This window comes from Maricaulis sp. ABE4_448 (genome assembly GCF_056160825.1).
The window spans coordinates 612,462-668,683 of the sequence record NZ_JBSWXX010000001.1; the positions used below are offsets into that span (position 1 = coordinate 612,462).

General features: G+C 64.3%; 53 protein-coding genes and 1 other RNA gene (2 of these 54 cut by a window edge). 31 read left to right on the forward strand and 23 right to left on the reverse strand.

Going from position 1 to position 56,222, the window contains the following annotated elements:
* The 7 genes from ACXAJV_RS02915 to cysG form a co-directional block, all read right to left on the reverse strand.
* Positions 1-448 carry the 5' portion of a DUF72 domain-containing protein gene (locus ACXAJV_RS02915; protein WP_475081741.1) on the reverse strand. Its footprint begins 305 nt before the window's first position, so the window shows 448 of its 753 coding nt (coding positions 1-448); its start codon is at positions 446-448; its stop codon lies off the left edge, out of view.
* Between the two features lie 75 nt (positions 449-523).
* Positions 524-1,342 (reverse strand): ferredoxin--NADP reductase, encoded by an 819-nt coding sequence (locus ACXAJV_RS02920; protein WP_475083275.1) that lies wholly within the window; start codon positions 1,340-1,342, stop codon positions 524-526.
* A gap of 45 nt (positions 1,343-1,387) precedes the next feature.
* Entirely contained in the window at positions 1,388-2,404 is a 1,017-nt protein-coding gene (locus tag ACXAJV_RS02925) for a cysteine synthase A (RefSeq protein ID WP_475081743.1), read from the reverse strand.
* 33 nt (positions 2,405-2,437) lie between these two features.
* On the reverse strand, positions 2,438-3,550 hold the full coding sequence (locus ACXAJV_RS02930; protein WP_475081746.1) for a phosphoadenylyl-sulfate reductase: 1,113 nt from the start codon (positions 3,548-3,550) through the stop codon (positions 2,438-2,440).
* Positions 3,537-5,174, reverse strand: a complete 1,638-nt coding sequence (locus ACXAJV_RS02935; RefSeq protein WP_475081748.1) for a nitrite/sulfite reductase — start codon at positions 5,172-5,174, stop codon at positions 3,537-3,539. Before ACXAJV_RS02935 ends, ACXAJV_RS02930 begins: the two co-directional genes overlap by 14 nt.
* A gap of 4 nt (positions 5,175-5,178) precedes the next feature.
* Positions 5,179-5,448 (reverse strand): DUF2849 domain-containing protein, encoded by a 270-nt coding sequence (locus ACXAJV_RS02940; protein WP_475081751.1) that lies wholly within the window; start codon positions 5,446-5,448, stop codon positions 5,179-5,181.
* Entirely contained in the window at positions 5,445-6,773 is a 1,329-nt protein-coding gene (cysG, locus tag ACXAJV_RS02945; RefSeq protein WP_475081752.1) for a siroheme synthase CysG, read from the reverse strand. Before cysG ends, ACXAJV_RS02940 begins: the two co-directional genes overlap by 4 nt.
* Before the next feature lie 182 nt (positions 6,774-6,955).
* On the opposite strand from cysG, the gene gcvA reads away from it, so the two are divergent.
* Positions 6,956-7,891, forward strand: coding sequence for a transcriptional regulator GcvA (gene gcvA / locus ACXAJV_RS02950; RefSeq protein WP_475081754.1), 936 nt, complete (start codon positions 6,956-6,958; stop codon positions 7,889-7,891).
* A gap of 37 nt (positions 7,892-7,928) precedes the next feature.
* On the opposite strand, the gene ACXAJV_RS02955 is transcribed toward gcvA, so the two are convergent.
* From ACXAJV_RS02955 to ACXAJV_RS02965, 3 genes are all read right to left on the reverse strand, one after another.
* Positions 7,929-8,183 carry a hypothetical protein gene (locus ACXAJV_RS02955; RefSeq protein ID WP_475081755.1) on the reverse strand — a complete coding sequence of 85 codons (255 nt, stop codon included), beginning with the start codon at positions 8,181-8,183 and terminating at the stop codon, positions 7,929-7,931.
* Positions 8,184-8,552: 369 nt separating this feature from the next.
* Entirely contained in the window at positions 8,553-9,254 is a 702-nt protein-coding gene (locus ACXAJV_RS02960; RefSeq protein ID WP_475081757.1) for a gamma-glutamyl-gamma-aminobutyrate hydrolase family protein, read from the reverse strand.
* Positions 9,247-10,539, reverse strand: a complete 1,293-nt coding sequence (locus ACXAJV_RS02965; protein WP_475081760.1) for an ATP-grasp domain-containing protein — start codon at positions 10,537-10,539, stop codon at positions 9,247-9,249. Before ACXAJV_RS02965 ends, ACXAJV_RS02960 begins: the two co-directional genes overlap by 8 nt.
* Before the next feature lie 220 nt (positions 10,540-10,759).
* On the opposite strand from ACXAJV_RS02965, the gene ACXAJV_RS02970 reads away from it, so the two are divergent.
* The 3 genes from ACXAJV_RS02970 (at position 10,760) to ACXAJV_RS02980 (ending at position 15,540) form a co-directional block, all read left to right on the forward strand.
* Positions 10,760-12,556 (forward strand): FAD-dependent oxidoreductase, encoded by a 1,797-nt coding sequence (locus ACXAJV_RS02970; protein WP_475081762.1) that lies wholly within the window; start codon positions 10,760-10,762, stop codon positions 12,554-12,556.
* Complete coding sequence (locus ACXAJV_RS02975) at positions 12,553-14,388, forward strand: 2-oxoacid:acceptor oxidoreductase subunit alpha (RefSeq protein WP_475081765.1); 1,836 nt, start codon at positions 12,553-12,555, stop codon at positions 14,386-14,388. Before ACXAJV_RS02970 ends, ACXAJV_RS02975 begins: the two co-directional genes overlap by 4 nt.
* Before the next feature lie 99 nt (positions 14,389-14,487).
* Positions 14,488-15,540, forward strand: coding sequence for a 2-oxoacid:ferredoxin oxidoreductase subunit beta (locus tag ACXAJV_RS02980; RefSeq protein ID WP_475081767.1), 1,053 nt, complete (start codon positions 14,488-14,490; stop codon positions 15,538-15,540).
* A 6-nt stretch (positions 15,541-15,546) separates the two neighbouring features.
* Here the strand turns inward: ACXAJV_RS02980 and ACXAJV_RS02985 are convergent, their stop codons facing one another.
* Together ACXAJV_RS02985 and ACXAJV_RS02990 are read right to left on the reverse strand one after the other, a co-directional pair.
* Positions 15,547-16,125, reverse strand: a complete 579-nt coding sequence (locus tag ACXAJV_RS02985; protein ID WP_475081769.1) for a helix-turn-helix domain-containing protein — start codon at positions 16,123-16,125, stop codon at positions 15,547-15,549.
* 98 nt (positions 16,126-16,223) lie between these two features.
* The gene (locus ACXAJV_RS02990; protein WP_475081772.1) at positions 16,224-17,348 is read right to left on the reverse strand and encodes a hypothetical protein; all 1,125 of its coding nucleotides are present in this window, start codon (positions 17,346-17,348) and stop codon (positions 16,224-16,226) included.
* A gap of 233 nt (positions 17,349-17,581) precedes the next feature.
* Between ACXAJV_RS02990 and ACXAJV_RS02995 the strand changes: the two genes are divergently transcribed.
* The 3 genes from ACXAJV_RS02995 to ACXAJV_RS03005 are packed head-to-tail and all read left to right on the forward strand — an operon-like array spanning position 17,582 to position 19,546.
* A complete protein-coding gene (locus tag ACXAJV_RS02995; RefSeq protein ID WP_475081774.1) occupies positions 17,582-18,229 on the forward strand; it encodes a helix-turn-helix domain-containing protein in 648 nt (215 codons plus the stop codon).
* Between the two features lie 25 nt (positions 18,230-18,254).
* Positions 18,255-18,881 (forward strand): helix-turn-helix domain-containing protein, encoded by a 627-nt coding sequence (locus tag ACXAJV_RS03000; RefSeq protein ID WP_475081776.1) that lies wholly within the window; start codon positions 18,255-18,257, stop codon positions 18,879-18,881.
* A gap of 44 nt (positions 18,882-18,925) precedes the next feature.
* Complete coding sequence (locus ACXAJV_RS03005) at positions 18,926-19,546, forward strand: helix-turn-helix domain-containing protein (protein WP_348506865.1); 621 nt, start codon at positions 18,926-18,928, stop codon at positions 19,544-19,546.
* 79 nt (positions 19,547-19,625) lie between these two features.
* On the opposite strand, the gene ACXAJV_RS03010 is transcribed toward ACXAJV_RS03005, so the two are convergent.
* A complete protein-coding gene (locus tag ACXAJV_RS03010; protein WP_475081777.1) occupies positions 19,626-21,353 on the reverse strand; it encodes a M28 family metallopeptidase in 1,728 nt (575 codons plus the stop codon).
* 211 nt (positions 21,354-21,564) lie between these two features.
* On the opposite strand from ACXAJV_RS03010, the gene ACXAJV_RS03015 reads away from it, so the two are divergent.
* Positions 21,565-23,307, forward strand: coding sequence for a spinster family MFS transporter (locus ACXAJV_RS03015; RefSeq protein ID WP_475081779.1), 1,743 nt, complete (start codon positions 21,565-21,567; stop codon positions 23,305-23,307).
* A gap of 11 nt (positions 23,308-23,318) precedes the next feature.
* Positions 23,319-24,182, forward strand: a complete 864-nt coding sequence (locus ACXAJV_RS03020; RefSeq protein ID WP_475081780.1) for an alpha/beta fold hydrolase — start codon at positions 23,319-23,321, stop codon at positions 24,180-24,182.
* Here ACXAJV_RS03020 and ACXAJV_RS03025 read toward each other — a convergent pair.
* Together ACXAJV_RS03025 and kdsB are read right to left on the reverse strand one after the other, a co-directional pair.
* Entirely contained in the window at positions 24,179-24,808 is a 630-nt protein-coding gene (locus ACXAJV_RS03025; protein ID WP_475081782.1) for a histidine phosphatase family protein, read from the reverse strand. The two genes, ACXAJV_RS03020 and ACXAJV_RS03025, sit on opposite strands and share 4 nt — an antisense overlap.
* Entirely contained in the window at positions 24,805-25,587 is a 783-nt protein-coding gene (gene kdsB / locus ACXAJV_RS03030) for a 3-deoxy-manno-octulosonate cytidylyltransferase (RefSeq protein ID WP_475081785.1), read from the reverse strand. The genes ACXAJV_RS03025 and kdsB overlap by 4 nt, the downstream gene beginning before the upstream one ends.
* A gap of 187 nt (positions 25,588-25,774) precedes the next feature.
* Between kdsB and ACXAJV_RS03035 the strand changes: the two genes are divergently transcribed.
* The 3 genes from ACXAJV_RS03035 to argC are packed head-to-tail and all read left to right on the forward strand — an operon-like array spanning position 25,775 to position 29,045.
* The gene (locus ACXAJV_RS03035; protein WP_475081788.1) at positions 25,775-26,785 is read left to right on the forward strand and encodes an N-acetylornithine carbamoyltransferase; all 1,011 of its coding nucleotides are present in this window, start codon (positions 25,775-25,777) and stop codon (positions 26,783-26,785) included.
* Positions 26,782-28,119, forward strand: coding sequence for an acetylglutamate kinase (locus ACXAJV_RS03040; protein ID WP_475081790.1), 1,338 nt, complete (start codon positions 26,782-26,784; stop codon positions 28,117-28,119). The genes ACXAJV_RS03035 and ACXAJV_RS03040 overlap by 4 nt, the downstream gene beginning before the upstream one ends.
* The gene (gene argC / locus ACXAJV_RS03045; protein WP_475081793.1) at positions 28,116-29,045 is read left to right on the forward strand and encodes an N-acetyl-gamma-glutamyl-phosphate reductase; all 930 of its coding nucleotides are present in this window, start codon (positions 28,116-28,118) and stop codon (positions 29,043-29,045) included. Before ACXAJV_RS03040 ends, argC begins: the two co-directional genes overlap by 4 nt.
* Here argC and ACXAJV_RS03050 read toward each other — a convergent pair.
* Positions 29,042-30,616, reverse strand: a complete 1,575-nt coding sequence (locus tag ACXAJV_RS03050; protein ID WP_475081795.1) for an ArnT family glycosyltransferase — start codon at positions 30,614-30,616, stop codon at positions 29,042-29,044. The two genes, argC and ACXAJV_RS03050, sit on opposite strands and share 4 nt — an antisense overlap.
* Before the next feature lie 329 nt (positions 30,617-30,945).
* On the opposite strand from ACXAJV_RS03050, the gene ACXAJV_RS03055 reads away from it, so the two are divergent.
* The 4 genes from ACXAJV_RS03055 to aguB all read left to right on the forward strand — a co-directional run bounded on the left by ACXAJV_RS03055 (position 30,946) and on the right by aguB (position 37,373).
* Positions 30,946-34,197: a TonB-dependent receptor gene (locus tag ACXAJV_RS03055; RefSeq protein ID WP_475081797.1), complete on the forward strand. Its 3,252-nt coding sequence runs from the start codon at positions 30,946-30,948 to the stop codon at positions 34,195-34,197.
* Between the two features lie 106 nt (positions 34,198-34,303).
* Positions 34,304-35,338, forward strand: a complete 1,035-nt coding sequence (locus tag ACXAJV_RS03060) for an agmatine deiminase family protein (RefSeq protein WP_475081799.1) — start codon at positions 34,304-34,306, stop codon at positions 35,336-35,338.
* Positions 35,339-35,344: 6 nt separating this feature from the next.
* Entirely contained in the window at positions 35,345-36,514 is a 1,170-nt protein-coding gene (locus ACXAJV_RS03065; RefSeq protein ID WP_475083277.1) for a serine hydrolase domain-containing protein, read from the forward strand.
* A 4-nt stretch (positions 36,515-36,518) separates the two neighbouring features.
* On the forward strand, positions 36,519-37,373 hold the full coding sequence (gene aguB, locus ACXAJV_RS03070; RefSeq protein WP_475081801.1) for an N-carbamoylputrescine amidase: 855 nt from the start codon (positions 36,519-36,521) through the stop codon (positions 37,371-37,373).
* Positions 37,374-37,431: 58 nt separating this feature from the next.
* On the opposite strand, the gene ACXAJV_RS03075 is transcribed toward aguB, so the two are convergent.
* The 3 genes from ACXAJV_RS03075 to ACXAJV_RS03085 all read right to left on the reverse strand — a co-directional run bounded on the left by ACXAJV_RS03075 (position 37,432) and on the right by ACXAJV_RS03085 (position 38,837).
* Positions 37,432-37,620 (reverse strand): hypothetical protein, encoded by a 189-nt coding sequence (locus ACXAJV_RS03075; RefSeq protein ID WP_475081803.1) that lies wholly within the window; start codon positions 37,618-37,620, stop codon positions 37,432-37,434.
* Positions 37,621-37,738: 118 nt separating this feature from the next.
* The gene (locus tag ACXAJV_RS03080) at positions 37,739-37,996 is read right to left on the reverse strand and encodes a YjhX family toxin (RefSeq protein WP_475081804.1); all 258 of its coding nucleotides are present in this window, start codon (positions 37,994-37,996) and stop codon (positions 37,739-37,741) included.
* Positions 37,997-38,195: 199 nt separating this feature from the next.
* Positions 38,196-38,837 carry a MarC family protein gene (locus ACXAJV_RS03085; protein ID WP_475081807.1) on the reverse strand — a complete coding sequence of 214 codons (642 nt, stop codon included), beginning with the start codon at positions 38,835-38,837 and terminating at the stop codon, positions 38,196-38,198.
* A 174-nt stretch (positions 38,838-39,011) separates the two neighbouring features.
* On the opposite strand from ACXAJV_RS03085, the gene ACXAJV_RS03090 reads away from it, so the two are divergent.
* Both ACXAJV_RS03090 and ACXAJV_RS03095 read left to right on the forward strand, forming a co-directional pair.
* Positions 39,012-39,563 (forward strand): hypothetical protein, encoded by a 552-nt coding sequence (locus ACXAJV_RS03090; protein ID WP_475081809.1) that lies wholly within the window; start codon positions 39,012-39,014, stop codon positions 39,561-39,563.
* A complete protein-coding gene (locus ACXAJV_RS03095; RefSeq protein WP_475081812.1) occupies positions 39,556-40,047 on the forward strand; it encodes a GNAT family N-acetyltransferase in 492 nt (163 codons plus the stop codon). Before ACXAJV_RS03090 ends, ACXAJV_RS03095 begins: the two co-directional genes overlap by 8 nt.
* Positions 40,048-40,147: 100 nt before the next feature.
* On the opposite strand, the gene cysQ is transcribed toward ACXAJV_RS03095, so the two are convergent.
* Positions 40,148-40,942, reverse strand: coding sequence for a 3'(2'),5'-bisphosphate nucleotidase CysQ (cysQ, locus tag ACXAJV_RS03100; RefSeq protein WP_475081814.1), 795 nt, complete (start codon positions 40,940-40,942; stop codon positions 40,148-40,150).
* Between the two features lie 113 nt (positions 40,943-41,055).
* Between cysQ and ACXAJV_RS03105 the strand changes: the two genes are divergently transcribed.
* The gene (locus ACXAJV_RS03105; RefSeq protein WP_475081817.1) at positions 41,056-42,054 is read left to right on the forward strand and encodes a glycosyltransferase family 2 protein; all 999 of its coding nucleotides are present in this window, start codon (positions 41,056-41,058) and stop codon (positions 42,052-42,054) included.
* Position 42,055: 1 nt separating this feature from the next.
* Here ACXAJV_RS03105 and ACXAJV_RS03110 read toward each other — a convergent pair whose 3' ends face one another.
* On the reverse strand, positions 42,056-42,637 hold the full coding sequence (locus tag ACXAJV_RS03110) for a hypothetical protein (protein WP_475081818.1): 582 nt from the start codon (positions 42,635-42,637) through the stop codon (positions 42,056-42,058).
* Between the two features lie 206 nt (positions 42,638-42,843).
* Here ACXAJV_RS03110 and ACXAJV_RS03115 point away from each other — a divergent pair, with 206 nt between their 5' ends.
* The 4 genes from ACXAJV_RS03115 (at position 42,844) to ACXAJV_RS03130 (ending at position 44,356) form a co-directional block, all read left to right on the forward strand.
* Positions 42,844-43,134, forward strand: coding sequence for a DUF4164 family protein (locus ACXAJV_RS03115; RefSeq protein WP_475081820.1), 291 nt, complete (start codon positions 42,844-42,846; stop codon positions 43,132-43,134).
* A 5-nt stretch (positions 43,135-43,139) separates the two neighbouring features.
* Positions 43,140-43,562 (forward strand): cell division protein ZapA, encoded by a 423-nt coding sequence (locus tag ACXAJV_RS03120; RefSeq protein ID WP_475081823.1) that lies wholly within the window; start codon positions 43,140-43,142, stop codon positions 43,560-43,562.
* Positions 43,563-43,598: 36 nt separating this feature from the next.
* Positions 43,599-43,758, forward strand: a non-coding RNA gene (ssrS, locus tag ACXAJV_RS03125) — 6S RNA.
* A 22-nt stretch (positions 43,759-43,780) separates the two neighbouring features.
* Complete coding sequence (locus tag ACXAJV_RS03130) at positions 43,781-44,356, forward strand: 5-formyltetrahydrofolate cyclo-ligase (RefSeq protein ID WP_475081825.1); 576 nt, start codon at positions 43,781-43,783, stop codon at positions 44,354-44,356.
* A 65-nt stretch (positions 44,357-44,421) separates the two neighbouring features.
* Here the strand turns inward: ACXAJV_RS03130 and ahcY are convergent, their stop codons facing one another.
* Together ahcY and metK are read right to left on the reverse strand one after the other, a co-directional pair.
* Positions 44,422-45,849 (reverse strand): adenosylhomocysteinase, encoded by a 1,428-nt coding sequence (gene ahcY, locus ACXAJV_RS03135; RefSeq protein WP_475081827.1) that lies wholly within the window; start codon positions 45,847-45,849, stop codon positions 44,422-44,424.
* 113 nt (positions 45,850-45,962) lie between these two features.
* A complete protein-coding gene (metK, locus tag ACXAJV_RS03140) occupies positions 45,963-47,129 on the reverse strand; it encodes a methionine adenosyltransferase (RefSeq protein ID WP_475081830.1) in 1,167 nt (388 codons plus the stop codon).
* 241 nt (positions 47,130-47,370) lie between these two features.
* Between metK and metF the strand changes: the two genes are divergently transcribed.
* The 8 genes from metF to ACXAJV_RS03180 form a co-directional block, all read left to right on the forward strand.
* The gene (metF, locus tag ACXAJV_RS03145) at positions 47,371-48,276 is read left to right on the forward strand and encodes a methylenetetrahydrofolate reductase [NAD(P)H] (RefSeq protein ID WP_475081832.1); all 906 of its coding nucleotides are present in this window, start codon (positions 47,371-47,373) and stop codon (positions 48,274-48,276) included.
* Positions 48,276-49,334, forward strand: a complete 1,059-nt coding sequence (locus ACXAJV_RS03150) for a homocysteine S-methyltransferase family protein (RefSeq protein ID WP_475081834.1) — start codon at positions 48,276-48,278, stop codon at positions 49,332-49,334. The genes metF and ACXAJV_RS03150 overlap by 1 nt, the downstream gene beginning before the upstream one ends.
* A gap of 13 nt (positions 49,335-49,347) precedes the next feature.
* Positions 49,348-52,005, forward strand: a complete 2,658-nt coding sequence (gene metH / locus ACXAJV_RS03155; RefSeq protein ID WP_475081837.1) for a methionine synthase — start codon at positions 49,348-49,350, stop codon at positions 52,003-52,005.
* Between the two features lie 79 nt (positions 52,006-52,084).
* The gene (locus tag ACXAJV_RS03160) at positions 52,085-52,900 is read left to right on the forward strand and encodes a TIGR00282 family metallophosphoesterase (protein WP_475081839.1); all 816 of its coding nucleotides are present in this window, start codon (positions 52,085-52,087) and stop codon (positions 52,898-52,900) included.
* Between the two features lie 261 nt (positions 52,901-53,161).
* Complete coding sequence (locus tag ACXAJV_RS03165) at positions 53,162-53,437, forward strand: hypothetical protein (RefSeq protein WP_475081841.1); 276 nt, start codon at positions 53,162-53,164, stop codon at positions 53,435-53,437.
* Between the two features lie 97 nt (positions 53,438-53,534).
* Complete coding sequence (locus ACXAJV_RS03170) at positions 53,535-54,647, forward strand: mannose-1-phosphate guanylyltransferase/mannose-6-phosphate isomerase (RefSeq protein ID WP_475083280.1); 1,113 nt, start codon at positions 53,535-53,537, stop codon at positions 54,645-54,647.
* A 112-nt stretch (positions 54,648-54,759) separates the two neighbouring features.
* On the forward strand, positions 54,760-55,521 hold the full coding sequence (locus ACXAJV_RS03175) for a YebC/PmpR family DNA-binding transcriptional regulator (RefSeq protein WP_475081842.1): 762 nt from the start codon (positions 54,760-54,762) through the stop codon (positions 55,519-55,521).
* 38 nt (positions 55,522-55,559) lie between these two features.
* Positions 55,560-56,222, forward strand: partial view of an AGE family epimerase/isomerase gene (locus ACXAJV_RS03180; RefSeq protein ID WP_475081845.1) — the 5' portion only. The gene runs 441 nt beyond the window's last position; 663 of the gene's 1,104 nt are visible here — the first part of the coding sequence; the start codon lies at positions 55,560-55,562; its stop codon lies beyond the right edge, outside the window.

A 56,222-nucleotide genomic window follows, 5' to 3' on the forward strand; every position in this document is an offset into this window, starting at 1 on the left:
TGGGGCTGCGCACTTCCAGCGCGTGGCGCAGGCGGATGCCGTCCTTCTCCTGCGGCAGGCGTTTCAGGAAGCCCTCGAAATCTTCCGGATCGAATTTCTTGGTGGCCATGAACTGCCAGTTGATCGGGCCCAGCTTGTCGCCCAGCGCGGTCAGCCCCTGGTCGAGAAAGCGCGCAATGCTCTCGCCGCCCTCGGAGAGACGTTTGCGGTTGGTGCAGAAGCGGCTGGCCTTGACCGCGAAGACGAAATCCTCCGGCGTTTCGTCGCGCCATTTCATCCAGGTGTCCGGCTTGAAGCCGGAATAATAGGTGCCGTTGATTTCCAGCGAGGTCACATGCCGCGAGGCGTATTCCAGTTCGCGTTTCTGGACCCATTTTTCCGGATAGAAGACACCGCGCCAGGGCGCATAGGTCCAGCCGCCGATTCCGGCCCTGATGATTCCCGTCATGGCGTGCTCGCTCCCCGTCGCTGCCAGTCCTAACCTGTATGGTCCGACCTATATAGGGGCGCGAGCGCGCGTCTGCTAAGTCGCCACGAAGGCCTTTTCGACCACAAAGTCGGCCGGCGCCGCATTGGAGCCTTCGATGAAGCCGCGGTCGAGGCAGATCTGCTTGGTGTCTTTCAACAGGCCTTCGGAACCGCAGATCATCACGCGGTCGACTGCCGGGTCGAGCGGCGGGACGTTGAGGTGGCCGAAGAGTTCGCCGCTCTCGATGAGATCGGTGACGCGGCCCTTCACCGGGCTGTCCTCGCGCGTGGTCGATGCGAAATGCACCAGTTTCTCCTGCGCCATCTCGCCGATCAGCTCGTCGGACTTCACCGCCTCTACCAGCTCATTGCCATAGGCGAGCTCGGCGCCTTCGCGGCAGGTATGGGTGAGGATGACCTGGTCGAATTTCTCATAGGTCTCCGGATCACGGATCAGGCTGGCAAAGGGCGCGATGCCGGTGCCGGTGGAAACCATGTAGAGCCGCTTGCCCGGCTTGAGCGCGTCGAGCACCAGCGTGCCTGTCGGCTTCTTGCCCAGCAGGACCTGGTCGCCCGGCTGAATGTGCTGGAGACGCGAGGTGAGCGGGCCGTCGGCGACCTTGATCGAATAGAAGTCCAGCGCCTCGTCCCAGAAGGGGCTGGCGATGGAATAGGCGCGCAAAAGCGGTTTGCCGTCTTCCTTGGGCAGGCCGATCATGACGAATTCGCCGGAGCGGAAGCGGAAGGCGTCCGGCCGCGTGATGCGGAAGTAGAACAGCCGGTCGGTATAGTGTTTGACCTCGAGCACGGTCTCGATCGTGTAGGGACCCGGCTTGGCCGAGATGGCGTTTTTCACACGGGCGGTCGAGGTCATCGTCATGTCGTTCATTATCGTCTCTTCTACCTTGGCGGCCTGGTGTCAGGCCGTGGCACGCGGCGCTTCGCTAGCGGCCCAGGGCGGGACGGGCAAGCCCCGGCTGGCCAGGAATTCCGGATTGAACAGCTTGCCGGCATAGCGGGATCCGGCATCGCACAGCATCGTTACGATCGTCTTGCCGGGGCCCAGCTCGCGGGCGAGGCGGATGGCACCGGCGATATTGATCCCGGCCGAACCGCCCAGCGACAGGCCCTCGGTCTTCACCAGCTCGAACAGGATGGGCAGCATTTCCGCATCCTCGATGCGAAAGATGTGATCGACATCCAGGCCTTCAAGATTGCCGGTGATGCGGTTGACGCCGATCCCCTCGGTGATCGAGGAGCCTTCGCCCTTCAGCTCGCCCTTTGTGTAGTAATTATAGAGCGCTGCGCCGGCCGGGTCGGCAGCGCCGATGGCGATGTCCGGCCTGTTCGCGCGCAGGCTGGCGGCGACGCCGGCGAGCGTGCCGCCGGAACCGACCGCGCAGATGAAACCGTCGATCTTGCCGCCGGTCTGCTGCCAGATTTCCGGACCCGTGGTCTTCTCGTGGGCGCGCCTGTTGGCGAGATTGTCGAACTGGTTGGCCCAGATCGCGCCATGGGGCTGGCTCTCGTTGAGCTCTTCGGCGAGGCGGCGCGAATAATGGACGAAGTGATTGGGGCTGGAGAAGGGGGCGGCATCCACCTCGATCAGCCGCGCGCCGTGCGAGCGGATGACCTGTTTCTTCTCTTCCGACTGGGTGCGCGGCATGACGATGATGACGTCATAGCCCAGCGCGCCGCCGACCAGGGCGAGCCCGATCCCGGTATTGCCGGCCGTGCCTTCCACGATCGTGCCGCCGGGCTTCAAAGAGCCGTCGGCCTCGGCCTCGCGCACGATATTCAGCGCGGCGCGGTCCTTCACGGATCCGCCCGGATTGAGGAATTCGGCCTTGCCGAGGATCTCGCAGCCGGTGGCCTCCGATGGGCCATCCAGCCGGATCAGCGGCGTATTGCCGATCAGGTCGAGCACATGTGACACGCGGGTGTGTCCTTCCTGGTTTGTCTGTCCAGCCTATTCCGCCGCGATCCGCTCGGCGGGGACATGGATGCCGCATTCGGTCTTGTCGCGTCCGCGCCAGCGGCCGGAGCGTACATCGCCGTCATCCTCGACCGGGGCGGTGCACGGCCAGCAGCCGATGGATGCATACCCCATATCGCTCAAGGGGTGTCGCGGCAAATCGAAGCGCTTGAAATAGGCGTTCACACGTTCCGCATCCCAGGCCGCTAGCGGATTGACCCGGATGCGGCCGTCGATGCGCTCGACGACAGGCAGGGCCAGGCGCTCGCCGCCATGGAAGCGTTTGCGGCCGGTGATCAGCGCGTCGTAATCGCCGATGGCGCGCGCCAGCGGACGCACCTTGCGCAGGGCGCAGCAGGCATCGGGATTGCGTTGCCACAGACGGTCATCGCCATCCTCGGCAGCCGCCTCGGCACTGTCGGGTGCCAGCACGCGGATATTGGTCAGGCCGAGCTGTTCGGTCAGCGCGCGCTGATACTGTTCGGTCTGGGCGAAGAGGCGGCCGGTATCGAGGAAGACGACCGGCGTGTCCGGGGCGATCCGGGCGATCATGTGCAGGCCGACCGCAGCCTCGGCGCCGAAGGAGGAGAGCATGGCGATCCTGCCGGTCCACTCGTTCTTGATGGCGTCCTCGAGAATGTCCATCGCATCGAGACCGCGATAGCGGGCATTCAGCGCGGCGAGGTCGTCCTTCGGAGCGGCCTGGCGGTGGCGGAAGACCGGCGTGCGCTTGTCCTGGGCGGGCTGGTAGGCGTGGGTGAAACGTGCGCGGGCGCGGGCCCAGTCATCGTCCAGATTGTCATTGTCCGGGGCGACATCGTCAAAGCCGACGCGCTTGAGATGCATGGCCTGGTCGGGAATGAGATCGCCCACGGCGCGCAGCTTGCCGGCATAGCCGGCGCGTTCGCGCAGAAGCGCTGCGAGCGAGAAGCCGCGCCCGTCCTTGAAGCTGGCAAAGCGGATATCGACCTGCAACGCGCCGCGCGCCTGCTCGGCGGCCTCGCGCCAGTCGGCCTCGCCGGGGATTTCCACCACGGCGCCGCCACCGGCTTCCATCTGGGCCTCGACGCGCTTGCGGGATTGCGGATTGCGCTCAAGCTGCAACATAGATCGACTCCTTGAACGCATCGGCACCGACGCGCCGCAGCGTGTCGATAAAGCGTTCGTTTTCGTCCCTGATTTCCAGATAGGTTTTCAGCACCCGCACGATCGCGCCGGGCACGTCCTCGCCTGCCAGACCCTTGCCGACAATGCCACCGATCGACGCATCATTGCCGAAGGCGCCGCCCAGGGTGATCTGGTAGAATTCCTCGCCCCGCTTGTCGACGCCAAGCACGCCGATATGGGCGACATGGTGGTGTCCGCAGGCATTGATGCAGCCATCGATCTTGATCGTCACATCGCCGACGGGTTCGGCCAGGCCTTCCGCCTCCACCAGATTGGAGATCGCCTGGGCGATCGGGATGGAGCGGGCATTGGCCAGGCTGCAATAATCCAGCCCCGGGCAGGAGACGATATCCGTCGCCAGACCGGCATTGGCGGTGGCGAGGCCGGCGGACACGAGCGCGTCCCAGACGGTTTCCAGATCCTCATTGCGCACATGCGGCAGAACCAGATTTTGGTCCGGCGTGGCGCGGGCCTCGTCGAAACCGTAGCGCTCGGCCAGGTCGGCGACGATGTCCAGCTGGTCGTCGGTGATGTCGCCCGGCGTGCCGCCGACCGGTTTCAGCGAAATGACGACCGAAGACAGGCCCTCGACCTGGTGGGCGCGGCGATTGCGGCGCAGCCAGCCGGCAAAACCGGGCTTGCCGGAAACCGGAACCGGCTGCGCCTTCGACACGGAGGGACGGTCGAAGAAAGCGCGGATACGGGCGATCTCGGCGGCGGGCAATTCCAGCTCGCCCTCGCGGATCTGCGACCATTCTTCTTCGGTCTGACGGCCGAATTCCTCGGCGCCCAGCGCCTCGACCAGGATCTTGATCCGGGCCTTGTAGAGATTGTCGCGGCGGCCGTGCTGATTGTACACGCGCAGGATGGCGGTGAGGTAGGACAGGAGGTCGCGCGGCGCCAGGAAGTCGCGGATCTTCTGCGCCAGGCGCGGTGTACGGCCCTGGCCGCCACCGACCCAGACCTCGAACCCGGTCTCGCCGGCCTCGTTCTTCACGATCTGCAGGCCGATATCGTGCACCCGGATGCCGGCACGGTCGTCGCGGGCGCCATTGACGGCGATCTTGAACTTGCGCGGCAGGAAGGTGAATTCCGGGTGGAAGGTCGACCATTGCCGGATGATCTCGGCCCAGGGACGGCTGTCCTCGATCTCGTCGGCCGCGGCCCCGGCGAAGGGATCGGCGGTGACATTGCGGATGCAGTTTCCCGAGGTCTGGATGGCGTGCATCTCGACCTTGGCGAGATGGTCCAGAATGTCCGGCACATCCACCAGGGCCGGCCAGTTGAACTGGATATTGGTGCGCGTGGTGAAATGGCCATAGCCGCGGTCATAGCGCCGGGCGATATGGGCCAGGGTGCGCAATTGCGGACCGTTCAGCGTGCCATAGGGGATGGCCACCCGCAGCATGTAGGCGTGCAGCTGCAGATAGACGCCATTCATCAGGCGCAGCGGCTTGAACTGGTCTTCCGTCAGCCGGCCGTCGAGGCGGCGTGCGACCTGGTCGCGGAACTCATCGATCCGTTCGCGCACCAGGGCATGGTCGTAGGCGTCATACTTGTACATGGGATCAGGCGGGCTCGTGGGTGGAACCGGTCGTCGGGCCGGTCAGGCGGATCGCCTCGCGGCGCCATTTCTGGCCGCCGGGGCGCTCGTCCTCGATGTCGATGAGATAGGGGCCGACCGCGATGCCGAATTCGGCCTCGGCCTCGGCCAAGCGGGCCTCGGCGGCGTCGCCGTCCAGATGTTCGGCCTCGTCCAGGCGGCTGGACCATTGCCCCTCGGCCGTGCGGTAGATCACGCGGCCGTCGGTCAGGCGGTTTGCGGTGATCGCTTTCATGCGTAGTTCTCCAGGGAGGCTTGGGCGGCGGCCTGGGCCGCGGCCGTGCCGGCGCTTTCGCCGACAATGATGACGGTGGGGCCGGCAATGCCTTCGCGCACGACCAGCGCGGCGAGGCCGCCCAGCGTGCCGAAGACGCGGCGTTCGGTATCGTGCGTGCCGTTCTCGATCAGGGCGACGGGCGTGGACGGGGCGCGGCCGGCGGCGATCATCTTGCGCTCGATCTCCGGCGCCGCGCCGACGCCCATATAGAAGACGGCAGTGGAATTGGGGGCCGAAAGGGCGCGGTAGTCGGCATCCGGCCCGTCCTTTTTCACCACGCCGGACGCGAAGGTGACGGACTGGGCATGATCGCGATGGGTCAGCGGCACGCCGGCCGAAGCGGCGCACGCCATGGCAGCCGTGATGCCGGGCGTGACCTCAGCCGCAATACCGGCGGCGCGCACCACGTCGAGCTCCTCGCCGCCGCGGCCGAAAATGAAGGGATCGCCGCCCTTGAGGCGCACCACGCGCTGACCCTTGCGGGCTTCGCGCACCAGGATTTCGCCGATCTCCTCCTGGGAGACCGGGTGATGGCCCTTGGTCTTGCCGACATCAATGCGCGCGGCGTCGCGGCGCGCCAGCGCCATCACGCCTTCGGAGACCAGGCGGTCGTGCACGATGACATCGGCTTCGCGCAGCAGGCGGGCGGCCTTGAGGGTCAGCAGGTCGGGATCGCCGGGACCGGCGCCGACCAGGTGGACGATGCCGCTGCGTTCGGCGCGTTCACCGTTCAGTTCGCGCAGCATTTCGCGGCGGGCGCCGGCCCTGTCGCCCGAGAGCGCCAGGTCGCGGGCCTTGCCGCGCAGGGCGCGTTCCCAGAAAGCGCGGCGGTCGTCGAATTTCGTCAGCACCGACTTTACCGTGTCGCGCAGCTCGCGGGCGAGGTCCGCCAGCGTGCCGATGCGCGCGGGCAGGACCTGCTCCACCGCAGCGCGGATATCCACTGACAGGACCGGCGCCGCGCCGCCCGAGGCGATGGCGACGACAATGCCGTCCCGGTCGACAATGGCGGGAGTCTGGAAGTCGGAGGCCGACGGGCTGTCGACGATATTGACCGGAATGCCCAGACGGCGGCCGGTGCGGGCCAGTGCATCGACGGGAATGCCGTCGCTGCCGGCGATGAAAAGCAAAGTCGCGCCACGAAGGTCCCGCCGCGTCGGCATGCGGCGTTCGATCCGCGCATATTGGGCGATATCCGCGGGAACAGGATCGTCCGTGTTTCCGGTGAACCACAGTAACCGGGCCGGTGAGGCAGCGAACAGGCGGACCTTCGGTTCGGCCATCGGTCCACGTCCGACGACAATCACCGTGCGCCCATCTAGGGGAATGGAAGCTGGAAAGACCCGCATGTTCACTCATCCGATCCTGCGCCTTCGTGGCGCGACGAGTGCAATATTTCTATTCGATGCCCCGGTTTCAAACGACGTTTCTTGGCATTTCAGATTAGAAAAACTAAACTGAAGCCATGGCCCGATCCTCCCGCCTTCCCCCGCTCAATGCGCTGCGTGCCTTCGAGGCTGCGGCGCGCCTGGAAAGTTTCGCCCGTGCTGCCGATGAGCTGGCCGTGACGCCGGGGGCGATTTCCCAGCAGATCCGCTCGCTGGAAGAGCATGTCGGCGCCCCGCTTTTTGTGCGCGAGGGGCGGGGCCTCTCCCTCACCGAGGCCGGCCGTGCGGCGGCGAATGTCGCTTCCGATGCCTTCGAGACGCTGGAGCGCGCCGTATCGCTGATGCGCCAGCCCGTGCAGCGCCGCGCGCTGACCGTGTCGGTCGCGCCCTCCTTCGCCGGCAAATGGCTGGCGCCGCGCCTGCACCGGTTCCAGGAGACCCAGCCGGGCGTGGAAGTGTGGATCGCGGCAACCTCGGAACGGGTCGACCTGTCGGCCGGGGCCGCCGATCTGGGCATACGCTACGGGCCGGGCGGCGACATGACGCTGAACGAGGAAACCCTCCTGCCCGAGGAAGTGCTGCCGGTGTGCTCGCCCGACCTCTTGCGCGACGGGCCGCGCCTGGCAACGCCGCGCGATCTGGACGGTCACACCCTGCTGCACGACGCCTCGCCGGAAAGCGAGGTCGATGGCGCCGACTGGCCGTCCTGGCTGAAGGCCCGCAATATCCGCGGGGTCGATACGGCCGGCGGTGTGCGCTTCAACCAGTCCGCCCTGGTGATCGATGCCGCTGTGGCCGGCCGCGGCGTAGCCTTGGCCAAACGCGCCCTGGCCCAGAACGACCTGGCCTCCGGCCGCCTGGTCGCCCTCTTCGCCGACGGCACCTCCCCCGTGCGCTCCGCCTACCACATCGTCACGGCGAGGAACCGCCCCTTGAGCCCGGACGCCGAGGCTTTCATTGCGTGGCTGCGGGGCGAGGCCCGGGTGCACGAGCACTCGGTGGATGAGTTGTAGGGCTTTGATGCCGGGCGACGGAATTGCCCGTGCAGCTTTAGCTGACAGTTTTTCGAAGTCTACGTACTTCCTGGATCAGGCGGGGAATGTCGGTTCGCGCCCCGGCGATGAAATCCTGATCGAGTACGGTTGCTCCAGTCAACTCGATGTCGTCAGAACGGCTGGAGCCGTCTCCAACTTGGATGAAACTGGAGCCGCTCAGATGATCCCGTCCTTCCACGAAAGAAATCCAGGGACCCGGGCGTGCAGCTCTGCATCGTTGTTCGATAGCATCGATTTCTTCATCGGTCATGGTCACCTTCGTTCGCTTGTCGGATGGCCTGGTTTGTTCCGCGCGAGAAGCATTGAGGATGATTCGCGGCCCTCATCACTGGAAATGCCTGACAGGAGTGATGGTAAATCTGCGCGATAGGTTTCGTCGATGGGGAGCGGGTCGTTCTCTTCCCGCTTGTCCCGGACGGAAGCCCTCGGAGGCGGGCTGCAGATCCGGGATCCAGTGAGCGCGAGGCGAGCTCGATGTCCGTTCTTTCGGTCCCGGCTCTTCGTCCCGCCTTCGCGGGACATGCAGCCGGGAAAAATGTGCGTGATAAATGGGGTTGATGGTTGTCCTCCTCCGCCTTCGACCCGATGCGCTTCCCCATCATGTGGGAACGAAGAGAACCTACCCACCCCGGCACGCGTCCACGAAATAGCGGAACAAGGCGCGGGCATCCGATGAATGGAGGAGGAGTTCGGGGTGGTATTGTACGCCCAGGCGCAGGGCGGGCGTGTCGGCTTCGATGGCCTGGATGCCGTCGCTGGCGCGTTCGCGGGCGGTGACATGAAAGCCGGGCGCCGGATTGCGCACGGCCTGGCGGTGCAGGCTGTTGACCTCGAGCGCGGTTGCGCCGGTCGCCCGGGCGAGGTGGGAGCCGTCCTCGATACGGATCGGCTTGCGGAACATCAGATAGCCCAGCGGGCCGTTGGGCAGGGTGGCGACCAGGTCGGGGTCGAGCCTTTGATGCAGGTCGCCGCCGGCGTGCACATTCATCATCTGCAGGCCGCGGCAAATGCCCATGACGGGCAGGGGGGCTTCATCAGCCCGGTCCAGCCAGGCCCATTCCAGGCGGTCGCGCTGGGGGTCGTGATCGGTCAGCAGCTCCGGATCGCCGTCATAATGCTCCGGGTGGATGTCCAGCCCGCCGCCCAGCAGCAGGCCGTCGGGTTCCGGTCCGGCATGATCCTGAGGCAGGGCGGTCAGACGGGTGGCGCGCCCGCCGCCCAGGCGGACCGCCAGGCGCAGCAGAAAGGCGATGCCGTGATCGCCCCGCGTGCCGACCGTGTATCCGATCAGGGGTTTTCCGCTTCTGGCGGTGTCAGTCATGCTTCACTTCGGCGGGCAGGCTGCCATAGCGCAAGAGGTGGGACAGGATGAAGAGGCTGCCCAGGGCGGTGCTGCCGGCTTCGGACGGGCCGACATCGGCATCGGCGTCGCCGCCGCGCCGGGAACGTTCGATGGCCGTCTCGACATCGTCCTTCAGGGTCTCGAAATCCGTCATGTCCAGCCAAAGCTGGCCGATCCGTTCGGGCAGGGTGGCATCGGCTTCCTTCAGCTCGCGCCAATTGTCCTCGATCTGGGCGAAGTAGTCTGCTTCCTCCAGGCTTTTGCCGGTCAGGCCGGCCAGCCAGAGCAGGGGAAGTTTGGAGCGATAGCCGATTTCCGGCTCGCCGGCCTCGGGCAGTTTTTCGCCCAGTGCCTGTTTTGCCAGCAGGAGCGGATAGTCCACGCCGGAGTTGACCGAATGCGTGATGCCGGCCCAGAGCCTGGCATTGATCTCGATCAGTTGTGGCGTGTCGCCGGGCTTGCCGGTCCAGCGGAAGTCGGCCTGCAGCGTTCCGGTCCAGCCGGCGCCGCGGGCGAGGGTCTCCATGGCCTCCCGGAACGGGGCGGCATTGATGGTTTCGCGCAGGGCCCCGGCGCCGCTCTGCGGCGGGAATTGCTCCAGATTGCGGTAGGCGGACAGGGCGAACACGGTCTCGCCATCGGCCATAGCCGTGACGCAATAGTCCTCGCCGGGCGCGGGGGTCTGGACCAGGGTCGTGCCGTCCCGGTCGTCCAGCTCCTGTTCCAGCGTCCCGGCATCATCGACCAGGGATATGCCGCGACCGCCACAGCCTTCGGCCGGTTTGAGGATGGCCGGCAGGGCGTGCTCGATCTGCGGAGCTTGCGTGGCGTCGGGATCGGTCAGCACCTGCGTCTTTGGTGCGGGTACGCCCCATTTTTCCGCAGAGCGGGCCAGGCGATCCTTTGGATGAACCTGTGCGATCGCCTCGGCGGACGGGGCAGCGATCGTCACGCCGTCCGCAAAGGCCTCGCGGTGCGCCGCCAGAAGGGGCGTGTCCTCGAAGACCGGCATGACCAGTACCGGCCCGCCCGTATCTTCCCGGCATTCCCGGCTCAGTTCGACCAGCGCCGCGACATAGTCTTCCGGGGTCTCGTTCGGGTCCGGAATGCAGCGTGTTTCGTCGCACAGACCGGAGAAGCCCAGCACCGTCCAGTCCACGCTGTCCACGCCGATCAGCCGGCCGGCAATCGGCCGCACCGACTGTGCCACGGTCAGCGCCATCAGGCTGCGGGCATAGGTAATGATGATGACAGGTTTGCTCATGTCGTCTCCCTACGTCGCCAACACAACGCCCGGGTGGTGCAAGCGTTCCCGCCATGCAACTCACTCTCATAAACAAACAAACCCGTTCAAATTCGCTGTGATGCAAGGGGAATTCGCTTGACCGGCGCGGCCGTGACCATGTGAGAATGCAGAAAACAGGTGGCCGCCAAGGACCACATGCGCCAACAGGTTACGGGCGGCATCGCCCGGGGTGAGGAGCATGCAACCGACCGATACGCGCGATCCCGACTATTTTCACAAGGTCGTGGATTGCCAGTGGGCCTGTCCGGCACATACGCCGGTGCCCGAATACATCCGTCTGATCGCCCAGGGTGACTTCACCGGGGCCTATCTCGTCAACCGGCGCTCGAACGTCTTTCCCGGCATTCTGGGCCGGGTGTGCGACCGGCCCTGCGAGCCGGCCTGCCGGCGCGGCCGGGTGGAGGAGGAGCCGGTGGCGATCTGCCGGCTCAAGCGCGTCGCCGCGGATCATCGCGATGAGGTGAGCCATCTCCTGCCGCAAAAGCCGGATAAGACAAACGGCAAGAAGATCGCCCTCATCGGAGCCGGTCCGGCCTCGCTGACCGTGGCGAACGATCTTGCCCCGCTGGGCTATGAATGCACGATCTTCGAGGCGCATCACCGGCCCGGCGGGCTGATGATCGCCAATATCCCCGCCTTCCGCCTGCCGGAAGAAGTGCTGGACGAGGAGATCGGCTACATCCTGAACATGGGTGTCGAGCTGAAGCTGAACAGCCGGGTGGAAAGCCTGCGCGCCCTGATGGAGGGCGGCTATGACGCGGTCTTCGTCGGCTCCGGCGCGCCCAAGGGCAAGGATTTGCAGATCGAGGGCCGCGAAGAGGCCGATGCCAATATCCATATCGGTATCGACTGGCTGGAAAGCGTCGCCTTCGAGCACATCGAGAAGATCGGCAAGCGCGTCCTGATCATCGGTGTCGGCAATACCGCGATGGATTGCTGCCGCACCTCGCTGCGCCTGGGCGCGGACGATGTGAAGGTTATGGCCCGCAAGCCGCGGCAATTCTTCAAGGCTTCCCCCTGGGAGCTGGAGGATGCCGAGGACGAGAATGTCGAGATCGTCGTCAATCATTCCCCCAAGCGCTTTGTCGTCGAGAACGGCAAGCTGACGGGCATGGAATTCGAGCTGATGGAGTATGAGCTCGACGATGACGGCAATATCACCGAGACGCGCAAGGCCGGCACCAAGGTGATCCCCTGCGACGATGTGATCCTCGCCATCGGCCAGGAAAACGCCTTCCCCTGGATCGAGCGCGATCTGGGCATCGAGTTCGACAAGTGGGGCGTGCCGGTGGTCGACGAGACGACGCACCAGTCGACCCTGCCGGGTGTCTTCTTCGGCGGCGACAGCGCCTTCGGTCCGAAGAATATCATCTGGGCGGTCGAGCATGGCCACCAGGCGGCCATTTCCATCCACAAGCACTGCCAGGACGAGGCGATCACCGAGCGCATGCCGCGCGGGGTGAATCTCCAGTCCGCCAAGATGGGCGTGAATGAGTGGATGTATTCCAACGCCTATACCGGCGCCCATCGCCGCGACATGCCGCTGGTCGAGCTGAAACAGCGCCTGTCCAACCGCAAGACCGAAGTCGAGCTGGGGTTCGACGCCGAGCGGATCGCGACCGAGGTGCAACGCTGTCTGAACTGCGATGTGCAGACCGTGTTCGAGGCGCCCTTGTGCAAGGAATGCGATGCCTGCCTGGACATCTGTCCGGTGGATTGCCTGTCCATCCTGCCCAATGGCGAGGAGGGCGATCTGCGCCAGGGGATGCGGGTGCCGGCGGGTAACAAGGAGCAGGCGCTCTATGTCTCCGAGCCGCTGAAGGATACCGGCCGGGTGATGGTGAAGGACGAGAATCTCTGCCTGCACTGCGGCCTGTGCGCCGAACGCTGCCCCACCGCCGCGTGGGACATGCAGGATGCGGACATTTTCATTCCGCATGTCGACAATGAAGCCGGAAAGGTGGCGGCGGAATGAAGGACGTCGTGGAAACACCGGGCGAAGTGCGTGTGAACGACTTCGTGATCAAGATCGGCAATGTGAACGGCACCGGTTCGGCTTCGGCCAATGGCCTGCTGATGAAGGCGATCTTCCGCATGGGCGTGCCCGTGGTCGGCAAGAACCTCTTCCCGTCCAACATCCAGGGTCTGCCGACCTGGTATGAGATCCGCATCACCAAGGACAGCTATTTCGCGCGCTCGGGCACGGCGGATTTCGTCGTCGCGATGAATGCGGAAACCTACGCCCAGGACCTCGCCGAGGTCTCGCCGGGCGGCTTCCTGCTCTACGATTCCACCTGGCCGCGCCCGGACCTGCACGGCCGCACGGACATCACAGCCATCGGTGTGCCGCTGGCGCGCATGTGCAACGCGCAGTTCGACAATGCGCGCACCCGGGTGCTGATGAAGAACATGGCCTATGTCGGTGCCGTGGCGGGGCTGACCGGGATTGATGTCGAGGTGATCCGCGGCCTGGTGACCGAGATGTTCGGCACCAAGGCACATCTCATCGATGCCAACATGAAAGCCATCGAACTGGGGCTGAATTATGTGCGCGAGCACTATCCCGACCCGCTGCCGTTGCGCGTGGAAGCGATGGACGGGACCGCCGGGCATATCCTGATCGACGGTAATACGGCGGCCGCGCTGGGCTGTGTCTATGCCGGGGCGACTTTCGGCGCCTGGTATCCGATCACGCCCTCGACCTCGCTGATGGACGGGTTCAAGTCGTTCTGCGAGAAATTCCGCGTCGACAAGGATACCGGCGAGAAGAAGTTCTGCATCATCCAGGCCGAGGACGAGCTGGCCTCGATCGGCATGGCGATCGGCGCCGGCTGGAATGGTGCGCGGGCTTTCACCCCCACTTCGGGGCCGGGCATCTCGTTGATGAGCGAGTTCATCGGCTTTGCCTATTACGGCGAGGTGCCGGTGGTGCTGTTCGACGTGCAGCGGGCGGGGCCGTCGACCGGCCTGCCGACGCGCACCCAGCAGTGCGATCTCACCCTGGCGGCCTATGCCAGTCATGGCGACACCAAGCACATCCTCGTCTTCCCCGCCAATCCGAAGGAATGCTTCGAGATGGCGGTGCAGTCCTTCGATCTGGCCGAACGCTTCCAGACGCCGGTCTTCTTCATGACCGATCTGGATATCGGCATGAATGACTGGATGATCCCGGAACTCACCTGGGATGACAGCTACCAGCCCGATCGCGGCAAGGTGCTGGGCAAGGACGAGCTCGAGGCGATCGAGAAATTCTACCGCTATGAGGACCGCGACGGCGACGCCATTCCCTACCGCACCCTGCCGGGCGTGCATCCCAAGGGCGCCTATTTCACCCGCGGTTCGGGGCATAACTGGAAGGGCGGCTATACCGAGGACAGCGACGAGTACAAGGTGGTGCTCGACCGGCTGACGCAGAAGTGGAAGAACGCTGCCGCCGCTGTGCCGGCACCGGTCGTCATCACGTGCGGCAAGCCCGCGCGCCGGGCAATTGTCTCGGTCGGCGGCTGTGACGGGGCGGTGCGTGAGGCGCTGGACCGGATGGCGGCCGATGGCGTGCATCTGGATTATCTGCGTGTGCGCGGCTTCCCCTTCAGCCAGGAAGTCGACGACTTCATCGCCGGCTATGACGAGGTGTTTGTCGTCGAGCAGAACCGCGATGCGCAATTGCGTACCCTGCTGATCAACGAGACCTCGGCCGACAAGACGCGCCTCATTCCGGTCCTCGACTATGCCGGCATGTCCGCCAATCCGAAATTCATCGTCGAGGGTGTCACGGCACACCTCGAAACCTTGGAACAGGACCATTGATTCCATGATCAATCCTCCTGTTCCAACGCGTTGTTTGCCGCATTTTCGAACCGCGAAACCGGTTCCCACTTTCGCTGAAAATGCTTCAGGAGACGCCGCATGACCTCCATGCCGAAACCCTTCATCGACAAGCACCTGCCCAAGAACAAGTTGGGCCTGTCGGTCCGCAATTATGAAGGCGTGATGTCGACCCTGTGTGCCGGTTGCGGCCACGACTCGGTCACGGCAGCCCTGGTGCAGGCCTTCTGGGAGCTGGACCTGGCGCCGGAAAGCGCGGCGAAAGTTTCCGGCATCGGCTGTTCGTCCAAGACGACGGCCTATTTCATGGGCCAGTCGCATGGGATCAATTGCGTGCACGGCCGCATGCCGTCGGTAGCGACCGGTGCCAATGCCGTGAACGGCAAGCTGCACTATATCGGCATTTCCGGCGACGGAGATTCACTCTCCATCGGCTTCGGCCAGTTCGCCCACGCCATCCGCCGCAATCTCAACATGCTCTACGTGCTGGAAAACAATGGCGTGTACGGGCTGACCAAGGGCCAGTTCTCCGCCTCGGCGGATTATGGTTCGAAGTCGAAGAAGGGCGTGCCCAACGAGCAGACGCCGATCGATCCGTGCGTGCAGGCGCTGACCCTGGGGGCCGGCTTCGTGGCGCGCGCCTTCTCCGGCGACAAGTCGCAACTGGTGCCGCTGATCAAGGCGGGACTGATGCACAAGGGTTTTGCCCTGATCGATGTGATCTCGCCCTGCGTGACCTTCAACGATCATGCCGGCTCGACCAAGAGCTATGCCCATACCTACAAATACTATCATCCGCTGGTGCACACGGATTTCGTCGCTCATGCCGAAGAGATCACCGGCGAGTATGCCGATGACGGCGCGATGCGGGTGACCCTGCATGATGGCGGCGAGCTTCGGCTGCGCAAGACGGACAGCGATTATGACCCGCGCGACCGCGCCCAGGCGATCGAGACGCTGATGCTCGGCGGCAGCGACGGCGAGATCCGCACCGGCCTGCTCTATCTCAACGAGGACATGGCCGATATGCATGCCGCCAACCGGCTGCCGGACGCACCCCTCAACGCGCTGCCCTACGACCAGCTGAACCCGGGCGCGGGTGCACTGGCGGCCCTGCAGAAGCGCTATCGCTGAGTAGCGTCAGCCGGTGGGGGAGAGGTGGTCGGCCGGCGTGATGCGCAGCCGGTCCGGTCCGTCATGCGTGGCCAGGCTGGCATGGAGAAAACAACCACCGGCCCCGTCACGCAGCGGCACATAGTGCAGCGTTACTGTCTCGCCCTTCGGTGCCGTCCACGGTGCCGTCGCGGCGAGGACCCGGCCCTCGCAAAGTCCGGCCTCATGGATCGCGGCGGCGTGGGTGCAGAGATCCGCGAGCCGGTCGTCATCCGCCAGATCGAGGCAGCGGGTCCCGAGATAGGTCTCGCACATCGACGCGCTCGCCGCCTCGACGGGAAAACGGCCCTCGGCAGGAAGGGCGCGCACAACGAAACAGGCAAACGGGCTGAGCCGCACCAGCGCCAACAGGTCGTCGAACGGGCTGCGCGTGCGCGGATCCTCGCTCAGGCGTTCCAGCGCCGCCACGACATCGTCGGGCGGCGTGACGCTGCCGGCCTCAAGTCTTGATATATAGGTCTGGCTCACTCCGATGAGTTGAGCCAGGGCGACCTGTTTCAGGTGCAGCCTCTGCCGCACGGTACGAACGCGTGATGCCCAGTCCATTCCCGCAGTCACTTCCAGCCCCCAAGGTGAATCCGGTCTTAGGGAAGCGCGCCGCGGGACGGCACTCATATTTGATGAACTTTGCTCGCGAGTGAAACTCAGAAACCGAGCGCGCGTCCGACATAGCCCGGCAGATCCGACATCAGGAGGCCGAATTCGCCGCGCGCAATGGCCGGCAGCAGGATGGCCAGAACGACGCTGATGACCAGGCCGATGAAGGCGCGCAGGACATCGGAGATGACGTCCCAGAGCGCATCCATGTGCGAACGCAGGCCGGCGATATAGGAGATCGCGATCTCGCGGCCGGCCAGCATACCCAGGAAGACCCAGGTCGTGCTCATCGGGATGTCGTTCAGTTCCTTGAAGAAATACAGGATAAGTCCGTAGATCAGGTCGACCAGCGTTGCGGCGCGCACATCAGTCGTATTGGTCTTGCTCAGGACGATTTTCTGGATCTCGCCACCGCGCGTGGCAAAGATGAAGGCATGCAGGACGAGCATCACCACCGTCGCGAAAACCAGCAGCATCGGCGAGAAGGTGACCTGGGTTTGCATGACGGCCACGCCATCCTGCAGCAGCGGTGCACCGTTCTCCATCACCGGCACGAGCTCGGTGGTGCGCGGCAGGAAGACGAAGATATTCGCCAGATCCTGCATCAGCCATTGCGACCACAGGAATGCCGTCGAACACCATTGCAGGACAAACCAGTAGGGCTTGTGCGGCTCGTCGATGGTGCGATGAACCCAGCGCTCGAAGATGCGCGAGATGATGAGATACACGCCGAAGGCGGCGCCGATCGCGACGATATAGCCCAGCGCCGACTTGGTCAGCATTTTCGGCAGGACGCCTTCGGTCTCCGCGCCGCCGGTCAGGGCGAAAATGGTCAGGACCAGGAAGGTGGTGGAGACCGGGATGCCGTAACGGGTGAGGATGAGCAGGAAGAGTGGCGGAATGGCGTGCCACCATTTCACGCCGCCTTCGGGATAGGGCAGCTCGTTGAGCCGGTCGAAGGCGATGTCCTGATTGCCCGCGAAATAGCCCCAGAGCATGACGGCTGTCAGGATCGAGCAGGCATAGAGCCAGAGGATCCACCAGGGCCGCTTGGCGTTGGAGCTGAGAAAGGTACCCAAGGTCTGGATCGCGTCGTTGGCGACGATCGAATAGGAGGCGATCAGAAAGCCGACAATCGAAAAGACCCAGGCTGCAAGCGTAATATCAGCCATGACGGACTACCTTTCTTCCGGGAAGTGCGGGGGCAGGTAGCAATTTCCCTGTCGGCGGATCAATCGGCAAACGTCAGCCGGGTGACAATTTCACAAAACTGTCTTGCTGCGCGTCTGGCGTTGCGTTCGGAAGGTGGCGTTAAGCGTCCACCTTCACATCCGGCCGGTTTGGGATTATAAAATATAACCGCTGCCCCCGTGGCCGGCGCCCCGTCCAGAACGGAGAAGCGCACATGAATTCGATAACCCGCACGGTCGAGGCCCAGGCCATTCACTGGCCGTCGGTGATCCGACACTATCGCTTGTCGAAGGGATTGAAACAGGCCGCGCTGGCGCATGATCTCAATGTCACCCAGACCATGGTGTCGCGCTGGGAAAGCGGCGTGGCGCTCCCCAGCCCCCGTATCCAGGAACGCATTTTCGACCTCTACTGGTCGTCACACACCTCGGTCTCGCGCGCGGCCTGGGTAGACCGGATCGGGCGGCATCCCTCCATCGTTGCCGTGATCGACAGTCGCGGCCGGATCGAGCGGGCCAGCCGCGGTCTCGTCAGGACGCTGGGCTGCGAGCGCCACGAGGTCGAGGGGCGCTATCTGGCCGAGGCGTTCCAGGGCGATCTTGTCGATCTGTTTGACACGTTCGACGCCAGCGGCTTCTTCGAGGGGCGTGTTGCCTCCGCGGAAAGCATGGACCGGGTCGAATTCCTGCCGCCGGACGGGGGCGTTTTCGTGACACGGCTCGTGCACGGTCTGCACCGCCCCACCTTCCTGCCCGGTCCGCGCATCGTCTGGCTGCTGTCGGCGGCCGAAGCGACCCCGGCTGTCTTCGACGATGTCCGCCTGCGGCTGGGCAGTTCGCGCGTGATACGCAAGGGTATCTGACATGCCGCGTCGGGCGCAGAGGGCGATGAGTGTAGAGGCGCCCGAGCTCTGGCGTGCACGCCTCCGGCGATTCCGCTTCACCCACAATATCAAGCAGGCCGCCCTTGCCGCCGATTTGGGGGTCACCCAGGCGATGATCTCGCGCTGGGAGTCCGGCTCGGTGACCCCGAGCGCCGAGATGCGCGCCCGCATCATGGGCCTGTTCGAGACCGGCGAGGTCTCGGCGCCATTGATCGACTGGCGCAGTCACACCGCCGCCCAGCCCGGCATTGCAGCGGTGATCGACCGGGCTGGCATGATCGAGACTGCCAGCGACGGCATGCTGCGCATGCTGGGACGTGAGCGCGCCGAGGTTGAAGGCGCCAGGCTGAAAGACCGGTTCTCCGGCGACCTGCCGGACCTCTTCCAAACGCTTGGCGCGTCGGGATTCTTTGACGGCAGGCTCGAAAGCGTCGAAAGTGCGGACCGGTATACCTTCGTCGATCGCGAGGGACAGGTGAGCCGTCAGTGCATCGAAGGATTGCACTGGCCGCACACGGGCGAGGATGGCGCAATCCGCTGGATGCTGTCCGGCGCCCCGATCGACGAGGCGGACTATGAAACACTGTGCCGCGAGCTGGCCGGAAAGGTCGTGCTCCACCCGGCACGATGAGCCCTGAAGGGGGGGCAGAATTGGTACAGGATATCAAACTGTCTGTGTCTTCCAGCAAGGTGAACTGGCCGTCGGTGATCCGGAATTTCCGGATGTCGAAACGGCTCAAGCAGGCTGCGCTGGCGGCAGATCTGGGCGTGACCCAGGCGATGATCTCGCGTTGGGAGAACGGCGACAGCGATCCGCCCGAACGGGTCAAGCGCCGCATGGCGGAACTCGTGCAGGACGCCTTCGTCGTCGCGCCGGCGCCGACCTGGGTCGACCTCATCACGCTGAACCCGTCGGTCGAGTTCGTGACGGACTCGATGGGCATGGTGAAGGCGATCTCGCGCGGTGCCCTGGAACTGTTCGGCATGGCGCGCCACGAGATCGAGGGGCGCAATCTCCGAGATTTCGTCGGCGGCGACTTCATGTCGGCGCTCGAACGGATCCGCGAGGAGGGCATGTTCCAGAGCAATCTGGCCTACGCCCAGAGCCTCGGATCGATGGAGATCAATGTGTCCTCGGGCATGCAGTCGCGCCTGTGCGACTTCCTGCACTGGCCGCGCATCTCCGAAGCGCGCACCGTCTACTGCATCCATTCCGGCGCCGTACTGGACGAGTCCCGCTACACTTCGCGCCTGGAAGAACGCGGCGAGAAGATCGTCTTCCGCCGGACCTTCTGATCGCGGGCATCAGATACCGGTCATGAAAAAGGGGCGGCTCCAGCGGAGCCGCCCCTTTCCTGTCAAGCTTGCGCCAGCGTTATTCGCCGCGCTGTGCGTCGCGCAGGGCGCGGAACTCGTTGCCCTCATGCCAGTTCGGCCAGTCGTCCGAATTGGCGAGCCGCGACCCGATCTCGTAGAACAGCTCGACATTCTCGATCATGCCGTCCATCGGCCAGTCGGCGGCATACTCGTCGGCCGGACCGTGATAGCGATTGGCGCGATAGTCCTCGCCTGCAGCCTGGCCGGCCTCCGAGCCGCCCTCGCGCAGGTCTTCGCCGCCATCGGCATACAGCATCGGCACACCGTGCTTGGCGAGCGAGATGTGGTCGGAGCGGTAGAAATAGCCGGCTTCCGGACTGGGATCCGGCACGATGTAGCGGTCCTGTTCCGACGCCACCGTTTCCAGCACGTCTTCCAGTTCCGAGGCGCCATGGCCGACGACGATGATATCGCGCGAACGGCCGGTCGGCAGCATGGCGTCTATATTGATCCCGCCCACGGTCTGGCTGAAGGGCACGATCGGGTTCTCGCCGTAATAGGCCGAGCCCAGCAGGCCGGATTCCTCGGCCGTCACGGCCAGGATCATCACCGAGCGTTCCGGCGGATTGGCCAGAAAGGCTTCGCCGATCTCGAGGATGGCGGCGGTGCCGGTCGCATTGTCGACGGCGCCGTTATAGATGCCGTCCTCGCCCTCGGCGACGTCGCGGATACCGATATGGTCCCAGTGCGCGGTGTAGATGACGTACTCGTCCGGCCGCGCCGTGCCCGGCACGACACCGACGACATTGCGCGAGTCGAGCGTGCGGGTGGAATTGTGCAGCGTCGCGGAGGCGGTCAGCCCGTCCATCGGCACGGCTTCGAAGTCGGCCTGTGAGGCCGCGGCGGTCAGGGTGTCGAAGTCGAGACCGGACAGGTCGAACAGCTGGCGGGCCACATCTTCGGTGACCCAACTTTCGACGGCAGCAAACATGCCTTCGCCCGGCTCGCGGGCCAGGTCCAGCTGGGCGCCGGTCCAGGAGCCCGAGACCACGTTCCAGCCATAGGAGGCCGGGGCGGTCTGGTGGATCAGGATGACGCCGGCCGCACCCTGGCGGGCCGCTTCCTCATACTTGTAGGTCCAGCGGCCGTAATAGGTCATCGCATTGCCGTTGAAGAGGCCGGAATCGGGATCGGCATAGCCGGGGTCGTTGACCAGCATGACCACCGTCTTGCCCTCGACATCGACGCCCTCATAGTCGTTCCAGCCGTATTCCGGCGCGACGACACCATAGCCGACAAAGACCAGCTCGCTGTCGGCCAGCGAAACCTCGCTGTCGGCCCGCTTGGTCCAGAACACGACGTCTTCATTTGTGGTCAGGCCGAGCGGCTCGCCCTGATGGGCGATCTCGAAGCTGGAATTCGCCTCGTCCAGCGTCACTTCGAGCAGGGGTACAGGCTGGAAATAGCTGCCTTCATAGCCCGGCTCGAGGCCGATACGGGCCATCTCGTCGGCGATCCACTGGCTGGCGGCGATGCCGCCCGGCGTGGCCGGGGCGCGGCCCTCGAACGCGTCGTCCGCGAGGGTCGAGATCATGCGGCGCATATCGGCTTCCGCGATTGCGGCGCTGGAAACTGCGGTATCTTCCGCCGGCGCGGACTGTCCCGCGTCGACCGTTTCGGTAGTCGTCTCCGGTGCCGGCGCGGCGTCCGTATCCGCCTCGTCTGCCGGGGTGCAGGCGGCGAGCAGGAGCCCGCTTGCCAGAGTGCTCAGAACTAGTCGTTTCATGGTTCTCCCCCATGTTGCGGCCAACTGGGCCTTGGGCTTTGGCGCAAAACTGTGGCACATCCTGCATTCGTGCTCGTCGCGCACAAGGGGTGGCGTCACTGAGATCGAGCGCAAATGGGGTTTGACCAAACCTGAATGACCATTCATGTTTGGTTTCGGCCACACACAATAAAAGTGGGTCGAAAGACCGGTACGCCTGAGGGGAGAGATCATGGCGGATACGAATGCGGGTGCTGCGCAAGGCAGCAACTTGCCCGGAGCGGGCTATCGCAGCCTGGTCATGGTGCTGCTGTTCCTAGTTTATGCGTTCAACTTCCTGGACCGCCAGATCATTTCCATCCTGGCCATTCCGATCAAGGAAGACCTGGGCCTGACCGACGAACAGCTCGGCCTGCTCGGCGGTATCGCCTTCGCACTCCTCTATTCCACGCTGGGCGTGCCGATCGCCTGGTTCGCCGACCGGTTCAACCGGACCTGGATCATGACCGCGGCGCTGACGATCTGGAGCGGTTTCACGGCGCTCAGCGGTTTCGCCCAGAACTTCATGCAGCTTTTCCTGGCCCGCGTTGGCGTGGGTGTCGGCGAGGCGGGCGGTGTCGCACCGGCCTACACGATTATCGCTGACTACTACCCGCCCTCCAAGCGCGCCCGGGCGCTGGCGATCTACTCGCTGGGCATTCCCGTGGGCAGCGCCTTTGGCGTCATCGCCGGTTCTCAGATTGCCGGCGGCGGTATCTCCGACGCGCTGGACTGGCGCTCCGCCTTCTTCATCGTCGGTATTGCCGGCATCGTTCTGGCGCCGATTTTCAAACTCGTTGTGCGCGAGCCCAAGCGCGGCCAGTACGACGCACCGGCCGTGGCCGCGAAAGTCGAGGCACCCAGCGAAACGGTCGATGTCTACCCGGCCGATCGTATCCGCATTCTCTCGATCGCCGGTGCGGTTCTGCTCACCCTGCCCAGCCTGCTCTCCATCTTCAACGCTGTCGTGTTCGGTGCGACCCCGGTGCAGTCGGTCGGCCTGCTTGCCGCGACGGCCGCCGTGGCGGCCGTGTGCGGCTGGTTTGGCGGGCAGTGGATCGGTCGGCAGTCGAAATGGCTGCCGCTGGCGCTCGGCCTGTCTGTCCTGATGGTCCTGCCGGGCCTGGTGGCCTGGTTCGTGCCGGCCCTGACGGGCGGCGCCCCCATCGGCACGGCAGCGATCGCCTGGCTGATCGGCCGGGCCATCGCGGGTGCGCTGATCGGCTTCTTCTTTGCCACCTTCCGTGAATTCATGATGCTGGCCCTGCGCAAGCCGAGCTTCTGGCTGATGATCATGGGCGCTTCGGCTTCGTCGATGATGGGCTATGGCGTCTTCTTCTGGCTGCCCTCCTTCTTTGCGCGCAGCTTCCAGCTCTCGCTGACCGAGACGGGCTGGCTGTTCGGCGGCGTGCTGTTCGTGGCCGGCAGCCTGGGCATTTTCCTGGGCGGTGTGATGGGTGACTGGATGGGCAAGCGCAAGCGCTCGGCCTTCGCCACGGTTCCCGCCGTCGCCTTCCTGCTGTGCGCGCCGCTCTACTGGGCCGGCGTGCTGTCGCCGTCCGCGACGATGGCGGTCGCCCTGCTCTTCATCCCGACGGCGCTCGGCCTGGCCTGGCTGGGCCCGGTCCTTTCGGCCTTCCAGCACCTGGTGCCGCCGCACATGCGCACCAGTGCGTCTTCTGTCTTCCTGCTGATCAACAATCTTCTGGGTATCGGCGGGGGTGTTTACGTGCTGGGCCGGCTGTCGACCGCACTGCAGCCGACCTTCGGTGACGGTTCGCTGCGGATCTCGATCCTGATCGGTGCCAGCCTCTATCTGGTTGCCGCCTTCTTCATGTTCTGGGCATCGCGTTATCTGGCCCGTGACTGGGAAGGCGAGGGCGAGACCGTGCCGGTGCCGGAAGCGGAGCCGCCGACCGAGGCCGAACCCAGCTGATGACGGGTACCATGTTCACAGACCACTTCTTCACCAATGCCGACGGGCTGCGCATCCACTATCGCGACTATCCGGCCCAGGGCGAGGAGACCGGCCTGCCGGTGTTGTGCCTGCACGGGCTGACCCGCAATGTGAAGGATTTCGAGGATCTCGCGCCGAAGATTGCCGCGAAGGGGCGGCGGGTGATCGTCGCCTCCCAGCGCGGCCGCGGCCGGTCGGATCCCGATCCGCAGGTCGAGCGCTACCAGCCGCCGGTCTATGCAGCCGACATGCTGGGCCTGCTCGACGCGCTGGGGATTGCCCGCGCGGTCTTTGTGGGCACCTCGATGGGCGGTCTGATGACCTTTGTCGTCGCCGGCACCCAGCCGCAACGCATCGCCGCGGCGGTGATCAATGATGTCGGACCGGTGGTCTCGAAAGAAGGCCTGGACCGGATCAAGCAGAACACGTCCAGCCGCGATCCGGCGGCCAGCTGGGACGAGGCGGCGTCGCGCACGCGCGACAGCAATCTGGCCGCTTTCCCGGCGCGGGCCGACGACGACGCCTTCTGGCACGACTTTGCCAGGAAGACCTGGATCGACGGCGAGAATGGTGCGGTCGTACTCGATTATGACGGCACGATCCTGTCCATGCTGGGCGGTGATGATGGTCCGCTGCCGGAACTCTGGGAGTTCTGGGAACCTTTCCGCACCATTCCGGCCCTCGTCGTGCGCGGCGGGATCAGCGATCTTCTCTCGCCGGAAACGGTGGCCGAGATGCGCCGCCGCAAGCCCGATCTGGGCGTGGTGGAAGTGCCCGATGTCGGCCACGCCCCCTTCATGACCGAGCCGGAAGCCTGGGCCGAGATCAACGCGTTTCTGGACCGCGTCGACTAACCCAAGGTTTGCGTCAGCAGGGCGGCATCCGGCTTTTCATTCCAGAACAGCCGGGCGCCGGCCTCGCCCCCGATATCGGCGGCGCAGATATGGCCGGTCTTCACCTTGGCATTGCTGTCTGCACCGCTCAGGGCGGCATGCATATAGCGCAGCACGCCGTTGGAGGTGACGACGAGGGTGAGCAGCCCCTGTGCCGCATCGCGCATGGCCGCGAGCGCATTGGCCTTCAGCGTCATCTCGTCCGGTGACCAGTCGGCGCCGTCGGGACGGCGGTGATGCTTGTCCCAGCTGTCCAGCGCCTCCTGGCCGAATTCAGCGATGATCTCGTCATTCGACTTGCCGCCCCAGGAGCCGTAGTCGATCTCCTTCAGGCGTTCGTCGATCTCGGGCGTGCCGGCAAAGCCGGTCAGTCCGGCGACGATCTCCGCAGCACGCCGCGTGCGTTTGAGCGGCCCGCAGACGATGCGGCCCGGTGTCAGACCGGCCGCCGCCAGGGCTTCGCCCAGCGCCCGCGCCTGGGCCTCGCCGCTCTCGACCAGTGGCAGGTCTTCCTTCGCGCCGACCCAGACCGGCGTGTCGCCGGGGCCGAATGTATTGCCGTGGCGGGCGAGCAGGATTTTCGTCATGCCACCAGCTCCCCCTCGCGGGCGATGATCTCTTCCACGCGCACGGCATCCTCCGGCGCATCCACCGACCAGGCCGATCGGCCGCGATAATCGGTCAGCACGACGCGGATCGGGATGCCGTTCTCCAGGGCGCGCAATTGTTCCAGGCTCTCGGTAAGCTCGAACGGGGTCGGCTCCAGCGCGACCAGTTGTTCCAGCGTGTCACGACGATAGCCATAGAGGCCGATATGCTGATAGGTCGGCGCGCCTTCTGCGGGCTTGCGGCGGAAGGGGATGACGGCCTTGGAGAAGTACATCGCGTCCATCGCCTTGTTGAACACGACGGTGGTGCCGGAGGCCGAGCCCTTCGCCTTGTCGGCGCGCATCCGGGCTTCGGTCTCGGCGGGTAGTTCGATGGCGGGCGTGGCCATCTGGAGCGAGGGGTCTGCGCGCAGCGTCTCGGCAACGCCGCCGATCACCCAGGGCGGGATGAGGGGCGCGTCGCCCTGCACGTTGATGACGATTTCCGCATCGCTGTCGAGGCGGCGCATGGCGTCGAGCGCACGTTCGGTTCCGTTGCGGCAGGCCGGGTCTGTCATCACCGCCTCACCGCCGGCAGCGGTCACGGCGTCCAGGATGCGATCGTCATCGGTTGCGACCACAACGCGGTCGACCCCGTCGGCCGCCGCCGCAATCCGCCAGACCCGCTCGATCATCATCCGGCCGGCGATCTTTGCCAGCGGCTTTCCGGGAAAGCGGGTCGACCCGTAGCGGGCGGGAATGACGGCAAGAACGGACATGTGGCGCAGCTCCCTCGGTTTTTCCGGCTTGTTCCACAATCCGCCGGGAATTGCCACATTGGCAGTATCCACGTCCCTGGATGCGGAATTTCCCCGTGCACTCGCGGCATTGATGTGTACACATGACGCTGCCCGGATCCTGAACAGCCCGGGACTCCTGTCACCGAAGGCGAAACGAGGACGTTAGATGCGCCATTTCCTGTCCACCGAAGATTGGTCCCGCAACGAACTTCAGGGCCTGCTCGACCGAGCAGCCGCCTTCAAGTCGGGCGTGAAAAGCCGATCGCTGGAGGGCAAGTCGATTGCGCTGGTGTTTTTCAATCCCTCGCTGCGAACACGATCGAGTTTCGACATCGGCGCACACCAGCTGGGCGGCCATGCCATCGTGCTCGACGCCAAGGGCGCGACCTGGCCGATGGAGTTCGGCGACGGCGCCATCATGGACGGTTCAGAGGAAGAGCATGTGCGCGAGGCCGCGCGCGTGCTGTCGCGCTATGTCGACCTGATCGCCATCCGCTGTTTTCCGGAGTTCAAGAACTGGCAGAGCGAGCGCGAGGATCCGATGATCTCCGCCTTTGCGAAACACGCGACGGTGCCGGTCATCAATATGGAGACCATCGTGCACCCCTGTCAGGAGCTGGCTCACATGCTGGCCCTGCAGGAGCGTTCCGGTCCGGTGGCGGGCAAGACTTATCTTTTGACCTGGGTGCCGCATCCCAAGCCGCTGAACACGGCCGTGGCGAATTCCTCGCTGCTGATCGCGTCGAAGTTCGGCGCCAATGTCCGCATCCTGGTGCCGGATGAGGTCTACCGTCTCGACGAGCGCTACATGTCGGCTGCGGAACGCTTCACGGCTGAAGGCGGTGGTTCGGTAACGCTGACCACCGATGTCGAGGCGGCCTATTCAGGTGCTGATGTGGTCTACGCCAAGAGCTGGGGCGCGCTGCCCTTCTATGGCAATTGGGGCGAGGAAGCGCCGGTCCGGGCGAAGGGCGCCGACTTCATGATCACGCCGGAAAAAATGGCGCTGACCAATAATGCCGTCGTTTCACACTGCCTGCCGATGCGCCGCAATGTGAAGATCGCCGATGCCGTGGTCGACAGCGATGCCTTCATGGGGATCGACGAGGCCGAAAACCGCCTGCACGTCCAGAAGGCCGTGATGGAGGCCCTCGCCCTGCAAGGGGGGGCGGAATGAGCGGCAAGGATGCGGCCCAGCCCCCGGTTCGCCAGACCATTGTCCAATTGCTGTCGCATATGCGCGACGGCAAGGAGATTCGCGAATATCTGCACCGCTTCTCCGGTGTCGACCAGGAGCGCTTCGCCGTCATCAAGGTCGGCGGTGCGGTCATCCAGGACGATCTGGACGGACTCGCCTCGGCGCTCGCCTTCCTGCAGACGGTCGGCCTGACGCCGGTCGTGGTGCATGGCGGCGGCCCGCAGCTGGATGCGGCGCTGGACGCGGCGGGTATTCCCACCGAACGGATCAATGGCCTGCGCGTCACACGTGAGCCGGCTATCCCGGTCATCCGCGACACGCTGACCGAAGCCAACCTCGCCCTGGTGGACGCGATCCGCGCCGCCGGCGGGCGTGCGGCGGCCATCCCGCGCGGTGTGTTCGAGGCCGAACTGGTCGATGCGAAGACGTTGGGCCGCGTGGGTGAGCCCAGCCGGGTCCGGCTGGACCTGGTGGCGGCCGCGGCCCGCGCCGGCCAAGCCTCGATCCTGGCCTGTCTGGGGGACACGGCGGACGGGTGTCTCGTCAACGTCAATGCCGATACCGCGGTGCGTGCCCTGGTTCATGCGCTGCAGCCCTACAAGGTGGTCTTCCTGACCGGGACGGGCGGGCTGCTCGACGAGGACGGCGATATCCTGTCCTCCATCAACCTGGCGACCGACTTCGCCGAGCTGATGGATGCCGGCTGGGTCAATGGCGGCATGCGGTTGAAGCTGGAGGAGATCAAGCGTCTGCTCGACGATCTGCCGCTGTCATCCTCGGTGTCGATCACGCGCCCGGCCGAGCTGGCCCGCGAGCTCTTCACCCATGCCGGCGCGGGAACGCTGATCCGCCGCGGCGAGCGCATCAAGGCGGCGGCCTCGAAGGACGCGCTCGATCTGGCCAAGCTCGACACGCTGGTGACCAAGGCGTTCGGCCGCCCGCCGATTGCGGGTTACTGGGACCGTCTTGTGATCGACCAAGCCTTCGTGACCGACAGCTATCGTGCCGCGGCCATCACGACGCGGCTCGATGACTGGATTTATCTGGACAAGTTCGCCGTGCTCGACGATGCGCGCGGTGAGGGGCTGGGGCGCGCGGTCTGGCACCGGCTGGTCGAATACGCGCCGCGCCTGATCTGGCGGTCGCGGACCAGCAATCCGGTCAACGGCTTCTATTTCGATGAATGTGACGGTGCTGTGCGCCAGGGAGACTGGACCGTGTTCTGGCGCGGTGAGGATGTCAGCCTCACCGGTATTGACGCTGTGGTGCAAAAGGCACTTTCCCTGCCGCCCACGCTCGAGGCGCCGAAATGACCGCCCGGATCGGACTGATCGGCGCGCGCGGCCATACCGGCCGGGAGTTGTTGCGCCTGATTGGAGGCCGGGACGACATGATCCTGGCCTATGCCAGTTCGCGCGAGTTTGCCGGCAAGCCTGTGGCCGAGATGGCACCGGAAATCGGCGGCGATCTCGCCTTTGAGGCGCTGTCGCCGGAGGATGTCGCCGCGCGGCCCGTCGATGCGGTGATCCTGGCACTGCCGAACGGGGCCTCTGCGCCTTTCGTCGCGGCCATTCCTGCCGGGACCGTGATTGTCGACCTGTCGGCCGATTACCGGTTTGACGACAATTGGGTCTATGGCCTGCCGGAGATCCACGGCCGCGAAGCGATCCGCCACGCCCGCCGCATTGCCAATCCGGGCTGCTATGCCACGGCCGGCCAGTTGGCGATCGCGCCGCTGCGCGGGGCGCTGGCCGGTCCGGCGCACGTGTTCGGCGTGTCGGGCTATTCCGGCGCCGGCACAACGCCGTCGCGCAAGAACAACCCGGATGCGCTGGCCGATAATCTGATGCCCTATGCCCTGACGGGGCATATTCATGAGAGCGAAATGAGCCGGCACCTCGGCGAGAGTGTCTGCTTCACCCCGCATGTCGCGCAATTCTTCCGCGGTATTGTGGCAACGGTGCATGCCGAGCTCGCCGAGCCGATGGATCGCGACACGCTGATTGCGTGCTTCAGGGAGGCCTATGCCGGCGAACCCCTGATCGAGGTCGTCGAACGCATTCCGGAAGTGCGCGACGGCGCCGGCAATCCCGGCGCGGTGGTTGGCGGGTTCGCGGTGGATGAGAGCGGCCGGCGCGCCGTCATCGTCAGCGCGCTGGACAATCTCCTCAAGGGGGCGGCCACCCAGGCGATGCAGAATCTTACCCTGGCGCTGGGGCTCGAGGAGCTGCGCGGCTAGCCGTCGTCGTTGGAGTATCCGCGCACGACGCCGGTCTCTGCGTCGATGGCCTGCCAGCGGTCTTCATACGCAGCGTCTCGCTCGACGCGGACATGCCCTTCGGCGCGCCAGAGGGTGAAGTCGCGCGTGCGGCCGCCATCGAGCGGAATGGCCAGTTCACCGATGGGTTCGAACGTCCGGAAGTCCTCGCGCAGGCGGGGCACTTCCAGCGGGCGGTGGGACACGATCAGCACCGGGCCATCGATCGTCTCCGCTAGCGGCCAGATATCTTCGGCATGGTTCACGGGACCGGAATACCGCAGCCACATGCGCGCCTCCGCCTGCAGAGAGGGCGCATAGCGCTGGGTCTGGTGGAAGACATTGCGGTCGTCGAACACGATGAAGGCATAGTCGTCCGCGGCGGCGGCTTCGGTGATGGCAGCCGCGGTTTCCGGCCAGGCGCGGATACGCTTGGTGGCGTTGTCGAGGCCGGTCATCTCCACCAGGGCGGGGCTGGCAGCAATAACCGCAAAGCTGATCCCGACAATACTGTGAAGGATGATCGATCCGATCAGCAACCAGCGGCGCCAGCCGGGCCCGTTCAGAAGGAAAAGCGTGACGAGGAGCGTTGCAGCGACATAGGCACCGGCCGCCCAGTTGGCATGGGCGCGGCTGATGAAGGCCTGGATCGAGACTGCGAGAATTGCGGGCACGATGAAGGCCGCAAGCAGCCGGCGTTCGGGGGCGATTCTGAGGGCTTTCGGTGCGCCGGCGATCAACAGGCCGATCAGGACGGGGAACAGGAAGGGGCCGAAGACAGCGATCTGCTCGACGAGGAACTCGGCCATTTCAGCGGGGTGGAACAGGTCGCCGCCCCAATTCGCGTTCGCCGCCGTGTGCGTGACGGTGGCGAAGTCATTCGCTGCGTTCCAGGCAAGATTGGGCGCCAGGCAGGCGAGCGCGATGAGTGCGGCAATGGTGCCTTTCAGGCTCAGCAACGCCCGGCGGAGCGGCGCGTCGATCACGATGCCGATGGCCGTGCCGACGACGAAATAGATCATCGCGTATTTGGAGAGAAAGCCGAGCCCGATGGCGAGGCCCAGACCTGCGGCGGACGCCCAGCCCCCGTCATCACGCAGGCGCAGCAGGGCGTAGAGGCCGGCCGACCAGGCGCAGAGCAAAAGCGCATCGGTCGAGATGACGACGCCGGACAGCCAGATCGAGGGCAGGGTGAGATAGACGGCCGCCGCCCAGAAGCCGGCCCGGCTGTCCGCCAGCCGCTGTGCGCTCGCAAAAAGAAAGGCCGCCGTTGCCGAATGCAGCAAGGGCGCCGGCAGGCGGACGGCGAAGTCGCTGTCACCGAGAAGCCCGGTCGATGCGGCGATCAGCCAGGCGATCATCGGCGGTTTGGAGAAATACCCCCAGTCGAACTCGCGGGACCAGATCCAGTACTGGGTCTCGTCTGCGTAGAGCGCAACCGGTGAAATGGCCAATGCCACAAGGCGCATCAACGCGACGCCTACAATCAGCCCGATCGTTGCCCGCAGCCAGGGATTCGTCCGGGGAGATTCGGCGAAGGTGGAATCAGTCATTCGGACGGCCCGTTTCCGCTGCTGAAAAGTGTAACATTTTCGCCGCAGCCTATGCGCTTTTCGCACGAGCCGGTAAAGGGCTTCGGTGGAGAAAATTCCGGGCGCCGGACCTGTCGGTATCCCGGATTTTGAGGTTTTGTGCGCCTGCACACACATATTTTGCGATTGGTGCGCTGCAGCGATCAATCTGTCGCCAAGGTTAACCCGCCGGGGTGTCACAAAAGCTTCTTCTGTACGTCTTGGAAAGTTTTTCCGCCCGGCGTACGAGGCGCGTGCTTCGTACCCGGGGGCCGTGCCCCCATCTGATCATCTATTGGGGGACATGCTCCATGTCTTTTATGAAAAAGCTTTCCTATAGCGCGGCGACTCTCGCCCTGCTGGCTGCCGCTCCGGCTGCCGTTCACGCCCAGGTGACCTCCGCACAGCTGCGCGGCACCGTGCTGGACGAAAACGGCGCTCCGGTTTCCGGCGCGTCCATCACCATCATGCACCTGCCGTCCGGCACGTCCGGCACGGCTGTGACGTCGTCCACGGGTTCCTTCTTTGAAGGCGGCCTGCGCGTCGGTGGTCCTTACCGTGTCTTCGTGTCCGCTCCGGGCTTCGAGGGTGACGTGATCGACGACCTGATGATCCAGCCGGGCTCGCAGGCTCCGCTGACCATCCGTCTCAGCTCCGCCACGGAAGACGTGATCACCGTCACCGGCCAGGCCATCAACACGCTGGACCTGAACAATGGTGTGGGTTCGACCTACTCCGCACGCGACGTGTCCAACACCCCGTCGCTGAACCGCGACCTGATCGACACGCTGCGCCTCGACCCGCTGGTTTCCCAGTCGGGCGAAAGCTTCATGTCCATCGCCGGCCAGTCCCCGCGCTTCAACGCCGTCTCCATCGACGGTTCGCTGCAGCAGGACAACTTCGGTCTGGGCACCAATGCCTACGCGACCAGCCGTTCGCCGATCAACATCGACATCGTCGAGTCGGCCTCCGTTGTCGCCGCCGACTACACGGTTACCTCCGGTAACTTCCAGGGCGGCCTGATCAACGTCGTGACCCGCTCGGGTACGAATGAATTCGATGGCGCGCTGTTCTACTATCGCGCTGACGAAGATTTCCGCGGCAATGTGACCAACGGTCAGCTCGTCGATCAGACGCCGTTCACTGAAGAAGAATACGGCATCTCGGTCTCCGGTCCGATCATCGAAGACAAGCTGTTCTTCCTGGTCTCCTACGACGAGTACGAATCGGCGAACTCGGATTTCTACGGCACGACCGATGCCAATAACGGCATCGATCCGGCATTCTGGACGACCCTCGCCCAGATGGTCCAGGACACCTATGGCTACGACATCGGCACGCGTCCGATCTCCAATGCCACGCCGTCCACCTCCGAGCGCCTGCTGGCCAAGATCGACTGGAACATCAACGCCGACCACCGTGCGTCTTTCACCTACCAGTCGACCGAAGAATCCGACGTTTCGACCTCGTCCAACAGCTATGACTCGGCTTACTACGACGTGCCGCTGGAAGTCGAAGCGATGACCTTCCAGCTGTATTCGGACTGGAGCGAGAATCTCTCCACGACCCTGCGGATCTCCAACACGGAATTCGTGCGCGGCCAGCTCTGTAATGCTGGTGGCAGCGACCCGCAGCTTTCCTTCGACGACTGGACGCCGGCCGACCTCGCCGGTACGCCGCTGGCAGGTCTCGTCGACGCCGGTGGCCAGATTCCGGACCTCGTCGCCGGTTGTGATGCTTACCGTCACGCCAACGAGTACGACGACAGCCGCCTGGTCATCTTCGGCCAGGCTGACTATGTCTGGAACGACCACATCATCAGCTTCGGTGGTGAGTACGAGCAGTTCGAGCTCTACAACCTGTTCGTCTACTCCTCGAACGGTGAGTTCACCTTCTACAGCCCGCAAGACCTGCTGAACCAGCAAGCTTCTGTTGTTTACCGCAATGTCGGTACGAACAACGTCGAAGACGGCGCTGCCGGTTGGGGCTATGACCGCTTCACCGCGTTCGCTGAAGATACCTGGCAGATCCGCGACGATCTCTCGATCAACTTCGGTGTCCGCTACGAGCACTACCAGCAGGATGACGAGCCGTTCGACGATCCGGCGATCTCTGCCCTGTATGGTCGCGACACCACGGCGAACCTCGACGGCAAGGACATCCTGATGCCGCGCGTCGGCTTCCGCTGGGATGCCCTGGACCGCACCACGGTGACCGGTGGTTTCGGCCTGTTCTCCGGCGGTGCGCCGCAGGTCTGGATCTCCAACGCCTTCCAGGCTCCGGTGGTCTATGCGTCGGCCTTCGGTACCCAGACCTCGCTCGATGTTCCGCAGGGCCTGATCGACTATGTCGGTGCGAATGCACCGTCGGTGATCGACATCATCGACCCGAACTTCGAGATCCCGGCTGACTGGCGCGCCTCGCTCCGCGTCGACCAGGAATTCGACATCAACTTCGGTGGTCTGAACCTGGGCAATGATTACCTGTTCACGGCTCAGTACCTGTACTCGAAGTCCGAGGATGCTTTCGCCTGGCAGAACATTGCTCAGCTCGAGCTCGGCTACGCACTCGGTACGGCACCTGACGGCCGCACGATCTATCCGGATCTGCAGTCGCTCGGTGAAGCCAACCTGACCATGCTCACGAATGTTGATGGCGGCGAAAGCCACGTCTTCTCCGTGGCTCTGTCGAAGGAATTCGACAACGGTCTCGGCTTCAACATCAGCTACGCCTACCAGGACGTTCAGTCTGCCCTGCAGGACACGTCCTCGCGCGGCATCTCTTCCTGGCGCGGTCAGGTCACGCGTGACCGTAACTTCGTCAGCCCGGCGATCGGTTCCTACCAGGTCGAAGACCGTTTCGTGACGGCCTTCTGGTATGAAGACGAAATCTTCGGCAACCTCACCACGCGTTTCGACCTGGTTGGTGAGTTCACCTCGGGCACGCCGTTCAGCTACACGTTCAACGTGGGTTCCTCGAACCCGCTGTTCGGCCGTGCTGGCCAGTTCGAAAGCCCGTATGACAGCGACCTGCTGTACATCCCGGAAGTTTCCGACAGCCGCGTTGTTTATGCGTCTACCTTCGACCTCGCAGGTTTCAACGAGATCGTCGACGGTCGCGGCATCGCCCGCGGTCAGATCTTCGAAGAGAACTCCGAGACCTCGCCGTGGAGCCAGCAGTGGGACCTGCGCATCCAGCAGGAACTGCCGTTCTTCAATCAGTCGATGGAACAGTGGGTGGGTGAAAACCGCCTGAACCTGGTGATCGACATCTTCAACGTCGCGAACATGCTCAATGACGAGTGGGGCACCGAGTACAACTCCGTGTCCTTCGGTCAGGCTGCTGCCGTGACCGCTGATGTCGTCTCGGCTGCCGACGTGGCTGCAAACGGTGTCGATGGTGCCACTGCCCTGACGGGTGATGCGCCGCGTACCAACTGCGTCTCGGCCGGTGACTGCGTGTACCGTTACAACTACCTGAACGGTTACGCTGACGGTTCCGTCACGGAAAACCTGGGCCGTTCGGTCTACTCCGTGCGCGTCGGTCTGCGCTACGAGTTCTAAGCCAGACTTTCCGGATAACCGGACTTGTGGAAGGGCGGCCCTTGTGGCCGCCCTTCTTCGTTTTGTGTCTCGCGCGCGAGGCCGCGTCATGATAGAGCCGCGGCCCATGACGACGCTGCCTTTCCCCCCCGCTCTCACCCTGCCGCACGAGACCGCCGCGGTCCGGCGGATCTTCACCTGCTGGCCGTCTGCGGCGGATCTTTGGGAAGAGGATCTCGAACCGGCCCAGGCCGAGTTCGGCGTCTTTCTCAACGCACTTGCAGCGCCGTCCGTCCGCGGCGAAACGCTGGATCTGGTCGTGCTCGCAGCGACGGCCCAGGCGGAGGCTTCGGCCCGTCAGGCGCTGGGCCGCCGCGCGACCGTCGTGCGCGAGGCCTTCGGGGATGTCTGGGCGCGCGATACCGGCCCCGTCTTCGTCAAGGATGACGGCAAGGACGTTGCCATCCGCTTCCGGTTCAACGGCTGGGGCGGCAAGTATGACCTGCCCGGTGACGATACGGTGGGCGGCGCGATCGCCCGTATCGCCGGCGCGCCGGAACGGCATGTCGACCTGGTCGCCGAGGGCGGTGCGCTGGAGTTCGACGGTGACGGCACGCTGATCACGACGCGGCAATGCCTGCTCAATCCGAACCGCAATCCCGGCCTCACCGAGGCGCAGGTCGAGGCTGTGCTCAAGCAGGCCTTCGGCGTGCGCAAGGTGTTGTGGATCGATGAGGGCCTGGTCGCCGATCACACCGATGGACATATCGACAATATCGTTCGCTTTGCCCGGCCCGGCGTCGTGATCTGTCAGGCGCCGTCGGGCGAGGACGACCCGCAGACGGCGGTGCTGTCATCGATCGCGCGGCAGCTCTCGCGGATGACCGATGCCAAGGGCCGGCGGTTGAAAGTCTACACCATCCCGTCGCCGGGGCGGGTGGATCTGGGCGATGGCGAAATCGTTCCCGCCAGCCACATGAACTGGGTGATCGGACCACGCAATGTGGTCGTGCCGACCTATGCCACGGCCAGTGCGGCTGCGGCCATTGCAGCGCTGCGTCCGCTGTTTCCGCATCACACCGTTGTCGGATCGTCAGCGCGTGCCATACTTTCCGGTGGAGGGGCTTTCCATTGTGTCACATGCCATCAGCCCGGAGTGTGAGGATTGATGCGAAGCGTACTGACTGCCCTGGGCCTTGTGCTCACTTCTGCAATGCCGGTCGCCGCCGGCAATGACAGCGCCAGCCCGACCGAGCGGGAAGACTATCCTTATCTCGGCGCCCTGCGTGAAAGACTGGACGAGGCCGCGTCCGACCAGCGCGTGGTCGGTCTTGTGGCGGCCGTGATCGAGCTCGGCGAGCCGGTGTTTATCTACACGCACGGAGAAACGGCCGCCGGTTCTGGCGAAGCCGTGACCGCAGAGACGATGTTCCGCGCGGCTTCGGTCTCGAAGACCTTTACCGGGACCTTGATGGGGGTGCTCGAGGCACAGGGCCTGGTCGATATGAGCGCGCCGATCCCGGTCGATGTTCTGCAATTGCGCGGCGACCGCCAGCCGACGCTGGAGGAAATCGCCAGCCACCGTACCGGCCTGCCGCCCAATGCCTATGATCTCGATCTTGAGGCTGGTCAGGCGCCGGACCGCATTCGCATGCGCCTTGCCGGGGTCGATCTCCTGTGTCCGGTCGGGGATTGCTACACCTACCAGAATGTCGCCTTTTCGGCGCTGGAAAGCGTGGTCGAGGACGCCACGGGGACCGATTTCAATACGGCGCTGCGCGATTATGTGATCGAGCCGTTCGGCCTGCCGACGGCTTCGGTCGGCACAGTTGCACTCGAGGAGTCGCCGTCCTGGGCACGGCCGCACAGCGGCTGGCGGCGCACGGTCAACACGCCGGGCAATCCGCGCAGCCACTATGATTCCATTCCGTCGGCCTCCGGTCTGAACCTGTCGCTGAACGATCTGATTGCCTGGGCCCAGGTGCAGCTGGGCACGGCGCCCGGGCTGGACGAAGCCGTGCGTGTGCGTATCCACAGCCCGCTGACCGATACGCTGCGCGAGACGCGCCGGCTGGGCCGCTTGCGCGACCGGGTCGATACGACGGCCTATGGGCTGGGCTGGCGCATCTATCAATGGGGCGACCGCACGCTGGTGCTGCATTCGGGCTATCTGTCGGGCTATGGCGCCCAGATTGTACTGGAACCGGAGAGCGGCTTTGCCTTTGTGGCGCTGTGGAATTCGGATAACCGGCCGACCTGGTGGCTGTGGCCCACCGTGATGGATCTGCGCACCGGCGACGGGCCGGGCGACTGGATCGAAGACGTTATGGAGGACTGACGGGATGGCCCGTACGATTTCGGTGGCTGCCCTGCAGGCGGCATTCGGCGAGGATATGGACGCCAATATCGCGACCGTGAAAGAGCTGGTGCGCGAGGCCGCCGGCCGGGGTGCCCAGGTTGTGCTGCCGCCGGAACTTTTCCAGGGACCCTATTTCTGCAAGGTCCAGGACGAGCGCTTCTTCGCGACGGCCTGGCCGGCGATGGAACATCCCTGCGTGACCGCCCTGGCGCCGCTGGCTGCCGAACTCGGCGTGGTCATCCCCGTCTCGATCTACGAGCGCGACGGGCCGCACTATTACAATTCGCTCGTCATGCTGGACGCCGACGGCAAGGCGCTGGGCGTCTATCGCAAGAGCCATATCCCCGATGGCCCCGGCTATATGGAGAAGTTCTACTTCCGCCCCGGCGATACCGGTTTCAAGGTCTGGGACACGAAGGCCGGCAAGATCGGCGTCGGTATCTGCTGGGACCAGTGGTTCCCGGAAGCGGCCCGCTGCATGACGATGCTGGGCGCTGAAGTGCTGCTCTATCCGACCGCGATCGGTTCGGAGCCGCATGATGACAGCCTCGACACCGCCATCCGCTGGCAGCGGGCGATGCAGGGGCATGCTGTCTCGAATGTCATTCCCGTGATCGCCGCCAACCGCATCGGCAATGAGGATGGCCAGGTCTTCTATGGCTCGTCCTTCGTCACCGACCATACCGGCGAGAAGCTGGAAGAGCTGGGCCGCAATGAGAGCGGGGTGGTTGCCGCGACCTACGATCTGGACTTCCTGCAGCGTCACCGTGCGGCCTGGGGCTTCTTCCGGGATCGCCGACAGGACCTCTACGCGCCGTTCTTCACACCGAAGATCTAGCTTTTTGGGGTCGCATTTTCGGACCGCAAAACCGGTCCCCTTTTTTGTTGAAAATGCTCTAGCCGGACGAACCGGGGCGTTTTCCGAAGGGGACAAGGATGGCAACGGTGATGGCGACGGCTATTGCCGGCCAGCCGAACGCGATCGCCTGGTCGGTCTGACCGCGGGTCAGGCTCCAGGCGGCAGCCGTAAAGCCGGCCGATGACAGGGCGGCTGCCGTGAGCAGCACAATCAGGCGGAATGCCATTACTCCTCCACTCCCCCCTCAAGAGACCGGTAGCGGTCCTTCAGGGCCGTATCATGGCAGGTTTTGGCTAATGACCGGTTTCCGCCGCCGGCCTCTGGGTGATGCCGGCGGCGGTTTGCTAGCGGTTGTCGGGTTGCGACCGGACGCGCTTCAGACCCAGCCGGGTGATCCGGTAGGGGCCGCTTCTGTGCGACGCGATATAGCGCCGGCGGCGCAGCTTGGCGAAGAGGGCAAGGGAACAGCCGCTCCAGGCCCATCCGTCCCGCGTGATGATCGTGATGTCGGTGATGCGGCCGCGCTCGTCCTTCTCGAAATCGATACGGCCGCCCTGGGCGAGCAGGTGCAGAACCCGCTGCTCGGGTTTGGAAATGTCCATGATGATGTCAGCTTGAAAAAGGCACACGAAAACGCCGGCCGCAGCTCACGCATGCGGCAGCGTTGATCGATCAGGCCCGGTCATCCGTGACCGGGCCCTACCGGGCCTCTTGGCTGATGGACATAAAGTCTCCGAAAGTCAGGCTTTGGGACATAGTCGCTTCGGCGTTGCGGTGCAAGCGGAGCAGCGGCCGGGGCGGTCAGCCGCCCATCAGGGCGCCCTTGATGCCGTCGAAGATGAATTGTGCAGCCAGCGCAGCGAGGATGACGCCCAGGATCCGGGTGATCATCGCGGCCATCGACTCGCCGATCAGCTTCATCACCGGGCCGATCATCAGGAAGACGACCAGGCAGAAGACGAGGATGATCGCCACTGCCGCGAGCACGATGCCCTGTTCGGTCAGACTGGTGGAGTCGGACATGAAGAGCATCATCGTCGCGATCGCGCCGGGGCCGGCCAGCATCGGGATGGCCATCGGAAAGACCGAGATGTCGTCCCATTTTTCCGGGTGCGTATCGTGCTCGCCGATAATTTCCTCGGCGCGCTCCTCGCGGCGTTCGGTACGCTTCTCGAAGATCATTTCCAGCGCCATCAGGAACAACAGGACACCGCCGGCCGCGCGGAAAGCGTCCAGCGAGATGTGCATGGCGTTCAGCAGCCAGGCCCCGCCCAGCGCGAAGCCCAACAGCACACCCGAAGCAATCACTACCGAGCGGATCGCCATCGAGCGGCGATGCGATTTCGGCGCGCCATCGGTCAGCGCCGCAAAGATCGGCGCCACGCCGGGCGGGTCGATGGCCACGAAGAAGGTGACCAGGGCGGAGGTGAAGAGTTCGAGCATGTTGATGTCCTGTCTGTGGCCGCCCGCATAACCGGAGCGCGCAGAAAGGTCACGGATTTTCTCGGGCATGGCTTTGCAGGATAGTCATGCAAATTGGCCGTGGGCGGGCTGAGGAAAGGTGTGTCCAGCGCGCTCCGGGGGGATATTCTGCAGGCGGCAGACGGAGGAGGGGACATGCCGGACTGGTTGCCGCCGATACTGGGGACGCTGGACATCGCGGCGTTTGCCGCGCTGATCATCGGCGTGTTGTGGAATGCGCGGGAAACCCGGCGTTCCACCTATATCAATCTGGAGACCGAGGCGCTGAACATCTTCCGCTTCGAAGCGGAACACCGCGCGGTTCTGGCCCGGATCTTCAACGAGCCCGATGACAGGCCGGTCGATCTGGATGATGAGGAGGCCGTCGTCGCCAATAACTATTTCCTCCAGATCCTGAACCTGTTCGAGATTGCCGTGCGTTTGCGCAGCCGGGGAAATCTCGATCCCATGATTTTCGGGACCTGGGTGTCCTGGTTTCTCGAAGTGTCAGAGATGGGCTGGTTCCGGCGCAACTGGCCGGACTACCGGCTTCACTATTCGCCGGACATGCGGGGCATATTCGACACCTATTTCCGCACGGTCCCGGACCTTTCCATACCGTTTGAAGATCGTCAGAAGCATTTCTTCGCCGCCGCAGCGAAACAGATGAAGTGCCGTACGGTCAAAAAGTGGCTCGACGATGCCTGATATTGATATCCAGCCGCTCGCACCGGAGGACATCACGGCTGCAGCCGGCTGGGCGGCGGCCCAGCTCCGGCCGATGCCCGCCTACATCTCGCACGGGGAAATCCTGTCCGGCCGCAGCCCGGACGGAAAGCGCTGGGCGGATGATCTCGATGCCGTGCTGGCCAGAGACTTTGCGGCGTGTCTGGAGGGGGGCGGGTTTGTGCTGGTCGCACGTCAGGGTGACGCGATTGCAGGCGTGTGTGCGGTCGCCCTCGAAACCGCTGCCGGTGCCATGATCGCGACGATCGAGGATCTTCTGGTCGGGGAAGACGGGCGGGGTCGTGGGCTGGGGTCGCGGCTGCTCGAAGTGGCCGAGGCACTCTGTCACGAAAACAATGCCGACCAGATCATGCTGGAAAGTGGCATTGCCAATGACCATGCCCACAGTTTCTTCGAAACGCGGGGCTATCGTGCGGTCTCCAAAGTCTTCCTGCGAGACTGTTAGCCCCGTCGGGCTCAGCCTGCCGGACGCTTCCGGGAAACAGCGGGAGCCGTGCGCTCAGATGGTGGAAGGCCGGGGAGGCATCGCGTGACTCGCCCCTTGTCTATGGCCGGCCCCAGGCGACAAAGGCGCCGTTGAGATAGTCCGTGTCTGACTTGCCGTAGAGAAAAGGCGTGCCTTCGGGCGTCAGGACGTCGCCGCCGGCCGCCTTCAACACGGCGTGGCCGGCGCCGGTATCCCATTCGCAGGTCGGACCGAAGCGCGGATAGACATCGGCCGAGCCTTCCGCCACGAGGCAGAATTTCAGCGAGGACCCGGCCGAAACCTTTTCGGTGACGCCGACACTGTCGGCAAAGGCGATGGTCTTTTCGTCGGCGTGCGAGCGGCTCATCACGGCCGTCTTTCCGGCTTCGGGGGGCTGGCGCGTGGTGATCGGTTCGAGACTGTCGCGTCTGACCGGCTGGCCGGGCTTCAGTGCGCCGGCCCAGGCGGTTTCGCCGCCGACAAAGATGCGTTCGCGCGCCGGCGCATAGACGCAGCCTGCGGTCGGTATGCGGTCCTCGATCAGCGCGATATTGATGGTGAACTCACCGTTCTTGTTGATGAATTCCTTGGTGCCGTCGACGGGGTCGACGAGAATGAAGGCGCGGCCCGTATCCGGACGCAGCCCGGCGGCGAAGCTTTCCTCGGCGAGCACCGGCACATCCGGTACGCATTTTGCCAGCTCTTCCAGGATAATGGCTTCGGCCAGCTCGTCTGCATCGGTGACCGGCGAGCGATCAGCCTTGCCGCGCGTATCGAAGTCGCTGTTGTAGACCTCCATCACCTTCACTGCCGCAAGGCTGCAGATACGGGCGAATTCGAAGGCAAGCGCATTGCGGTCGGCGGGCAGGGACATCGTCGTCATAACCTGGTGAGAAACGGCACAAAGAGGCGATGCCCGGGCATAGGGGAATTGCCCTGCCGCGCCAAGCCTGTATGCAGGGGGCGGGATCAGGACTGGAGCAGGGCGTGCCACAGGCGCCGGACATTTGTGTACATATCGTCGCCTATCGCAGCCATGACACGATCGGGCGGTGCCTCGCCGCGCTCGAGGCCCAGACCGTACGCCCGCGCGAGGTCCTTGTGCTGGAGAACGGGTCGCCTGACGGGGAACGGGTGAAGGCTTCCGACCTGCCGGACTGGGTGAGCTTTATCGAGTCCGACACCAATCTGGGCTTCGCTGCCGGCAATAACCGGCTGGTCGAGAAAAGCTCGGGGCGCTGGGTGGTTTTTCTCAACCCTGACGCCTTCGCGCGGCCCGACTGGATCGAGCAGCTGTCAGCCGCGATCGAGCGCTATCCGGATATAGCCCTGTTCGGTTCGACCCAGTACAGCGCCGAGCGGCCGGACCTGCTGGACGGTGCCGGCGACGTTTATCACGCGGCCGGGCTGGCCTATCGGGCCGCCTATATGCGACCTGTCTCCCGCCTGCCCGGGGAGGGCGAGGTGTTCGGGCCCTGTGGCGCGGCCGCCATGGTCAGGCGCGATGTCTTCGAGGCCCTGAACGGCTTCGACGAAAGTTTTTTCTGCTATAATGAGGATGTCGACCTTGCCTTCCGCGCCCGTTTGCTCGGCCACCGGGCGATCCAGCTGCGGGACGCGGCCGTTGACCATATGGGCTATGCCTCGTCGGGGCGGCGGTCGGAATTTGCGACCTATTACGGCGTGCGTAACAGGACGTGGGTCTTTCTGAAGAATACGCCTGATTGCCTGCTGATCGTGCTCCTGCCGCTTCATATCAGCGCGACGATTGCAATGTGGGTGTCGTCGGCGCGCTTTGGCCAGGCCGGTGTTTTCGGGCGTGCGATCAAGGATGCCATGTCGGGATGGCGTGAGCTGCGATCTTCCCGCCGGAACATCCAGGCCAGAGCGAAGGTTGGTAGCTGGGCGATCGCCCGCGCCATGGCGTGGAATCCCTGGCGACTGATCTCGCGTTCGACGGATATCCGTCCCTACAAGGGCGTTTAGGTCAGCACTCCAGTCTCTCGAGTGCGATCATATCGACCCGTTCGAGGTCGATCGTGTTGCGCTCGAGGTCCCAGTCCGGCCAGATGCCGATATAGCCGTGATCCCAGACACAGGTGGGTGGAGACACGTCGAAAGTAATGTCCTGATAGTCTTCGCTGATCGTGTGCCGCTCCCATCCGTCCTGGCCGATTCCCGGCAGGAAGACGTTGAAACGTACGCCGTCCGCCGGCTGGTCGCTCGAGGCGCGGACGCGAAAGGTCAGGCGGAGGCGGTGGCCTTGCAGTGCCTCTAGCTCGTGGGGGGCCAGCGCAAAGAAGGCGCCGGCCGATTGCATGCCGTCGAGCGGGCCACGCGACGCCGCGATGCGTACGAAGGCCGTTTGCCCCTCTGTCAGAATGGTCGCTTCCAGCCCGTTTCCCGTGCCGATCACATTCAGCGTATCGCCTTGATAGACCAAGCCCTCCGCCTGAATCTGCTCCGGCGTTCGCTTGGTGGAATCGCCGAAAGCGAGCGCACCGGCGACCATGCCGCCCGTGACGAGAGCGGCAATCGGGTAGAAGGCCCAGTCAGGCAAGGAGAACATCGCGCATCCCGTGATCGCGTTACCGGAGCGACTGTTTGGCCCGTGATGCCGAGAAGGTCAATTGCGCCGCCCTGCCCGCGGATGGCTCGTCGCGGACTCAAAATGGCCGCGTTCTGGTGATGACATCTGCCTCGAACGCCAGTGTGTCCGGTGGGAAACTTGAGAGGTCACTTGAACTTTTTGCCGACGCAGCCGATTCTGGGCGTATGAACGTGCGTCCGGAATTGCCCTCAGATCCGCTAAAGGAGGCCGTAGCCCGGCTGGATGGCGCGATGACGCGTGTCGAGCGTGTGGCCGGCCGTATGCGGGCGCGCGTCGAGCGGGCCGAGACGGCGGCCGACCAGGCTCGTAATGCCGATGATGACCGGGCGCGGCTGGCCGAAGCACTGGACGAGGCGCGCGGTCGCGAGGCTGCGCTGCACCAGGCCGCACAGGAAGCGTCCGATGCGCTCGACCAGGCGATCGAGGACCTGCGTGGTCTGGCGGGTGAGGAGTAGGCGGCATGTCCAAGGTCACCGTGACGCTCAACGGCCGCGAATTCACCATCGGCTGCGAAGATGGTCAGGAAGCCTATCTGCGCGAGCTCGCCGGACAGCTTGACGAACGCGTCGGCGGGATTGTCGAACAGGTCGGCCAGATCGGCGATGTCCGGCTCCTTCTGATGGCGGCCCTGATGCTGATCGACGAGCAAAAGGATTCAGAGCGGCGGGTCGAGGCGCTGGAAGGCCATATCGAACGTCTGCGCCATGAACGCCATGGCGCGGCGAGCCTGCAGGCAGAAGAGCGCCAGCGCATGGTGAGTTGTCTGATCGATGTAGCCGAACGGCTCGAGGCCTTTGCGACCGATCTGGAAGGTGAACCGCCGGCCGGGCCGGATGAGGAGAGCGATGCCGCTGCTGCACATCTCGCAGATGCCCGCGCTTGAGACTGGCGCCGGAAAACGCCACATAGAAACCGTGACGGTTATCTGCTGCGTGCGATAGGAGCGTTTATCCCGCTGACCGTACATCTCCACAAGGGAGCTGCCTCTGTTCGGGACCGTGGTCCCTTGCAAGCGGCGCCCACCTGAATTGTCGGGTCCGTGGGGATACACACGCACCACCGGCGCAAGTGGAGCCGTCACACCCGCTGCCCGCAAGGATCATGACTGATACCCGCGACAAGAAAGTCCTTCTCAGACGCCGTCTGATCAGCGACCGGATCGCCGCATCGGCCGGCCGGCCGGATGCGCGGGCGAAACTGGTCGATCATTTTGCTCCCAACTGGCGGCCAAAGGCCGGCATGGTGGTGGCGGGGTATCATCCGCTGCCAAACGAAATCGACCCGGGTCCCCTGATGCGGTCTTTTTCTGCGCTTGGCGCGCAGCTCTGTCTGCCGGTCATGCAAGGTCGTGGCAGGCCACTGGTCTTCCGGTGCTGGCGGCCCGGCGACACGCTGGAAGCCCGGGTCTTCGGCGTGAAGGAGCCGACCGACCGGGCGCCGGAAGCTGTGCCCGATCTGGTTCTTGTGCCGCTGGTCGGCGTGGATCGCCAGGGTGTGCGCCTGGGCTTCGGGGCGGGCTATTACGACCGCACGCTGGCCCGCCTTCGCAAAAGCGGCGAGGTGCGCGTGGTCGGTCTGGCCTTTCCCGAGCAATGCGTCGACCGGTTGCCCTGTGAGGCGCATGATGAACGCCTCGATGCGCTGGTCACCGACGAAGGCTGGCAAGCCTTCGCCTGAGCCCAAAATGAAAACGCCCTGCCGGATGGCAGGGCGTTCCACAGTCTTCAAAGTCCGGACATCGCCTAGTAGCGGTAGTGTTCCGCCTTGAACGGACCGGCTTGCGGCACGCCGATATAGTCGGCCTGGTCGCTGGACAGTTCCGTCAGCTTGGCACCCAGCTTGTCGAGGTGCAGGCGGGCAACCTTCTCGTCCAGGTGCTTGGGCAGGATGTAGACCTCGTTCTTGTACTCATCACCCTTCGTCCAGAGCTCGATCTGGGCGAGCGTCTGATTGGTGAAGGAGGACGACATCACGAAGGACGGGTGGCCCGTCGCATTGCCCAGGTTCACCAGACGGCCTTCGGACAGCAGGATGATGCGGTTGCCGTCCGGGAACTGTACGAGGTCGACCTGCGGCTTCACATTCGTCCACTGGAAGTTCTTCAGGCTTTCGACCTGAATCTCGTTGTCGAAGTGACCGATATTGCAGACGATCGCCATGTCCTTCATGGCACGCATGTGGTCGACGGTGATGATGTCCTTATTGCCCGTCGCGGTGACGAAGATGTCCATCTCGGCGATGACTTCGTCCAGGCGCACAACCTCGAAACCGTCCATGCAGGCCTGCAGGGCGCAGATCGGGTCGATCTCGGTGACATAGACGCGGGCGCCGGCGCCGCGCAGCGACTCGGCCGAGCCCTTGCCAACATCGCCATAGCCGCAGACGACGGCTTTCTTGCCGGCCATCATCACGTCGGTACCGCGGCGGATGGCGTCCACCAGGCTCTCGCGGCAGCCATAACGGTTGTCGAATTTCGACTTGGTGACGCTGTCATTGACGTTGATCGCCGGGAAGGGCAGTTCGCCGCGCTTGGCCATCTGATAGAGACGCATCACGCCGGTCGTCGTTTCTTCAGAGACGCCCTGGATGGCGTTCTTGGCCTTGGTGAACCAGCCCGGCGTGGCTTCGAAGCGCTTGCGGATCTGGGCGAAGAGCGCGGTCTCTTCCTCGGACTTCGGGTGATCCAGCAGGGAATGATCGGCCTCGGCCTTCTCGCCCAGGATCAGATACATGGTGGCATCGCCACCATCGTCCAGGATCATGTTGGCGGTTTCACCGTTCGGCCAATGGAAGATGGCGTCGGCATAGTCCCAGTACTCTTCCAGTGTCTCGCCCTTGTAGGCGAAGACCGGGATTTTCTGCTCGGCGATCGCCGCCGCAGCATGGTCCTGGGTGGAGAAGATATTGCAAGAGGCCCAGCGGACCTCGGCGCCCAGTGCGACCAGCGTCTCGATGAGAACCGCGGTCTGGATCGTCATGTGCAGCGAGCCGGCGATGCGGGCGCCCTTCAGGGGCTGGGCCTCGCCGAACTCCTCGCGCAGGGACATCAGGCCCGGCATCTCGATCTCGGCCATCTCGATCTCGGTCCGGCCCCATTTGGCCAGGGAGATGTCCTTGATGACATGGGGGTGGTCGGCGGCGAACTGGGTTTTATCCGCAACAGCAGTCATGACCTTCAGGTCCTCTTCGTGTTTCGGGTTTCTGACGGGGCGCCGGGTGGCGCCGGAAATACCGGGGCCGGCGCATGGCTGCGGCCGGCCCCTTATTATCGGTTTCGTGTGGTCTAGGCGAGCCCGCGCAGAGCGTCCACCAGGTCGGTCTTCTCCCAGGAGAAGCCGCCATCTTCGGCCGGGTTGCGGCCGAAATGGCCGTAGGCCGCGGTACGGGCATAGATCGGCCGGTTCAGCTGCAAATGGGTGCGGATGCCGCGGGGCGACAGGTCCACCAGCTGGCGCAGCGTGTTCTCCAGCTTCACTTCATCGACCTCGCCGGTGCCATGGCAATCGACATAGAGCGAGAGAGGCTTGGATACGCCGATCGCATAGGACACCTGAATGGTGCAGCGCTTGGCCAGGCCGGCGGCCACGACATTCTTGGCCAGGTAGCGGCAAGCATAAGCGGCCGAGCGGTCGACCTTCGTCGGGTCCTTGCCCGAGAAGGCACCGCCACCGTGCGGCGCCGCGCCGCCATAGGTGTCAACGATGATCTTGCGGCCGGTCAGGCCGGCATCACCGTCGGGGCCACCGATCACAAACGTACCGGTCGGGTTGACGTAGAATTCGTCTTCCGGCGGCAGCCAGCCATCGGGCAGCACGTCCGCGACGACCGGGCGAACCAGCTCGCGCACCTGGGCCTGATCGAGATTGGCCTTGTGCTGGGTCGACACGACGACGGACGTGATCCCGGCAGGAACGCCGTTCTCATAGCGCATCGTCACCTGGGACTTGGCGTCCGGTTCGAACTCCGGCCGTTCGCCGCTTTTGCGCAGCTCGGCCATCCGCTTGAGGATCTTGTGGGAATACAGGATCGGTGCCGGCATCAGCTCCGGCGTCTCGTCCGAGGCATAGCCGAACATGATGCCCTGGTCGCCCGCGCCCTCATCCTTGTCGTCGCCGGCATCCACGCCCTGCGCGATGTGGGCGGATTGTTCGTGCAGGAAATTCTGGAAGTTGGCGTGCTTCCAGTGGAAGCCTTCCTGCTCGTAGCCGATGTCGCGGACCGCCTCGCGGGCAGCCTGCTCGATTTCGTCATTGTCGATCTCCGCCGCGCAGCGGACCTCGCCGGCCAGGACGATCTGGTTCGTCGTGGTCAGGGTCTCACAGGCAACACGCGCTTCGGGGTCCTTGGACAGGAAAAGATCGACGATCGTGTCGGAGACACGGTCGCACACCTTGTCCGGATGGCCTTCGGAAACGCTTTCGGAGGTAAAGATGTAGGACGGTCTACTCACTGCGCATATCCTCATATAAAGATCGCTTTATATCGCGTGGGGTAGAGCAGATACGCGCACCGGATGCAAGCCTCTTGCTGAGAACACCGCCGGCGCGGCGCGGTGAAAGCGCCCCTTTCAATCCCGTTCACATAAAGATATCTTTATGTCGCCATGTTAATGCGATATAGATTGGCGCCAACGAATTCGACACGCCCTGCAAAACCGGCTGCCCGCCGGCGGGGCAAGCTTAAGGTGACCCATGAGTGCGGACGGCATTACGATACAGGCCCGGAACGGACTGAACGTGTCCTTCGAATTCTTCCCGCCCAAGACCGAGGCGATGGAAGAAACGCTCTGGGAGTCGATTTCCCGGCTTGAACCCCTGTCGCCGAACTTCGTTTCGGTGACTTACGGTGCCGGCGGTTCGACCCGCGACCGGACCCACCGGACGGTTCGGCGGATTGTGCAAGAAACGGGTATCCGGCCGGCAGCTCACCTGACCTGTGTATCGGCCACGCGGAGCGAGATTGATGACGTGATCCGCGACTACTGGTCGGCCGGCATTCGTCATATTGTTGCCCTGCGCGGTGATCCGCCGGACGGTATTGGCGAGGCCTACACGCCGCACCCGGGTGGCTATGCCAATGCCGCCGAGCTGGCGGGCGGGATCCGCAAGATCGGCGATTTCGAGATTTCCGTCGGTTGTTATCCGGAAAAGCATCCGGAAAGCCGCGATTTCGACTATGACATCGACCTGCTCAAGCAGAAGATCGACAATGGTGCGACACGCGCCATCACGCAGTTCTTCTTCGAGCCGGACGTGTATTTCCGCTTCCGCGAGCGGGCGGAGCGCGCCGGCATCACCATCCCGATCGTGCCGGGCATCATGCTGCAGGCGAACTTCAGCGGCCTCAAGCGGATGGCGGGGCTGTGCGGCGCGAGCCTGCCGGTCTGGCTGCACGAGGCCTATGACGGGCTCGACGATGATGCCGGCACGCGCAAGCTGGTCACCGCGCACGTCGCTGCCAAGCTGTGCAGCAAGCTGCAGGCCGGCGGTGTCGACAGTTTCCATTTCTACACGCTCAACCGGGCGGAGCTGGCGCTCTCTACCTGCCAGCTGCTCGGCGTGAAGGCCGATCAGCGCGAAACCGCAGGAGTGGCGTGATGACATCTGGCGAACGAATTGAAGCGCTTGCAGCGCTGGGCCGCGAGCGCGTCCTGATCCTCGACGGTGCGATGGGTACCCAGATCCAGGATCTCAAGCTGGACGAGGACGGATATCGCGGCGAGCGCTTTGCCGACTGGCCGTCGGCGATCAAGGGCAATAACGACATCCTCAATCTCACCACGCCGGAGGCTGTGAAGGTGATCCACAAGGCCTATTTCGAGGCCGGATCGGATATCGTCGAGACCAATACATTCTCGGCCACCTCCATCGCCCAGGCCGATTACGGCATGCAGGAGCTGGCGCCGGAGATTGCCCGTGAAGGTGCGCGCCTTGCACGGGAGGCCGCCGACGATATCGAAGCGGAAACCGGAAAGCCGCGCGGCGTGGCCGGGGCCATCGGGCCGACCAACAAGACACTGTCCATCTCGCCGGATGTGAATGATCCCGGCTTCCGCGACATCGACTTCGAAACGATCCGCAAGGCCTATCACGAACAGGCCGCAGCCATGGCCGAGCATGTCGACTTCTTCCTGATCGAGACCGTGTTCGACACGCTCAACGCCAAGGCCGCCATCAAGGCGCTGCTCGATCTGAAGGCCGAAACCGGTATTGACCGTCCGATCATGATTTCCGGCACGATCACCGACCGGTCCGGGCGCACCCTGTCCGGGCAGACGGCCGAGGCTTTCTGGTATTCCGTGCGTCATGCCCGTCCCTGGGCTGTCGGGCTGAACTGTGCTCTGGGGGCCGAGGAGATGCGGCCCTATATCGCCGAGATCGCCCGGGTCGCGGATACCCGTATCATCACCTATCCCAATGCCGGCCTGCCCAATGATATGGGCGAGTATGACGAGACCCCGGACGAGACGTCCGGCTTCGTCGGCGAGTGGGCGCAGTCGGGCCTGGTCAATATTCTGGGCGGGTGTTGCGGCACCACGCCTGAGCATATCCGGGCCATCGCCGGGGCCGTGAAGGGCGCCAAGCCGCGCCGTCCCGCCAAGCGCGAGCGCGCGATGCGCCTGTCCGGCCTCGAACCCTTCGAACTTTCCGCCTGAGGGCAATTATTCCATGGCTGTTGCTGTACCCACCTTCGTCAATGTCGGCGAGAGGACGAATGTCACTGGCTCCGCGCGCTTCCGCAAGCTGATCACGGAGGGCGACTATGCCGAGGCTGTCTCGGTCGCCCGCCAGCAGGTCGAGAACGGCGCCCAGGTGATCGACGTCAATATGGACGAGGGTCTGCTCGACAGTGTCGAGGCGATGACTGTCTTCCTGCGCATGATCGCCGGCGAGCCCGATGTGGCTCGCGTGCCGGTAATGATAGACAGTTCGAAATGGGAGGTGATCGAGGCCGGTCTGCAGAATGTGCAGGGCAAGGCGATCGTCAACTCGATCAGCCTGAAAGAGGGCGAGGACCAGTTCCGCGAACACGCCGGGAAATGCCTGGCCTATGGCGCCGCCGTGGTGGTCATGGCCTTCGACGAGACCGGTCAGGCCGATACCGCCGACCGGAAGTTCGAGATCTGCGAGCGGGCCTACAAGATCCTTGTCGACGAGATCGGTTTTCCGCCCGAGGATATCATCTTCGACCCCAACATCTTTGCTGTCGCGACGGGGATCGAGGAGCACAATAACTACGCGGTCGATTTCATCGAGGCGACGAAGCGGATCCGCGAGAACCTGCCCGGCTGTCACGTCTCCGGCGGCCTGTCGAACATCTCATTCTCTTTCCGTGGCAATGAACCGGTCCGCCGGGCCATGCATTCGGTCTTCCTCTATCACGCCATCAAGGCGGGGATGGATATGGGCATCGTCAATGCCGGCCAGCTCGACATCTATGACGATATCGATCCGGAGCTGCGCGAGCTGGTCGAGGACGTTATCCTCAATCGCCGCGATGACTCCACGGACCGCTTGCTCGAGGCGGCCGAGCAGTATCGCGGGCAGGGCGGCGGCAAGGGCAAGGAACGTGACCTTTCCTGGCGCGAGGCTGCGGTCGGCGACCGTATCCGGCACGCCCTCGTGCACGGGATCAACGAGTTCATTGTCGAGGACACCGAAGAGGCGCGCCAGCAGTTCGACCGTCCCCTGCATGTGATCGAAGGTCCGCTGATGGACGGGATGAACGTCGTCGGCGACCTGTTCGGCGACGGCAAGATGTTCCTGCCCCAGGTGGTGAAGTCGGCGCGCGTGATGAAGCAGGCCGTGGCTCACCTCATTCCTTTCATGGAAGAGGAGAAAGAGGCGGCAGGCGAGGACCAGTCGTCCAATGGCCGCATCGTGCTCGCGACGGTGAAGGGCGATGTCCACGATATCGGCAAGAATATCGTCGGCGTTGTGCTGCAGTGTAATGGCTATGATGTGATCGATCTGGGCGTGATGGTGCCCTGCGAGAAAATCCTGGAAACCGCCCGCCAGGAAAAGGCCGACGTGATCGGTCTGTCCGGACTGATCACGCCCTCGCTCGACGAGATGGTGTTCGTGGCCTCCGAGATGCAGCGCAAGCAGATCGAGATCCCCCTGCTGATCGGTGGTGCAACGACTTCGCCGGCGCACACGGCGGTGAAGATCGATCCGGCGATCTCGGTCGCGCCCGTGATTCACGTCCTCGACGCCAGTCGCGCAGTCGGTGTGGTGTCCAAACTCCTGTCCGACGGCCGCGACGACTACGCCCGTGATGTGCGCGCCGATCTCGCCAAGATCCGCGAGCGCCGCCTGGCCGCCCGCTCGTCGAAAAAGCGCGTGCCGCTCGCTGAGGCGCGCCGCAAGGGCTGGGATTGCGACTGGTCGCAATACACACCGCCGCGTCCGAACTGGACCGGGGTGAAACGCTTCGAGCCGGAGGTCGCGACGCTGGTCGACTATATCGACTGGACGCCCTTCTTCTTCACCTGGGAAATGAAGGGCAGCTATCCGGCCATCTTCGACGATCCCAATCGGGGCGAGGCCGCCCGGTCGCTGTTCGACGACGCCCAGGCGATGCTGAAACAGATCGTGGATGAAGGCCTGCTCAAGCCGCGCGCGGTCTGCGGTTTCTGGCCGGCCAATCGCGACGGTGATGATGTGGTGCTGTATTCCGATGACAGCCGCAAGACTGTGCTCGACCGTTTCTACGGGCTGCGCCAGCAGGCCGCGAAGTCGAATGACCGGCCGCATCTCAGCCAGTTCGATTTCCTAGCGCCTGAGGGAAAAGAAGACTGGATCGGCGGGTTTGCCGTCACCGCCGGTGACAATCCCGACGTGCTTGCGGCCTTCGAGAAGGCCAAGGACGACTACAGCGCCATCATGTTCAAGGCGCTGTCGGATCGCCTGGCCGAAGCCGCGGCGGAATGGCTGCACGAGGAAGTGCGCAAACACCATTGGGGTTATGCGCCGGACGAAGCCCACTCCAAGCGCGAGCTGATCGAGGAAGCCTATGCCGGCATCCGCCCGGCGCCGGGCTATCCTTCACAGCCTGACCACACCGAAAAGGTCACGCTCTTCAAACTCCTCGACGCGCCCGAGAATGCAGGTATCAGCCTGACCAACTCCTTCGCGATGACACCGGCCTCATCGGTTTCGGGTGTCTACCTCTCTCATCCGGACAGCCACTATTTCGCCGTCGGCCGGATCGAGCGTGACCAGGTCGAGGACTACGCAGCGCGCAAGGGCTGGACGGTCGAGGAATGCGAGCGGATGCTGGCCCCGATCCTGGACTATGCGCCGGGTGCGCAGAGCGCGGCCTGATCCGCCTGATTCAGCGTATGCTTGGACATTGCCGGGCGTTTGGGCCATATCCGCCAACCTGAGCTGACGGAGACTGTGCATGCGCCTCGCCTTTTTCGGAGATATCGTCGGAAAGACCGGGCGCCGGGCCGTCGAGGACCATCTGCCCGATTTGCGCAAGCGTCTGGCGCTCGACTTCGTGGTGATCAATGCCGAAAACGCGGCGGCGGGTTTCGGTATCACCGAGCGGATCTGCAATCAGCTGTTCGATCTTGGCGCTGACGTCATCACGCTGGGGAATCACGCTTGGGACCAGCGCGAGGCGCTGAGCTATATCGAGCGGGAACCGCGCCTTCTGCGCCCGGCCAACTATCCGGTGGGATCGACGCCGGGAGCCGGCGCCAATCTCTACGATCTGCCGGACGGTCGCCGCATCCTGGTGATCAACGCCATGGGCAATCTCTTCATGGAGACGCTGGACGATCCGTTCGCGGCGGTTGAGCGGGAACTGGCTGCGGCACCCATGGGCGTGGTCGCAGATACGGTGCTGCTGGACTTCCACGGCGAGGCGACCAGCGAGAAGATGGCGATGGGCGTGTTCTGCGACGGCCGGGCCAGTCTCGTGGTCGGCACGCATACGCATGTGCCGACTTCGGACACGCGTATCCTGCCGGGCGGTACGGCCTATCAGACCGATGCCGGCATGTGCGGCGACTATGACAGTGTCATCGGTATGGACAAGGAAGAGCCCCTGCGCCGCTTCACCACGCGCATGCGTTCGGGCCGCTTCGAGCCGGCCACCGGAGAGGCGACCTTGTGCGGCGTCTTCGTCGAGACGGACGATGCGACTGGCCTGGCTGTGCGGTGCGAACCTGTGCGGATTGGTGGCCAGCTTGCGGAATTTATTCCCGGTTGATGTGACAAAAATGATGCGTCGCGGCGGTTTCTTCCATTTCCAGCCGCTCGCCTCGCTTGATCGTCTGCCCCCCTTCGCTAGCGTGACGAGACCGGATTATGCGGCCTGCCCGCAGTGATGTCCGGTGCCGGCCAGGCGCGCGCCGCTCAGGCGGATCGGACTGCGCACACGATGGATCGCTCTGGGCCGGCATGCGTTCGCGGATGGGGGGAATGATTCTTGCGTGTGATGCCAGTCAGGTCAGTAAGTGCGGGGGAATTCATGTTCAAGCAGACGATCCGCTTCGAACGCGCGCAGGACGCCTATGTGTTCGATCGGCACATGACGGATTTTCTCCGGCTGTGCGACAAGGAAACAGCACAGGGCGATGACGAGGCGTGTGTCTTCACGACGCGGCTTGAGGACGACGGGGCCTATATACGCGTGGTTCAGACAGACAATGCCGACGTGCTCGGCCGCTTTCTGGCCTATCTGTCGGTTCACGATTTCCCGCCGGCGGCGGAAAGCGGGTTCCGCAAGGAACGCTATTACCTCTAGCTCCGGGGCGCCAGGCTTGGCCATGTCACGCGGTGTGGCAGCCTCATACCGGTTTTTCCTGAGATAGGGCCTTGATCTGAAGCGTTTGCACGGGATGATGCTGCCGCAGGAAACTCCGGGGGAGCGCGTGGCCCGTATCGTACCAGTGATCATGTCCGGCGGTTCCGGAACGCGGCTATGGCCGCTCTCACGTACTGCGCATCCCAAACAACTCCACGCATTGGTGTCCGACGGGACGATGCTCCAGGAGACCGTTCGCCGCGTCTCCGGCGGGGGGGAGCGATATCGTTTCGAGGCGCCGGTTGTCGTCCTCAATGAACGCCAGTGCGACCTGGCCCGGTCGCAGCTCGAAGCTATGGGTGCCGGTGGCGTGCGCCTGGTGGTGGAACCGGCGGGGCGGAATACGGCGCCGGTAGCAGCGGTGGCTGCAGAGCTGGTTCGACGCGAGCATGGCGAGGACGCGCTGATCCTGTTGCTTCCGGCTGACCATCACATTCGCGATGCTGCCGGCTTCAGAGCCGCGGTCGCAACCGGTGCAGGGCTTGCCGAGAACGGCCACATTATCACCTTCGGCATCCAGCCCGAGCGTCCGGAAACCGGCTATGGCTATATCCGCCGGGGGGAGGCGCTGGACGGCGGCTATCGCGTCAGGGCTTTCACGGAGAAGCCCGACCTGGAGCGCGCCAAGGGCTTCCTGGCCGATGGCGGCTATTACTGGAATGCCGGCATTTTCCTGTTCGAAGCCGGTCGTCTTGCTGCCGAGATGTCGCAGCACTGCCCGGATGTTCTGTCGGCCAGCCGGGCCGCTGTCGAAGCTTCCGCCGGCGATTCGTCTACGCTGACACTCGATGCGGCTGCGTTTTCGGCCTGCCCGTCCATATCCTTCGACTATGCCGTCATGGAACGCACGGAGAATGCGGCCGTCGTGCCGGCCGATATCGGTTGGTCGGACGTGGGCGCCTGGGGGGCGCTCTGGGACATCGCCGAACGTGACGAGGCCGGCAATGCAACGCGTGGTGACGTCGATCTCGTCGATACGCGTGGCAGTTATGTGTTGTCGACGGGCCGGAAGGTCGGCGTGATCGGTGTTGACGATCTCGTTGTGGTCGAGACGCCCGATGCTGTTCTGGTCGTGCGCCGGGAAGCCGGCCAATCGGTCAAGTCGATCGTCGAGGCGCTGCAGGCTGCGGGACGGGCAGACCTGCTCTGACGGGCAATTCGGCTTGGGTCGGGCGCGTCGTCTTGTGTCGTGAGCAGTGGCCATCGCCGTTCAATCTGAGTATGCAGTGACCCTCAAATCCGCAGGAAGAGGGATTGTCACCATGGCCGGACACTCCAAATGGGCCAATATCCAGCACCGCAAAGGGCGCCAGGACAAGCTGCGCTCCAAGCTGTTCTCGCGTTTGTCGAAGGAAATTTCGATTGCCGCGAAAATGGGCGGCCCTGACCCGGACGCCAATCCCCGTCTGCGCCTGGCGGTTTCCAATGCCAAGGGCCAGTCGATGCCCAAGGACAACATCCAGCGCGCCATCGACAAGGCGTCCGGCGGAGACAGCGAAGCCTACGAAGACATTCGCTATGAAGGTTTCGGTCCGGCCGGGATCGGCGTTATCGTGGAAGTGTCCACCGACAACCGCAACCGTGCCGCCGCCGAGGTGCGCACGGCCTTCGCCAAGAATGGCGGGAATATGGGCGAGACCGGTTCGGTCGCCTTCATGTTCGATAATGTCGGCGAGATCCGCTATCCGCTCTCCAAGGCGGATGAGGACACGATGATGGAAGCCGCCATCGAGGCTGGCGCGGAGGATGTTACTTCTGAAGCCGGTGACGAGGATGAGGAAGGCGAGCACATCATCTATACGGCGCGCGAGGATCTGATGGACGTCGTGACCGCCCTGTCGGGCACGTTCGACGACCCGTCCTCGGCCAAGCTCATCTGGAAGCCGCAGAACCTCATCGAGGTGACGGGCGACAAGGTTGCGACGCTGATGAAGATGATGGAAGCTCTGGAAGATTGCGACGACGTCCAGAACGTCTACGCCAATTTCGACGTTTCCGACGAGGACATGGCCGCCCTGGGCTGATAGGACCTCCTTTCGGGGGCAGTTTGCCGGGGACATCCATGGAGCACGCACGCCGTTTCGCCGACTGGGGCCGCAGCCAGGCACTGCCTTTCTGGGCAGGGCGGGGGTGGGACCGTCGCAATGGTGGCTTTTTCGAAACGCTTGACATGGACGGCGCCGGCATAGCCGGTGACATCCGGCGTGTGCGGGCCCAGGCTCGGCAGGCCTATGTCTTTGCCCGCGCTGCCTGTGAAGGCTGGCTCGACCGCACTGATCTTGCCGAAGCCGGTCTGGACCGCCTGGCGCGGATTGGCTGGTCGCCTGACGGTCAGCCGGGCTGGGTGCATCTGGTGCATGATGATGGCCGTGTCGCCGATAGCCGGCGCGATTTCTACGATCACGCCTTCATCATCCTGGCGGCAGCCTGGGTCTGGAAGGCGACCGGTGCCCGGCGCTTCCTCGACATGGCACACGAAACGCTCGCCTTTCTCGACACACACATGCCGGCCGATCACGGGGGGTACCGCGAGGCGATCGGCGCGCCGCTCCTGCCCCGGCGGCAAAACCCGCACATGCATCTCTTCGAAGCCTTGCTGTCGCTTTACGAGCTGACAGGCGAGACCGCGCTGGTGCCGCGGATCGAGGCGATCAAGCGCCTTTTCGATCGCCATTTCTTTGTGGCCGAGACCGGGCTGCTGCGGGAGTTCTTCGAACCGGACTGG

Coding starts and splice junctions, on each gene's coding strand:
- cysG (WP_475081752.1), bottom strand. CDS start 6,773: ATGGCCGAACCGAAGGTCCGCCTGTTCGCTGCCTCACCGGCCCGGTTA.
- ACXAJV_RS03150 (WP_475081834.1), top strand. CDS start 48,276: ATGACATCTGGCGAACGAATTGAAGCGCTTGCAGCGCTGGGCCGCGAG.
- ACXAJV_RS02965 (WP_475081760.1), bottom strand. CDS start 10,539: ATGAGCAAACCTGTCATCATCATTACCTATGCCCGCAGCCTGATGGCG.
- ACXAJV_RS03090 (WP_475081809.1), top strand. CDS start 39,012: ATGCCGGACTGGTTGCCGCCGATACTGGGGACGCTGGACATCGCGGCG.
- ACXAJV_RS03160 (WP_475081839.1), top strand. CDS start 52,085: ATGCGCCTCGCCTTTTTCGGAGATATCGTCGGAAAGACCGGGCGCCGG.
- ACXAJV_RS02960 (WP_475081757.1), bottom strand. CDS start 9,254: ATGACTGACACCGCCAGAAGCGGAAAACCCCTGATCGGATACACGGTC.
- ACXAJV_RS02995 (WP_475081774.1), top strand. CDS start 17,582: ATGAATTCGATAACCCGCACGGTCGAGGCCCAGGCCATTCACTGGCCG.
- ACXAJV_RS02990 (WP_475081772.1), bottom strand. CDS start 17,348: ATGGCTGATATTACGCTTGCAGCCTGGGTCTTTTCGATTGTCGGCTTT.
- ACXAJV_RS03115 (WP_475081820.1), top strand. CDS start 42,844: ATGAACGTGCGTCCGGAATTGCCCTCAGATCCGCTAAAGGAGGCCGTA.
- metF (WP_475081832.1), top strand. CDS start 47,371: ATGAGTGCGGACGGCATTACGATACAGGCCCGGAACGGACTGAACGTG.
- ACXAJV_RS03170 (WP_475083280.1), top strand. CDS start 53,535: ATGCTGCCGCAGGAAACTCCGGGGGAGCGCGTGGCCCGTATCGTACCA.
- ahcY (WP_475081827.1), bottom strand. CDS start 45,849: ATGACTGCTGTTGCGGATAAAACCCAGTTCGCCGCCGACCACCCCCAT.
- ACXAJV_RS03130 (WP_475081825.1), top strand. CDS start 43,781: ATGACTGATACCCGCGACAAGAAAGTCCTTCTCAGACGCCGTCTGATC.
- ACXAJV_RS03050 (WP_475081795.1), bottom strand. CDS start 30,616: ATGACTGATTCCACCTTCGCCGAATCTCCCCGGACGAATCCCTGGCTG.
- kdsB (WP_475081785.1), bottom strand. CDS start 25,587: ATGTCCGTTCTTGCCGTCATTCCCGCCCGCTACGGGTCGACCCGCTTT.
- ACXAJV_RS03055 (WP_475081797.1), top strand. CDS start 30,946: ATGTCTTTTATGAAAAAGCTTTCCTATAGCGCGGCGACTCTCGCCCTG.
- aguB (WP_475081801.1), top strand. CDS start 36,519: ATGGCCCGTACGATTTCGGTGGCTGCCCTGCAGGCGGCATTCGGCGAG.
- ACXAJV_RS03035 (WP_475081788.1), top strand. CDS start 25,775: ATGCGCCATTTCCTGTCCACCGAAGATTGGTCCCGCAACGAACTTCAG.
- ACXAJV_RS03075 (WP_475081803.1), bottom strand. CDS start 37,620: ATGGCATTCCGCCTGATTGTGCTGCTCACGGCAGCCGCCCTGTCATCG.
- ACXAJV_RS02930 (WP_475081746.1), bottom strand. CDS start 3,550: ATGTTGCAGCTTGAGCGCAATCCGCAATCCCGCAAGCGCGTCGAGGCC.
- ACXAJV_RS03020 (WP_475081780.1), top strand. CDS start 23,319: ATGTTCACAGACCACTTCTTCACCAATGCCGACGGGCTGCGCATCCAC.
- cysQ (WP_475081814.1), bottom strand. CDS start 40,942: ATGTCCCTGCCCGCCGACCGCAATGCGCTTGCCTTCGAATTCGCCCGT.
- ACXAJV_RS03000 (WP_475081776.1), top strand. CDS start 18,255: ATGAGTGTAGAGGCGCCCGAGCTCTGGCGTGCACGCCTCCGGCGATTC.
- metH (WP_475081837.1), top strand. CDS start 49,348: ATGGCTGTTGCTGTACCCACCTTCGTCAATGTCGGCGAGAGGACGAAT.
- ACXAJV_RS03025 (WP_475081782.1), bottom strand. CDS start 24,808: ATGACGAAAATCCTGCTCGCCCGCCACGGCAATACATTCGGCCCCGGC.
- ACXAJV_RS03010 (WP_475081777.1), bottom strand. CDS start 21,353: ATGAAACGACTAGTTCTGAGCACTCTGGCAAGCGGGCTCCTGCTCGCC.
- ACXAJV_RS03165 (WP_475081841.1), top strand. CDS start 53,162: ATGTTCAAGCAGACGATCCGCTTCGAACGCGCGCAGGACGCCTATGTG.
- ACXAJV_RS03080 (WP_475081804.1), bottom strand. CDS start 37,996: ATGGACATTTCCAAACCCGAGCAGCGGGTTCTGCACCTGCTCGCCCAG.
- ACXAJV_RS02935 (WP_475081748.1), bottom strand. CDS start 5,174: ATGTACAAGTATGACGCCTACGACCATGCCCTGGTGCGCGAACGGATC.
- argC (WP_475081793.1), top strand. CDS start 28,116: ATGACCGCCCGGATCGGACTGATCGGCGCGCGCGGCCATACCGGCCGG.
- ACXAJV_RS03095 (WP_475081812.1), top strand. CDS start 39,556: ATGCCTGATATTGATATCCAGCCGCTCGCACCGGAGGACATCACGGCT.
- ACXAJV_RS02980 (WP_475081767.1), top strand. CDS start 14,488: ATGACCTCCATGCCGAAACCCTTCATCGACAAGCACCTGCCCAAGAAC.
- ACXAJV_RS02920 (WP_475083275.1), bottom strand. CDS start 1,342: ATGACCTCGACCGCCCGTGTGAAAAACGCCATCTCGGCCAAGCCGGGT.
- ACXAJV_RS03015 (WP_475081779.1), top strand. CDS start 21,565: ATGGCGGATACGAATGCGGGTGCTGCGCAAGGCAGCAACTTGCCCGGA.
- ACXAJV_RS03040 (WP_475081790.1), top strand. CDS start 26,782: ATGAGCGGCAAGGATGCGGCCCAGCCCCCGGTTCGCCAGACCATTGTC.
- ACXAJV_RS03175 (WP_475081842.1), top strand. CDS start 54,760: ATGGCCGGACACTCCAAATGGGCCAATATCCAGCACCGCAAAGGGCGC.
- ACXAJV_RS03085 (WP_475081807.1), bottom strand. CDS start 38,837: ATGCTCGAACTCTTCACCTCCGCCCTGGTCACCTTCTTCGTGGCCATC.
- ACXAJV_RS02985 (WP_475081769.1), bottom strand. CDS start 16,125: ATGGACTGGGCATCACGCGTTCGTACCGTGCGGCAGAGGCTGCACCTG.
- ACXAJV_RS02970 (WP_475081762.1), top strand. CDS start 10,760: ATGCAACCGACCGATACGCGCGATCCCGACTATTTTCACAAGGTCGTG.
- ACXAJV_RS02975 (WP_475081765.1), top strand. CDS start 12,553: ATGAAGGACGTCGTGGAAACACCGGGCGAAGTGCGTGTGAACGACTTC.
- ACXAJV_RS03120 (WP_475081823.1), top strand. CDS start 43,140: ATGTCCAAGGTCACCGTGACGCTCAACGGCCGCGAATTCACCATCGGC.
- gcvA (WP_475081754.1), top strand. CDS start 6,956: ATGGCCCGATCCTCCCGCCTTCCCCCGCTCAATGCGCTGCGTGCCTTC.
- ACXAJV_RS02940 (WP_475081751.1), bottom strand. CDS start 5,448: ATGAAAGCGATCACCGCAAACCGCCTGACCGACGGCCGCGTGATCTAC.
- ACXAJV_RS02955 (WP_475081755.1), bottom strand. CDS start 8,183: ATGACCGATGAAGAAATCGATGCTATCGAACAACGATGCAGAGCTGCA.
- ACXAJV_RS03060 (WP_475081799.1), top strand. CDS start 34,304: ATGACGACGCTGCCTTTCCCCCCCGCTCTCACCCTGCCGCACGAGACC.
- ACXAJV_RS03065 (WP_475083277.1), top strand. CDS start 35,345: ATGCGAAGCGTACTGACTGCCCTGGGCCTTGTGCTCACTTCTGCAATG.
- ACXAJV_RS03110 (WP_475081818.1), bottom strand. CDS start 42,637: ATGTTCTCCTTGCCTGACTGGGCCTTCTACCCGATTGCCGCTCTCGTC.